The sequence below is a fragment of the Pseudomonas sp. WS 5078 genome (assembly GCF_012985745.1).
In the GTDB taxonomy this organism is placed as follows: Bacteria; Pseudomonadota; Gammaproteobacteria; order Pseudomonadales; family Pseudomonadaceae; genus Aquipseudomonas; species Aquipseudomonas lundensis_A.
Window position 1 is genome coordinate 1 of record NZ_JAAQWX010000021.1, and the last position, 56,642, is coordinate 56,642.

The following is a 56,642-nucleotide window of genomic DNA, read 5'->3' on the forward strand; positions in this document are numbered from 1 at the left end:
AGCGGTACACGGCCAGTACCAGATTGTTGGCAACCAGCGAGTCGGCGGTGGAGAAGAAGCCCAGGTTGCGCATCACGATGCGGCGTTCGTCGTCAGTCAGGCCTTCCGGGTTTTTCCAGAGGGCGATGTCGGCGGTCATGTTGACTTCTTGCGGCATCCAGTGGTTTGCGCAGCCGTCGAGGTACTTCTGCCAGGCCCAGTCGTACTTGAACGGCACGAGCTGGTTAAGGTCGGCGCGGCAGTTGATCATCATCTTTTCATCAACGGCGACACGGGCGCTGGCGCCTTCGAGTTCGGCCAGACCTTCAGCGATGTCGAGGTTGTCCAAGGCTGCCTTGGCACGCTTGATAGCCTCGGAGTCAGTGGCCGTGACAGCGCGAGCTTCTAGCGCCGCAACGCCGCCGGCGGTGTCCAGGCGGTCCATGTTGGCTTCGGTTGCGTGACCGGCATTGGCGCCTTTGACGGCGACTTCGCCTTCATCTTCTTTATCGAATTCGTCCCAGCTCAGCATGACGTGTCGTCTCCTGCGTGAGGGCCTGACGCCCGTGTGATAACGCTTAATAGTTGGGTTGTCACACGGCCATTGGCCGTTTGGATCTAAGGAATGTTGCTTGCAGCAGCGGTAAGCGCACGCAAAAACATGAATGTATTCGTAGGGTTGGCCCGCTGTCGCTGAGGGGATGCAGTGGTTTGTGCATCGCAGCCTGGCCTTGGGCCGGAGCAGCGTGGGTTTATAACCCGTGAAGGGGATATATCAAGCCCTTTTGACGGCGGCAGTATACGGGTTTTGTACAGGGTATTTCAGCCAGTTTTTTTTTGCGGATGCGACGAAATGCCCTGATTTTCAGGTGGACTTGGGCGAGGCTGCGGCTGGGCGAGGGTTTGACTGGGCGGATTTTTTTTGCGTGGGGCTTGGCGAGGAGCGCGCGAGGTGCGCAGCGGTGGGGAGGGGGCAGGCATTTCCCATTCGGGGGACTAAGCCCGGTTAAAACCGGGCGTTAAGTCACTCGCGGTATCAGCTCAAGCGATGACCATTGGTGCGGTCATAACCATCTTCGGCAAATGAAGCCGAGCGGGTGTTGTCGTAGCCGTCTTCGGCAAAGGAGGCCGAGCGAGTGTTGTCATAGCCGTCTTCAACGAAAGTTGCTGAATGAGTGCGGTCATAACCATCTGCTGCAAAGGCAGCACTTGCCAATACCGATAGACTAAAAGCCAATACCAGTGAGCGTTTCATTTACGCGTGTCCTGAGTTGTTACTGGCGGGTATTAACGCATCACCTGTAAACCTAGTGTGCTGTTAACGTTGCGCCCTGAATAAAGAAGTTGTCGTTTTAATTTAAAACAGCAAGTTAGCCGTTAGAGCAGCCATTACCCATAACGCGGTATTCCAGGGTGTGCTGCATGCCGTGGGAGTCTTCGTAAACCATCTGTGCCGGTACGACTTCGCAAACGTTGGGCACTTCAGTCATTGAGATAACTTTGGCAATGTCCAGTTCGGAAGAGTAGGAATAGTGTTCAACGGCAGGTTGCGGGTTGGAAACCGGGGTGTTTGATGTATCGGCCATGGCGGTTAAACACACACTGCTGAGGGCCAGAACTAACAACGCTTTCATTTCAGGGGTACCTGTTTTTGGTCGAGTGGGGTCACGTAGCCCTTATGAGGCCACGTGTGAAACTTAAAAAGTTAAGTGCGACTAAGCGTGCCTTCGTGGGGGCTGTAACGTGTGTTAATCGCGGTGCCTTGGTTGGCGAGAGGAATTTTATGCCTGCACCGGGCCTGCATATAGAGGGCGTTTTGATAAAGACTGTTGACAGATTCTGCAACAATCGCCGAAAACAGGGCGTCAAGGGCGCTTCGCGGTGCGTCGTTTTGCAGGGTGAGGGGCTGTAAGTACCGAGCTTGAGCCTTCTGCCTATAAATGACGCTTTTCAGGCTGGTTTCTTACTACCAACGTCGAATGGAACTCACGCGGTGGCCCGGCTACAACAGGGTCATAAAACAACAACTACAAAAAAATTGAGGTGTGGAACATGAGTGCAGCTTCCCTGTATCCCGTACGCCCCGAGGTCGCAGCCAACACGTTGACCGATGAGGCGACGTACAAGGCGATGTACCAGCAATCTGTCGTCAATCCGGATGGTTTCTGGCGCGAGCAGGCCAAGCGTCTCGACTGGATCAAGCCTTTTACTACGGTCAAGCAGACCTCTTTCGACGATCACCATGTCGATATCAAATGGTTTGCCGACGGCACCCTCAACGTGTCTTACAACTGCCTGGATCGACACCTTGCCGAGCGTGGCGATCAAGTGGCGATTATCTGGGAGGGCGATGACCCTTCCGAGCAACGCAACATTACCTACCGTGAATTGCACGAAGAAGTGTGCAAACTGGCGAACGCCTTGCGCGGTCAGGACGTGCACCGTGGCGACGTGGTCACGATCTACATGCCGATGGTGCCCGAGGCGGTCGTTGCCATGCTGGCTTGTACCCGCATCGGCGCGATTCACTCGGTTGTGTTTGGCGGCTTCTCACCTGAAGCGCTTGCCGGTCGTATCATCGACTGTAAATCCAAAGTGGTCATTACCGCCGACGAAGGTATTCGCGGCGGCAAGCGCACGGCCCTCAAGGCCAATGTCGACGAAGCGCTGACCAATCCTGACACCTCCAGTGTGCAAAAGATCATCGTGTTCAAGCGTACTGGCGGTGATATTGCCTGGTACAAACACCGTGACATCTGGTACCACGACCTGATGGCTGTCGCCTCAACGCACTGCGCGCCAAAAGAGATGGGTGCAGAAGAAGCGTTGTTCATCCTTTATACCTCCGGTTCCACCGGCAAACCCAAGGGCGTACAGCACACCACCGGTGGCTATCTGCTGTATGCGGCCCTGACCCATGAGCGTGTGTTCGATTACCGTCCGGGCGAGGTGTACTGGTGCACGGCCGACGTGGGCTGGGTCACCGGTCATACCTATATTGTCTACGGGCCGCTGGCCAACGGTGCCACCACGGTGCTGTTTGAAGGGGTGCCGAATTACCCGGACATTACCCGCGTATCGAAAATCATCGACAAGCACAAGGTCAACATCCTCTACACCGCGCCGACAGCTATTCGCGCGATGATGGCCGAAGGTCAGGCAGCTGTTAAGGATGCAGACGGCTCCAGTCTGCGTTTGCTGGGCTCGGTGGGCGAGCCGATCAACCCGGAAGCCTGGAACTGGTACTACACGACTGTCGGCAAAGAGCGCTGCCCGATCGTTGACACTTGGTGGCAGACCGAAACCGGTGCCTGTCTGATGAGCCCGTTGCCGGGTGCGCATGCGCTCAAGCCGGGGTCGGCTGCACGGCCATTCTTTGGTGTCGTGCCAGCGTTGGTGGATAACCTGGGCAACATCCTGGAAGGCGCTACCGAAGGCAACCTGGTGATCCTCGATTCATGGCCGGGTCAGTCGCGCACCCTGTACGGCGATCACGACCGCTTTGTGGACACCTATTTCAAGACGTTCCGTGGCATGTATTTCACCGGTGACGGAGCGCGCCGCGATGAAGACGGCTATTACTGGATCACCGGTCGCGTGGATGACGTACTCAACGTCTCAGGGCACCGCATGGGCACCGCGGAAATTGAAAGCGCGATGGTTGCGCACCCTAAAGTGGCCGAAGCGGCTGTTGTGGGCGTGCCCCACGACATCAAGGGGCAGGGCATTTATGTGTATGTCACGTTGAATGGCGGGGAAGAGCCGTCCGAAGCGTTGCGCCAGGAGTTGAAGAATTGGGTGCGCAAGGAGATCGGTCCTATCGCTTCGCCGGATGTCATTCAGTGGGCGCCGGGCCTGCCGAAAACCCGCTCGGGCAAAATCATGCGTCGCATTCTGCGTAAGATCGCCACGGGTGAGTACGACGGGCTGGGGGATATCTCGACGCTGGCAGATCCGGGCGTGGTGCAGCATTTGATTGAAACCCACAAAGGCATGAAGGTCGCGTAACGCGTGGCCGCATCGTAAAAGCCCCGCCTGGCACAGTCAGGCGGGGCTTTTTGTTTTGTACAGGCGAGAAGCCTGTGTAAGGTGTTACCGCTGATGTAACCGGGCGCACGGAAACGGGGCTTTGCGAAACGAAGAGCACTGTTTTGGCGCAGCTTTTGCGGGCCAAATAAATTAGATGAAACGCTGCACTTGCCGGAATAGAAGGCTTTGCGAATAATAGGCCCGCTATTTGCAACTCATATAGGTTCTGCACCTTTTGCTCTTGCATGATTTTGAAGAGCTGTCAATGCCTGGAGTCGCCTTTCTCGGTGCATTTGTAATTAGTTGTCGCATTGAAGAAATAACGGCTTGAAGCCTGTCGTTAGAATGCCGATCACTCGCTCGTCGTTGTTGTGCTGACCTCAGCACAACGCCAGTAGGACGTGGCGCCGCATTCCCGGTTTAACCTCCGCATATTGGGCTCAGGCTCACTCTGCATTTTTTGCCCTTTACCGATGGAGTCCTAAGATGAAGAAACTCGTGCTTCTTGGCGCCCTGGCACTGTCTGTGCTGTCCCTGCAGGCTTTTGCTGATGAAAAACCTCTGAAAATTGGTATTGAAGCTGCTTACCCTCCGTTTGCCTCCAAGGCACCGGATGGCAGCATTGTCGGCTTTGACTACGACATCGGTAACGCCCTGTGCGAAGAGATGAAGGTCAAGTGCGTTTGGGTTGAGCAAGAGTTCGATGGGCTGATCCCTGCGCTGAAAGTGCGCAAGATCGACGCCATCCTGTCCTCGATGTCCATCACCGAAGATCGCCAAAAATCCGTTGACTTCACCCAGCGTTACTACCTCACTCCAGCACGCCTGGTGATGAAGGAAGGCACTGCCGTCAGCGACAGCCTGGATGAACTCAAAGGCAAGAAAATCGGTGTGCAACGTGGTTCGATCCACGACCGCTTTGCCAAGGAAGTGCTGGCGCCTAAAGGGGCCACTGTTGTTCCTTACGGTTCGCAGAACGAAATCTACCTGGACGTACAAGCCGGTCGCCTGGATGGCACCGTTGCCGACGCCACCCTGCTGCAAGACGGTTTCCTGAAAACCGACGCAGGTAAAGGTTACGCGTTCGTAGGCCCGCAATTTACCGACGTCAAATACTTTGGTGACGGCGTAGGCATCGCGGTACGCAAGGGCGATGCGTTGAAAGGCAAGATCAACAAGGCCATCGCCGGTATCCGTGAAAACGGCAAGTACAAGCAGATCCAGGACAAATATTTCGACTTCGATATTTACGGCGCCGACGCGCAGTAAGTCATCGCAGCACCCTGTCCGAAATGGCGCAAGCAACAGGAATTCTGAAGTTTGCGCCATTTTTTCATCCAAATTTTGAGGACCTGAATCATGTTGAAAGGCTACGGGGCTGTCATCCTCGATGGCGCTTGGTTGACGCTTCAGCTCGCCTTGTCGTCCATGGCCCTGGCCATTGTTCTAGGTCTGATCGGTGTTTCTTTGCGCCTGTCGCCGGTGCGCTGGCTGGCCTGGTTGGGCGATTTGTATTCCACAGTCATCCGCGGCATTCCCGATCTGGTGCTGATCCTGCTGATTTTCTACGGTGGTCAGGACTTGCTGAACCGCGTCGCGCCCCTGCTGGGCTATGACGACTACATCGATTTGAACCCGTTGGCGGCCGGTATCGGCACCTTGGGTTTTATCTTTGGCGCGTATTTGTCCGAAACGTTTCGGGGTGCCTTCATGGCCATTCCCAAAGGACAGGCGGAAGCGGGGATGGCGTATGGGATGAGCGGTTTTCAAGTATTTTTCCGGGTGTTGGTGCCGCAGATGATTCGCCTCGCGATTCCGGGCTTTACCAACAACTGGCTGGTGTTAACCAAAGCCACGGCCCTGATCTCGGTGGTCGGGTTGCAAGACATGATGTTCAAGGCCAAGCAGGCGGCAGATGCCACGCGCGAACCTTTCACCTTCTTTCTGGCCGTCGCGGCGATGTACCTGGTGTTGACCAGCGTATCGCTGCTGGCGTTGCGACAACTTGAGAAGCGCTACTCGGTAGGCGTTAAGGCGGCTGATCTATGATCTTCGACTACAACGTCATTTGGGACAGCATGCCGCTGTACCTTAATGGCCTGCTGGAAACCCTCAAGTTACTGGGTATTTCACTGTTCTTCGGCTTGTTGGTGGCAGTGCCACTGGGGTTGATGCGCGTCTCCAAGCAGCCGCTGGTCAACTTTCCGGCCTGGCTCTACACCTATGTGATTCGCGGCACGCCGATGCTGGTGCAACTGTTCCTGATCTACTACGGGCTGGCTCAGTTCGAGACCGTTCGTGAGAGCTTTATGTGGTCGTTGCTGTCCAGTGCAACCTTCTGCGCCTGTTTGGCGTTTGCCATCAACACCAGCGCTTACACCGCCGAAATCATCGCCGGTAGTCTCAAGGCCACACCCCACGGCGAAATCGAAGCGGCCAAGGCGATGGGCATGTCGCGCGGCAAAATGTACCGCCGCATTCTGTTGCCGTCTGCCATGCGCCGGGCGCTGCCGCAGTACAGCAACGAAGTCATCATGATGTTGCAGACCACCAGTCTGGCGTCCATCGTCACCCTGATCGACATTACGGGCGCCGCGCGTACCGTGAATGCGCAGTACTATTTGCCGTTCGAGGCCTACATCACTGCCGGTGTTTTCTACTTGTGCCTGACGTTCATTCTGGTGCGCCTGTTCAAAATGGCCGAGCGCCGCTGGTTGGGCTACATGGCCCCGCGCAAGGCCTGACCCATGGAACGTATCGATCATCCATTGCCCTGGAGCAGCCTGGGCACCGAGCGTCATCTGTCGGTGTTTCGTTTTGGCGCGGGAGAGCGCAAGGCCTACATTCAGGCCAGCTTGCATGCGGACGAGTTGCCTGGCATGCGCTGCGCCTGGGAGCTGAAAAAGCGCTTGAGTGCACTGGAAGCTCAAGGGCTGTTGAACGGCGTGATCGAACTGGTACCCGTGGCCAATCCGCTCGGGCTCGGGCAATTGCTGCAAGGCAATCACCAGGGGCGTTTTGAGTGCGGCAGCGGCAAGAACTTCAACCGCGACTTTGTCGAGCTGAGTGCGCCGGTGGCTGCACGGCTTGAAGGGCGCCTCGGGGATGACCCGCGAGCGAATGTTCACCTGATCCGTCAGGCCATGCGCGACGTGTTAGCTGAATTGCCAGCTGCCACCACTCAGTTGCAAGGCATGCAGCGTGTGCTCCTGAATCACGCCTGCGATGCTGACGTGGTGCTCGACCTGCATTGCGATGCCGAAGCGGCCTTGCACATGTACGCCTTGCCCCAGCATTGGCCGCAGTGGCGCTCGCTGGCCGCGCACCTGAATGTGCGTGTTGGTTTGCTGGCTGAAGACTCGGGCGGTAGCTCTTTTGACGAGGCGTGTTCCTTGCCCTGGTTGCGTTTGCAGCGTCACTTTGGCGACGCGCAAATTCCGCTGGCCTGCATGGCCACCACTGTGGAGCTGGGCGGGCAGGCAGACACCGGTCGTGAGGAGGCGCAGCGCTATGCCGAAGGGGTTCTGGCGTTTCTCGCCGAGCAGGGGCTGATCGGCGGGCAATGGCCGGCTGCGCAACATGAAGCGTGTGAAGGCATGCCTTTCGAGGGGACTGAGTTGTTGTTTGCACCGCACCCCGGTGTGGTGAGTTTTTTACGTCCGGCGGGCGCCTGGGTTGAAGTGGGCGAGCCGCTGTTCGAAGTGATTGATCCTTTATCCGACCGGGTGAGTACGGTATGCGCAGGTACGGCCGGTGTGCTGTTTGCCGTTGAGCGCCTGCGCTATGCGCAACCCGGTTTCTGGCTGGCCAAAGTGGCGGGGCGCGAGCCTCTGCGCCACGGGCGCTTGCTCAACGACTGACTGTTTCTGTGAGAACCGACAGCATGTACAAACTTGAAGTCCAAGACCTGCATAAACGCTACGGCAGTCACGAAGTGCTCAAAGGCGTTTCGCTGGCCGCCAAAGCAGGCGATGTGATCAGCATCATCGGTTCCAGCGGTTCCGGTAAAAGTACCTTTTTGCGTTGCATCAACCTGCTTGAGCAGCCGCACGCGGGCAAAATCTTGCTCAATGGCGAAGAGCTGAAGTTGATCGCCAACAAGGACGGCGGCCTCAAAGCCGCGGATCCCAAGCAGCTGCAACGCATGCGTTCGCGCCTGTCGATGGTGTTTCAGCATTTCAACCTGTGGTCGCACATGACTGCGCTGGAAAACATCATGGAAGCGCCTGTGCATGTGCTGGGCATGTCCAAAATCGAGGCGCGGGAAAAAGCCGAGCATTACCTCAACAAGGTCGGTGTTTCTCATCGCAAGGATGCTTACCCGGGCCATATGTCCGGCGGTGAGCAGCAGCGTGTGGCGATTGCCCGGGCGCTGGCCATGGAGCCGGAAGTCATGTTGTTCGACGAACCGACGTCGGCCCTTGACCCCGAGCTGGTGGGTGATGTGTTGAAGGTCATGCAGGACCTCGCCCTTGAAGGCCGCACCATGGTGGTGGTAACGCACGAAATGGGCTTTGCCCGCGAAGTGTCGAACCAACTGGTGTTTCTGCACAAAGGGATCGTCGAAGAGCGCGGCGACCCGCGCGAAGTTCTGGTCAACCCGAAATGTGAACGTTTGCAGCAGTTTCTTTCAGGTAGCCTGAAGTAACTGCGATTTCAAGACTGCCGCTGTGCACCAAAATAGGTCATGCTCCGCACCGTGCGCGGCTGGCCTGGTTCAGTGTCTGGCGTATGTGGTTTCTCACTCTCGTTTTCGTTCCGGATAGCACGCTATGACCGCCCATCGAATTGGTTTCCTCATTTGGCCCAGCACCAAAGCCTTGACCCTGGCGCTGGCCGAAGAGGCGTTGCGTGTTGCCCAGCGCGTGCACCCGGAAGTCGTTTACGAGTTGCTGTTTCTACAAGCAGAACCCCCTGTAGAAGGCGAGTGGCGTTTGCCCGGTGAGCCGTGGGGCGGAAAGATTGAAGGCTGCCAGAAGCTGTTTTTGCTGGCCGATGAGCCGCCGCTTTCGGTGGCGCCGGCGCTGAGTACTGCCCTTAAGCAAGTGGTGCGGGCCGGGTGCGTGATTGGCGGGTTGTCGGCGGGTGTTTATCCGCTGGCACAATTGGGGTTGCTGGACGGCTATCGCGCAGCCGTGCACTGGCGTTGGCAGGATGATTTTGCCGAGCGCTTCCCCAAGGTGATTGCCACCAGTCACCTGTTTGACTGGGACCGCGACCGCCTAAGTGCCTGCGGCGGGATGTCGGTGCTGGATCTGTTGCTTGCTGTGCTGGCCCGCGACCACGGTGCCGAGCTGGCGGGGGCTGTGTCCGAAGAGCTGGTGGTGGAACGCATCCGTGAAGGCGGCGAACGCCAGCGCATTCCGTTGCAGAACCGTCTGGGTTCCAGTCACCCCAAGCTGACGCAAGCGGTGTTGCTGATGGAAGCCAATATTGAAGAACCCTTGACCACCGACGAAATCGCTCAGCATGTGTGCGTATCCCGTCGGCAGTTGGAGCGGATCTTCAAGCAATACCTCAATCGCGTCCCAAGCCAGTACTACCTTGAGTTGCGCCTGAACAAGGCCCGGCAAATGCTGATGCAGACCAGCAAGTCGATCATCCAGATCGGTTTGTCGTGCGGCTTTTCGTCCGGGCCGCACTTCTCTAGCGCCTACCGCAATTTCTTTGGCGCCACACCGCGTGAAGATCGTAATCAACGCCGCAGCAGCAGCCCGTTTGAGTTGTCCTCTGCGCCCGCCGAGCGTGGTTGAGGGTCACTCTTCGATATCCGGCGCCTCCTCCGGGACGTCAACGTCCAGCTCGATGTTCATGTCCAGGCCTGTTTGAGCGAAATAGTCGCGAACGCGATTCAGGCTGGTCACTGACAGCGGATTGCCTTGCAGGTCGAGGCCTTGGGTGATGGAGGCGGGGGCCTCAAACAGCGCTTCGGGCAACTCAATAATCAGGTTTTCACTCAAATCAATCACCTCCAGCCCCGGCAGGTCCAGCACGGAAAGCGGGAACTCCGTCAGTTCGGTGTTGCTCAAGTGCAGGGTGTTCAAATTTGTCATGCTGCTGAAGTCGGGCGTGACATTGAGCGGGTTGTCATCCAGGTCGATGTACTCCAGACGCTCCATTCCCGCCAGCCTCTGGGCTGTCTCAGGGGTTAAGGTGATTGCGCTGCTTTCGAGGTGGATATCGGTGAGGTTGGGCATCGAAAAAATCGACTCGGGCAGCACGTCCAGCTCAAACCCTTGGAGTTGCAATACACGCACTCGCGGGAAGCGCTGAAGAAACTCATCCACCCCGGTCACAGGCCCGAAGCCTCGCAAGTAAAGAAACGTCACATGGCTGAAATCAGCGTTGACTGGCGGCATGCTGTCGACTATTAACCGTGTGAATGTCAGTTCAAAGCCATCACGTTCAGGGTCGGCATAGTGGTTGTCGAACGCTGTTTGATGACGCCAGCAACGCTCCAGTTCACGGCTGAATGCACGGCGGTCCTGAACATTGGCCACGCGCTGACTCGGTGGGAGTAACTCCCCTGTACGCTGATTCACCGCAGGTGCGTCAAGGGTCCAGGCTTCGAGGTCATCACGTAAGCCCTGCAACGCTTGCCCCAGATCGGTCAGTGCCTGATGGGCCTGAACCCGGTCTGTGGGCAGGCCCCGGATGATCCGTGCCCGCTCCCTGATATTCAGGCTGGGGTACAGCTCATACACCCGCTGGTCGAGCGGGTCGGGTGCGGAACCGGGGGCATCGGCGCCCAACAGGGGGTAGTCGCGGGCGGTTTGTGGCAGATTCGCGAGAGGGTCTATATCCAGCACGGTGCGGGCGGGTTCAATCTGTGCGCTGACCCTGTGACGTGGCAGGAGGGGATGGTGGCGAACGGCACGTTTCAAATCACTCCCCTGACCGACATGCGGGAAGCCCAATTGATTGCGCTCGGCATCCGGCAACGCATGCAGCACCGCGGCATAGAGGTCGTCGGGGCCATGTAATTCCCGGTCTTCAGCATCCCGGGCGCTGTAGCGGTTTTCAGATTTGATCAATACCTTGCGTACAGCGGCCTGCTCATCCCCGAGGCTGTTAAGCAGAAGGCCGTCAAAGTGGTCCTGGCGAACCTCCAGGCGCAGCGCTTTTGACCAGCCGGGGAGGGATTCGATCGTGTTCAATATCAGCCATTCGGTCTGCGGGCTGGACGTGGAATCGAGGAATAACCCTTCGTAGGTGCGGTTGACGCGTGATTCATGCAGGAGCTGCAAGGCCTGGGTATGCAAGCGGGGCGCCAGGGTGCGTTGATTGAGCAGTTGCAGCAGTTCGTCACCCCGGGCATTCCAGATCAATGCCTGAGCCGCCGCTGTGGGCAGCTCGGGACAGGCCGCCTGCAACACGCGTATTTCGTCATTAGTGGCCGGTGACGCTGACGCATAGTGGGACTTGAATAACTCGACACGCTGGCGGCGAGCCAGTTCAGCCAAAAGGGTGCGCAACCGACTGATTTGAAGGGGCGTATCCGGCAGCGGATCACCAAACGCGGGGTCGATGGCCAGTAACGTTTTGGCATCTGGCTCATCCAGAGCCTGCAACACGTCCTCCAATAAATGGCCCTCACGCACCCGGCTGTGACGGACCTGCAGGCGCTCTGATGAACCGGAGGCCGGCGGGTAATCGGCCATCACTTCGCCGCTTTCACTGACGACCCTTAACCCTTTGGGCACATTCCACAGGTCGCGGTGGGTTAACAGCTGCAGTTGTGTCTGAGTGTGTGCCTGTTGCTGTACCAGCGGGTCCAGGCTTTCCATGTCGTCGATAAAGCCTTGGATTTCGCCCTCGATCACGAAGCGTGAAATGCTGTCAGCCAGTAAGGGGGGGGTGGGCAGAGCGTCCACATGAAGGCGGCGCAGCAGATCGGGCCCGGTGTCGGTGAGGGCCAGCAGGCGTGAGGCTTGGTCCGCCGGTAGCCTGGCGGCGGTCGGGCTCAGGCGTTGAAATAATGTCACGTCATCCCAGTACAGCGGCTGCTCGGTTTCTGCCGACCATGCGCCCGTACCGTTGTGCCGCAAGCGGGGCGAGTACGCCCGTGTGCGGGAGGGGTGTTTGATGCGCAAGCGCTGGGTGCGGGCTTCTTGTTCCACACGATAGGTGCGATCGTCCAGGGTTAAAAACTGGGCTTCTTCGTGCAGCTGCAAGCCGCTGTCGTTAACCGGCACATGCTCGGGTAACGGTGCGGTGTGGGCGTAGGGGGCGAGGTCCGGTTCCCACAGACGGCTTTCACCGGTGGGCAGGGTGACGGGTTTTAAGCGCGCAATAAACGGAGTGAGCGCGTCACCGGCAATTTTGCCGCCAATCGCCAATGCGCCTGCCTGGGTCAGGCTTGAAACCACATTAAACAGATGATCCCACGCTTCCAGGGTTTTGCCTTCGGTCCAGTCTTTGATGCCCTCATACGTGTCATCCAGAATTTGATAGGCCATTTGCAAGAGCATCAACTCCCCGAGACCCGGGACGAAAATGGCACCGACCATTTCGAGTCCATTGAGTGCCCATTCCCCGACTTTCTTCAAACGCGCCTGCCGGTCATGGCGCGTTTTCTGGTCTTCGGCGTCGGTGCTGACCGCAATCAGGGGCGCGTCGGCCAGCAGTTTGCGGCGCTTCTCCTCAAACAGGTACTCGTCGAAATCCTGAGGGATGTCGCTCAGGGTGTACTCCAGTACGGGGTGTTCAATCACGCGGGTGCGAATGTCGAGGGGGTAATCCTCGGGCCAGCCTTGTCCCTCGGGAAGGGAAGGCGGGTCTGCGGTGATGTGAAACAGAGCGCGTTTTAAATCAGCGAAAAACTCGCCCACATGCTGGTGGTCGATGAAGCGGCAGAAGTACTGCTGGTACAGGGGGGCGCGTAATTGGAGGGCGAGCTGGGCAACGAAGTCAGCCATTGAGGCGTAGCGTTTGAGCGGGTTCAGTGGATCATCCGGCACGTAAGCAATGATTTCGCTGTTGGCCGACGGCAAAACCCGATGAGCACTGAAAATCAGGACCCCGGTCAAGGTTTTGCCCAGCAAGGTCATGCTGTGCGGGTACAGCGGGGCCGGGCCGGCACGGGTCCAGCCCCGGACTTCGCCCAGGTCGTTGAGGGACGCCTGCTGGCTGGGGGGAATCTGGCCGTGCGCCTCTGCGCGATGGGCGCAGGCTGCCAGCGCGTTTTTTGCGTAGTCGCGTACAGCGGTTTTGAGCGCGAGCGCTTTGCGGCGATCCGTCAGGCCGAGCGCGTTGTCCAGATGCGCTTTGTACTGTCGGCCAATGTCCAGTTGGCGGCACAGTTGGATGAAGCCTGGCACGGGCAGTTGCCGGGTTAACCCATGCAGCACGTGAAATTGCCCGCTGGGGGTCGGTTTTGAAATGAAGCCCGAGTCCCCAGTATGTGCACCCGGCTCGCCCTCAAACGCTTCAAAATTATGCAGGGCAGCCCCCAGCATGGACGTGCGCCAGTTTTTGACGGCGCCGGTCGGGATGTTCAAGAGGGGCGTGGTCAGCGGGATATACAGGTTGATGAAGGTGGCCTTGAGGTCCAGTGCGGGGTCAATGGCGTACTGGCGTATTAGTGCCTCTCGCAGCAAAGAAGTGGCGAATGCCTCAATGTCCGTGAGCGTGTCGAGGTGTTGGCGAGTGGCGTGATGGGATTTCCAGTGCGCAACGTGGGCTTGGTTAAGGGCTGTTCGTTGTGCGTGAGGTAACTCGGGCGGCCAATGCGCGGGCGCGGGCTTGATCTGCCTGAGTGTTTGGCGCGCTGCCTCGGGGGCCTGCACCAGCCAGTCAGGCAGCGTACGTTCAATCAGTCGCTGGTGAGCCAGTACAGGTGCTGCGGTGGGGGTTGGAGGGGGGGAAGCGGCATTGATGGCATCAGGCATTGATTCACTCATTGATCAGCGGGTAAGAGCCCTAAAGATCGGCCCCGGTGTCACTGATAAAAAGCGCAAATACCTGCTTAAAGCCGCACCCAACAGATCGCAACTATGCGATCAAGGGATAAAAAAATAGCCCCAGGTGCGCCGTGAAGGGGTTGGGGCTGAGTGCCCGTGTCCAAGCCTCTGAAAATCAACCTGACGTGGCGCTGCCGTTAAGCGTGCTCAGCGTTTAAACTGCGCCTTTGTGACGCAATATGTCGCATTGCCGAAAGCCTGAGAAAATCGTGGTTGAGCGCTATAAGAAGTTGTCGCTTGGCGGCAAGGCGTGATGCCCACGTGTCCTTACAATCCTCCCATCGCTCGCCAGTTTAGGCAGGCGTTCCTCTTCAGGAGACTCCGATGTCCGTTGAGCAAGCCCCGGTGCAACGCGCCGATTTCGATCAGGTCATGGTGCCTAACTACGCACCTGCCGCCTTCATTCCTGTGCGCGGTGCGGGTTCCCGAGTATGGGATCAGTCGGGTCGCGAGCTGATTGACTTCGCGGGCGGCATTGCCGTTAACGTATTGGGCCATGCGCATCCGGCACTGGTCGGGGCGTTGACTGAGCAGGCCAACAACCTGTGGCATGTGTCCAATGTGTTCACCAACGAGCCGGCACTGCGCCTGGCCAAAAAACTGGTGGATTCGACCTTTGCCGAGCGCGTGTTCTTCTGCAACTCGGGCGCTGAAGCCAACGAAGCAGCTTTCAAGCTCGCACGTCGTGTGGCCCACGACCGCTTTGGTCCTGAAAAATACGAAATCATTGCCGCGCTCAACAGCTTCCACGGGCGGACCCTGTTCACTGTTAACGTGGGCGGGCAGTCGAAGTATTCCGATGGCTTCGGGCCAAAAATCACCGGCATCACCCACGTGCCGTTCAACGATCTGGACGCGCTCAAAGCGGCCATTTCCGACAAGACCTGCGCCGTTGTGCTGGAGCCGGTACAGGGCGAGGGCGGTGTGCTGCCTGCCGAGCAGGCTTACCTGCAAGGCGCGCGTGACCTGTGCAATCAACACAACGCGCTGCTGGTGTTTGATGAAGTGCAAACCGGCATGGGCCGTACGGGCGAGCTGTTTGCCTACATGCACTATGGCGTGACCCCGGACATCCTCACCAGCGCTAAAAGCCTGGGCGGCGGTTTCCCGATTGCAGCGATGTTGACCACTGAAGCGCTGGCCAAGCACCTGGTTGTCGGCACCCACGGCACCACATACGGCGGTAACCCGCTGGCGTGCGCGGTGGGCAATGCTGTAATCGATGTGATCAACACGCCTGACGTGCTGGACGGCGTGAAAGCCAAACACGACCAGTTCAAGACCCGTCTTGAAGCGATCGGTCAGCAGTACGGCCTGTTCACGCACGTGCGTGGCCTGGGCCTGTTGATCGGCTGCGTATTGAGCGATGCCTGGAAAGGCAAGGCCAAGGACATCTTCAATGCCGCCGAAAAGGAAGGCCTGATGATCCTGCAAGCTGGCCCGGACGTGGTGCGTTTTGCCCCGAGCCTGGTGGTCGACGAGGCCGACATCAAAGACGGTCTGGACCGCTTTGAACGCGCAGTGCAGAAGCTGACCCAAGCCTGATCGGCACCCCTGACGGGAGCGTGCATGCTTCCCGTCAGGGTTTCTTCGTTTCTTTCTATTTCAAGAATTAAGGAGTGACACCATGCTGGTGATGCGCCCTGCGCAAATGGCTGACCTGGGCGAGGTACAGCGTCTGGCTGCGGACAGCCCGATTGGTGTCACTTCATTGCCGGACGATGTGGAACGCCTGCGCGACAAGATCGCCGCGTCCGAGGCATCGTTCGCCGCCGAGGTGAGTTTCAATGGCGAAGAAAGTTATTTCTTTGTCCTCGAAGACACCGCCACCGGCACGCTGGTGGGCTGTTCGGCCATCGTGGCATCGGCCGGTTACTCGGAGCCGTTCTACAGCTTCCGTAACGAGACCTTCGTCCACGCCTCCCGCGAGCTGAAGATTCACAACAAGATTCATGTGCTGTCGCAGTGCCACGACCTTACCGGTAACAGCCTGCTGACCAGTTTTTACGTGGTCCCGGAGCTGGTGGGTTCGGCTTTTTCCGAACTCAATTCCCGTGGCCGCCTGCTGTTCGTTGCCAACCATCCCGAGCGGTTTGCCGACTCGGTTGTGACGGAAATCGTCGGCTACAGCGACGAAAACGGTGACTCGCCGTTCTGGGATGCTATCGGCCGCAACTTCTTTGACCTCAACTACGCTGCCGCCGAGCGCTTGTGCGGGCTGAAGAGCCGTACCTTCCTCGCCGAGCTGATGCCGCATTACCCGATCTACGTACCGCTGTTGCCTGACACCGCGCAAGAAGCCATGGGGCAAGTGCATCCACGGGCACAGATCACCTTCGACATCCTGATGCGCGAAGGCTTTGAAACCGATCATTACATCGACATTTTCGACGGCGGCCCGACCCTGCATGCGCGGGTGTCCGGTATTCGTTCGATTGCGCAAAGCCGCGTGGTGCCGGTGAAAATCGGTGAATTGTGCAAAGGCGGTGGCCGCCAATATCTGGTGGCCAATGCGCAGCTCCAGGACTACCGCGCGGTGCTGATGGAGCTCGATTGGGCGCCGGGCAAGCCGGTCACGCTGGACCTGGAAGCGGCCGAAGCCCTGGGCGTTGGCGAAGGTGCCAGCGTGCGAGTGGTTGCGGTTTAACGCCTTTGAGCGAGTTTCGCGGGGTTCGTCAGCGAGCCCTGCATGAGGAGATAGCATGATCGTTCGCCCTGTACGCAACAGCGATTTACCTGCCTTGATCGAACTGGCCCGTAGCACAGGGACCGGTCTGACCACGCTGCCCGCCAATGAAGAGCGCCTGCTGCACCGCGTGACCTGGGCCGAGATAACCTTCCGCGGCGAAGCTGAGCGCGGCGATGCCGACTACCTGTTTGTGCTGGAAGACGACGACGGCAAAGTGGTCGGTATTTCGGCCATTGCTGGCGCCGTGGGCCTGCGTGAGCCCTGGTATAACTTCCGCGTCGGACTGACCGTCAGCGCGTCGCAAGAACTGAATATTTACCGCGAAATTCCGACGCTGTTCCTGGCCAACGACCTGACCGGCAATTCCGAGCTGTGCTCGCTCTTTCTGGGTGAGGGGCACCGCACCGGCCTGAATGGGCGCTTGCTGGCCAAGGCGCGGATGCTGTTTATCGCCGAGTTCCCGGAGCTGTTTGGCAACAAGATCATTGCTGAAATGCGCGGCATGTCTGATGAAGCCGGGCGTTCTCCGTTCTGGGAAAGCTTGGGTCGGCACTTCTTCAAAATGGAATTCAGCCAGGCCGATTACCTGACCGGGGTCGGTAACAAAGCGTTTATCGCTGAACTGATGCCCAAGTTTCCCGTGTACACCTGTTTCCTGTCCGAAGACGCGCGGGCCGTGATCGGCAAGGTGCACACCCACACCGAGCCGGCCCTGAATATGCTCAAAAGCGAAGGGTTCAGCTATCAGGGCTACGTCGATATTTTTGACGCAGGCCCGGCAGTGGAGTGCGAGACGGACAAGATCCGGGCCGTGCGCGAAAGCGAAGCGCTGGTGCTGGCCATTGGCACGCCCGGCGACGACGCCACGCCTTACCTGATTCACAACCGCAAGCGCGAGGACTGCCGCATCACGGCGGCTGCGGCGCGTCTGGCTGCGGGCACGCTGGTGGTCGATCCGCTGACTGCCAAACGCCTGCAATTGAGCGCGGGCGATCAAGTGCGCGCGGTGACGTTATCCGCCCAGCCAGTGGCCCCACGGGAGAAAAAATAATGAGCACGTTGTACATCGCAGGCGCGTGGCAAAACGGGCAGGGCGAAGCCTTTGAGTCGCTGAACCCAGTGACCCAGCAGGTGCTGTGGTCCGGCCAGGGCGCCGATGCCAATCAGGTGAATGCCGCCGTCAACGCAGCACGTCAGGCTTTTGCGGGGTGGGCCAAGCGTTCTTTTGAAGCGCGACTGACAGTTCTGGAGGCCTTTGCCGCCAGCCTCAAGGCCAATGCCGACGCGTTGGCGCGCTGTATCGGTGAAGAAACCGGCAAGCCGTTGTGGGAGTCGGCGACTGAAGTCACCAGCATGATTAACAAGGTGGCGATTTCGGTTCAAAGCTACCGCGAGCGCACGGGCGAGAAAAGCGGCCCGCTGGGTGACGCCACGGCCGTGTTGCGCCACAAGCCGCATGGCGTGGTGGCGGTGTTCGGTCCGTACAACTTTCCTGGGCACCTGCCTAACGGTCACATTGTTCCGGCCTTGCTGGCCGGCAATAGCGTGGTGTTCAAGCCGAGCGAGCTGACACCGAAAGTGGCCGAGCTGACGGTCAAGTGCTGGATCGAAGCCGGTCTGCCAGCGGGGGTGCTGAACTTGCTGCAAGGCGGGCGCGATACGGGCATTGCGCTGGCGGCCCATGCGGGTATCGATGGCCTGTTCTTTACGGGGTCGAGCCGCACCGGTAACGCACTGCATCAACAGTTTGCCGGTCGCCCGGACAAAATCCTGGCGCTGGAGATGGGCGGCAATAACCCGCTGGTGGTCGATCAGGTGGCTGACGTCGAAGCGGCGGTGTACACCATCATTCAGTCAGCGTTCATTTCAGCGGGTCAGCGTTGCACCTGCGCCCGCCGCTTATTGGTGCCTGAAGGCGTCTGGGGCGACAGCTTGCTGACGCGTCTGGTTGAGGTCAGTCAGCGCATCGAGGTGGGCGCGTTCGATCAGCAGCCTGCACCGTTCATGGGGTCGGTTATTTCGTTGCAAGCCGCGCGGGCCTTGATGGATGCCCAAGAAGTGTTGCTCGGTTCCGGGGCAGTGGCTCTGCTTGAAATGAGTCAGCCGGACAGCAATGCCGCGTTGCTGACGCCGGGCATCATTGATGTGACCGAAGTCAGCGAGCGCAGCGATGAAGAGTTGTTCGGGCCGTTGCTGCAAGTGATCCGTTATGCCGATTTCGACGCCGCGATTGCAGAGGCCAATAACACGGCCTTTGGTCTGGCAGCCGGTTTGCTTTCCGATTCCGAAGCGCGTTATCAGCAGTTCTGGCTCGAAAGCCGTGCCGGTATCGTCAACTGGAACAAGCAATTGACGGGGGCTGCCAGCAGCGCACCTTTTGGCGGAATCGGCGCGTCGGGTAATCACCGTGCCAGTGCGTATTACGCAGCCGATTATTGCGCCTACCCGGTGGCCTCGCTCGAAACGCCGATGCTCGCGTTGCCAGCGGCGCTGACGCCGGGCGTACGTTTGTAATTTCGAAATGCTTATAAAACCGTTTGCCGGAGCCTCGCTGATGAAGTCCTTTGAAGTCAATTTTGACGGTTTAGTGGGGCCGACCCATAACTACGGCGGGTTGTCCTTCGGCAACGTCGCGTCCCAGAGCAACAGCCAGCAGGCTTCCAACCCCAAGGAAGCCGCGCTGCAAGGCCTGGAAAAAATGAAAGCGCTGATGGACATGGGCTTTGTCCAGGGCGTTCTGGCCCCGCAAGAGCGCCCGGACGTGGCTGCCTTGCGCAGCCTGGGGTTTGGCGGCACCGATGCTCAGGTCATTCAAAAAGCGGCCAAAGACGCCATGCCGTTGCTGGTAGCCAGTTGCTCGGCATCAAGCATGTGGGTGGCCAACGCGGCGACGGTCAGCCCGAGTGCCGACACGGCCGACGGGCGGGTGCATTTCACCGCCGCCAACCTCAACTGCAAGTTTCATCGCAGTATTGAACACCCGACCACCAGCCGTGTGTTGGGGGCGATGTTTGCGGACCCTCAGTATTTTGCCCACCACGCGGCTTTGCCGGCCGTGGCGCAATTTGGTGATGAAGGTGCGGCAAACCACACCCGTTTCTGCCGGGACTACGGCGAAGCCGGCGTCGAGTTCTTTGTGTATGGACGCAGCGCCTTCGACAGCCGTTATCCGGCACCTCAGAAATACCCGGCACGCCAGACGCTTGAGGCCTCTCAAGCGGTGGCGCGCCTGCACGGCCTGAGTGAGGCGGGCGTCGTGTTTGCGCAGCAGAACCCGGCGGTCATTGACCAGGGTGTGTTCCATAACGATGTCATTGCGGTAGGCAATGGCGAACTGTTGTTCCATCACGAAGATGCCTTCCTGAACACTGACCAGGTGCTGGCCGAGTTGCACGGCAAGCTGCAGGCACGTGGCGCGCAATTCCAGTCCATTTGTGTGCCGCGCGACCAGGTGGCTGTTGAAGATGCGGTGCGCTCGTACCTGTTCAACAGCCAATTGTTGAGCCGTGCGGATGGTTCGATGCTGCTGATCGTGCCTGAAGAGTGCCGCAGCAACCCGCGTGTCTGGCAGTACCTGCAAAGCCTGACCGCCTGCGGCGGACCGGTTCGTGAGGTCAAGGTTTTTGATCTCAAGCAAAGCATGCAGAACGGCGGTGGCCCGGCTTGCCTGCGGCTGCGGGTCGCACTGAAAGAAACAGAGCTGGCGGCGGTCAATCCGGGGGTTATCATGACGCCCGCGTTGTACGGCACGCTCACCCGTTGGGTGAACAAGCACTACCGCGATGCGCTGCGCGAAAGCGATCTGGCGGATCCGCAGTTGTTGCTTGAATGCCGCACGGCACTGGATGAACTGACGCAAATCCTTAAACTGGGCGCGGTCTATCCATTCCAGATCAATTGAACACCGCTTTGTACGGGCGTTGATGCCCGTACTGGCCACTCCACTTTCCACTGAGTACGAAACTATGAGCGATTCCCTGCAGCTGATCCTTGAAGACACCGACGGCACGCAATTGCAAACGTCCTGCACCCGCGTTGCGGTCATGTGGCAGGGCAAGGAGCTGTGGATCCAGCAAGACGGCCGCGGCCAGTTGTTGATCGGTGTAGACGTGGAAGAAGGCGACGCCGAATATGCCAACCTGCTGTTGCGTCCACTGGCCACCAACCTGGTGAGCCTGCAACTGGAAATGGAACCGGCTGACATGAGCGATGACGAAGACGGTCACGTCCACGGCCCGGACTGTAATCACTGATTAAGGATGCTCTATGCTCGCCCTCGGCAAACTGCTTGAACTGACCCTGGCCGGTCGTGAACCGGCCCAGAAAATTCAACTGACGGCCGAAGGCGTGCGATTGCGCTGGCTAGGTGAGGGCGCACTGGATGTTACGCCGCCCAGTGGCCAGGACGTTGGCCTGGATTTACTGTTGTCAGCGGGCATTCACGGTAACGAAACAGCGCCGATCGAGCTGCTCGATCGCCTGTTGCACGGCATCGCACGTGGAGACATCAAGCCGCGTGCACGCATTCTGTTCTTGTTCGGCAATCCGGGTGCCATGCGCACCGGTGAGCGTTTTGTCGAGGAGGACCTCAACCGGCTGTTTAACGGCCGTCACGAAAGCAGCTGCGGCCCTGAAGCCCTGCGCGCTTGTGAGCTGGAGCGTTTGGCTACGGTGTTTTACAGCCAGCCGGACCGCACCCGTTTGCACTATGACCTGCACACCGCGATTCGCGGTTCGAAACTCGAACAATTTGCCCTGTATCCGTTTAAGAAAGATCGCGTCCCGTCGCGTCGCGAACTGGTGCGCCTGCGTGCGGCGGGCGTGGAAGCGGTTTTGTTGCAAAACAAGCCGTCGATTGTGTTCAGTGCTTTCACCCGCGAAAAACTGGATGCCGAGGCGTTCACCCTTGAGTTAGGTAAAGCGCGGCCGTTTGGGTGCAACGCAAGTGTGAATGTAGAGCGCCTTGAGCAACGTTTGAAACAGATCATTGAGGGCACTGAGCCGTCACTGGACGAGGCGTCGCTGGACGGCTTGCAGCTGTTTCGCGTGGCGCGAGAAGTCATTAAGGAAAGTGACGCGTTTATTCTGCATTTGCCGTCCGATGTTGAGAACTTTTCAGAGTTGCCCAAAGGTTATTTGCTGGCTGAAGATGCCGGGAAAACCCGCTGGATCATTGAGGAGAAGGGCGCGCGGATTATCTTCCCCAATCCCAAGGTCAAGACTGGTCTGCGCGCCGGGATCATTATTGAGCCCGCGTCCGAAGCGTTGCTGGATCAATCATTGGCGTAATAAATGTAGGTTTTGCGCAGTTGCAGGCCCAGTTCCCCGAGTAACGCATTTTCGGTGTAGGGGGTTGGGTTGGTCACTCGGGCAGGGGTGGCTGGGTCATCGTCGAAGTCAAACGGTTCAATGTTGCAAGGCAGTCCCACAACCTGCAGTTCGAGGTTGTTGACCATCGGCGCGGACTTGGTCCCGCCGTGTCCGTCAGGGCTCATGCCCCCGAAAACCGAGCCTGTCACAAAGTTATAGGCATGGCACAGTTCGTGATAGAGCGCTGCGAGCGGCACGTCTTCGGATTCTGAGTAGGTTGGATTGTAAAAAACCGTGCCGCCATAGGTTCGAGTGCCCGGCTTTCCCGACGCAGCGAATGCGGTGCCATCATTGAGTGTGGGGACATACAGGCCGTTTCGAACATGCTTGAACTCACGAATGGTGATGGGTTTCTTGCTGTCACGAATACTTTTGGTGAGTGCCCTTAACAGCTGGTGGCCATTGTCCGAGCCGAGCAATAACCTGAGGTCATCCTGAACCCGCTCAGTGAAGGTGTCGCTGCCTTCAATAATCAGACCGGTTTCGGACAGTGGTTGCGACGTGACCTTGAATACCGTTCCGATTTGCTTATCTGGCGTGTACGCGCCTTCTGAAATGGACGTGATTTGACTCCCCGTGTAGATCCGGTCACTGGCCTTGAGGTTATCGATGATGTTTTGCCCGTCGCCTGTGTAGATCACGTTGGTGGCCGGGCCTGCGGTGATCAGGTCGTCCCCGTCGTTGCCACTTAATATGTTGTGGCCCTGGCCACCGATGATGAGATCGTCACCTTTGCCGCCATCCACAAATACCCTGCCAGCGTCTCCCCGGAAAAAGTCGGCGCCACTGCCCAGATAAGCCGAAGTGGTGCCTGAGCCACTGACATTCACGATGTCGTTGCCGACGCCCGTGTTGACATAACTGCGCCCGGAGCCAGTCAACACCATGTCGTTACCAGCGCCGGTGAGGATGTTTGTTTTTTTCGCGTGGGTGATGACGGTGTCATTACCAGCGCCGGTTTCGATATGAAACGGATTTTTGAATGCGCTGGCGATATACACCGTGTCATCACCTTGGGATGTGTGTATTTCAATGATCTGTCGGGTGTTGGCGGGACGAATGTGGAAGCGCTGGTGATTGAGGTCAACGATGATCGTGTCGTTTTCCCCTTGGGTGACGAGCAGGGACGTACGTGGCGCAGAGGTACGAAACTCCAGCCGATCGACCGGCCGTTCGTACAGCACGCCCTCTGTAACGTAACGAAAGATCGAAACATACGCGCTCAGATGCAGCAGGCTTCTGGTAGTGGTTTCCACAACATGGGGGGTTGGGCTGGAGACGGTTTTTTCGGTCAGCTCCGGTGGGCCTTTGCTGGCGCCATCAATATGGAATTCAGGGCCCTCAGGCGCTGCAGGGGGGGTAGGGCACATAGGTAAGGCTCCATAGCATGTGGTTCAAACGTCTGGGGCAACCCCATTGATAACGATTGAAACGCTTTGAGTGCTTACGCGTGCTTTAGATAGTTAGTGCGCAATCCCGACTGACCGGGGGATGGTCAGTCGGGAATTCAGGCGTTATACCGCGCGCTTTTGCTGGGTATCGAGACGCTTGATGTTGCGGATTTTCTGCAAGGTGTCGACGCAGGTCTTTGCCGCTTCCTGGCCTTTGTGCACAAAGTGGTCAAAGAAAAATTTCTGGTGCTCTTCGCCCGCGTGGAAATGATGCGGGGTCAGGCTGACCGAGAACACAGGCACTTCGGTTTCCAGCTGCACTTGCATCAGGCCGCTGACCACTGACTGCGCGACGAAGTCATGGCGATAGATGCCGCCGTCCACCACCAGGGCTGCACCCACAATGCCTGCATAGCGGCCGGTCTTGGCCAGCAGCTTGGCGTGTAGCGGGATCTCGAAGGCGCCACCGACTTCAAAAAAGTCGATGTCACTTTCCTGATAGCCCTGCTCCAGCATTTCGGCCAGAAAGCCCTTACGGCTTTGATCGACGATTTCTTTGTGCCAGCTGGCCTGAATGAACGCGACGCGCTCGTTGTGGTGGTTTTTGCTTTTGCTGTCGATTGCGGTGGGTTGCATGTTCAGACTCCTGTTTGTGTGAAAAACAGGGCATATGAATCGAATGGGATTTAAGGGTGCGTCCAGACAGGCCGCACGAGTGTGTAACCTCGACACTGGCCTGCCCGACTGACGGCCCTTTGGCGCCAATCCCGTTCTCTCTTCATCCGGACTATGACCGTCGGCCCCGGAATCACACCGGGTCTGCTGACCTTGCCAAGCCGTCTGCCGTAGCCTTCGGACCTGCCAAGCGCTCGCGGGCTATACGCATTGCGCGCAATTACCGCCGGTGGGGAGTTACACCCCGCCCTGAGAACGTTGCCGCCAGCCTTTCTGGCGGCGGGCATTTTGTATCACAAATGTTTCAGGGATGCATTGATGCTTTTTGCTAATGGTCATCGAAATTTCTGATGATTTTATCGGCTGGCTCGGACAATGCCGTTTGATTAATCTCGCGATAACCTGCACTCCTCTTGTTCGACAGGTATTTCACCGCTTAGCATCCAGTGTTTATCTCCTTTGGCTGAGGCTTCCAATGACTGTTATCGATCTTCGCAGTGACACCGTGACTCAACCCGGGCCAGGCATGCGTGCGGCCATGGCCGCCGCGCCGCTAGGGGACGATGTGTATGGCGAAGACCCGACGGTCAATCACCTGGAGGCTGAGTTGGCGTACAGGCTCGGGTTTGCGCAGGCCCTGTTCGTGCCCACCGGGACCATGAGCAATCTCTTGGCGCTGATGGCGCATTGCGAGCGGGGCGATGAATACATCGTCGGGCAGCAGGCCCACACGTATAAATATGAAGGCGGCGGGGCGGCGGTACTGGGGTCTATCCAGCCGCAGCCGCTGGAGGTGCAGACCGACGGGTCGCTGGACTTGAAGCAGGTGGCGGCCGCGATCAAACCGGATGACTTCCATTTCGCCCGTACCCGCTTGTTGGCACTGGAAAACACCATGCAGGGCAAAGTGCTGCCGCTTGAGTACCTGGCGGCGGCCAGTCGCCTGACCCGTGAGCATGGGCTGGCGCTGCACCTGGACGGGGCGCGGTTGTACAACGCAGCGGTCAAATCAGGGGTGGACGCAGCCGACATTACCCGTCATTTCGATTCGGTTTCGGTGTGTTTGTCCAAGGGGTTGGGCGCGCCGGTAGGCTCGGTGCTGTGCGGCTCGGCCGAATTGATTGCCCGGGCCCGACGCCTGCGCAAAATGGTCGGTGGTGGTATGCGTCAGGCCGGGCAATTGGCCGCGGCGGGTTTGTATGCACTGGATCATCAGGTGCAGCGCCTGGCGGACGACCATGCCAATGCGCAGCATCTGGCTGACGGGCTGCGCGCCTGCGGCTATGCCGTCGAACCGGTACAAACCAATATGGTGTACGTCGATCTGGGCGACCGGGCCCAAGCGCTCAAAGCCTTTGCCGCCGAACGCGGCATCAAGCTGAGCGCCGCGCCGCGCTTGCGGATGGTGACGCACCTGGATGTCAATCGCAGCCAAATTGAGCAGGTGGTCACGGTTTTGGACGAATTTAATCGGCAATGAGTGCGTAACCCGTCCAATTGAGTGTGCCTATCGTATAAACACGCTGTACCCAAGGCGCAGGGCCGATATAATGCGGCCCTTTGCGAGTCGCACTGTCGACCGACCTGATTGACTTGCCTCTGGCCTCAGCCTCCGTGGAAGAACCTATGAAAAGCGCAGAAATCCGTGAAGCCTTCCTTCGCTTCTTCGAGGAGCAAGGTCACACCCGTGTCCCTTCCAGCTCCTTGGTGCCAAATAACGACCCGACCCTGCTGTTCACCAACGCGGGGATGAACCAGTTCAAGGACTGCTTCCTGGGTCAGGAAAAGCGTGCTTACACCCGTGCAACCAGCAGCCAGAAGTGCGTGCGTGCCGGTGGCAAGAACAGTGACCTGGAAAACGTCGGTTATACCGCGCGTCACCACACCTTTTTTGAAATGCTCGGCAACTTCAGCTTTGGTGACTACTTCAAGAAAGACGCGATCAATTTCGCCTGGACCTTTCTAACCGGCGTACTGAAGTTGCCAGCGGACAAGCTGTGGGTGACTGTCTACGCCAGCGATGACGAAGCCTATGACATCTGGACCAAAGACGTCGGCGTGCCCGCTGAGCGCATGATCCGCATTGGCGACAATAAAGGCGCCCCGTACGCGTCCGATAACTTCTGGACCATGGGCGATACCGGCCCGTGCGGTCCCTGCACCGAGATTTTCTACGACCACGGCCCCGAAATCTGGGGCGGCCCGCCAGGCTCGCCAGACGAAGACGGCGACCGTTACATCGAAATCTGGAACAACGTGTTCATGCAGTTCAACCGCACCGCCGATGGCGTGTTGCATCCGTTGCCAGCACCGTCGGTGGACACCGGCATGGGCCTGGAGCGGATCAGTGCGGTGATGCAGCACGTCAATTCCAACTACGACATCGATTTGTTCCAGAGCCTGCTCAAAGCGGCAGCCGACGCCATTGGTTGCGCCAATGAGGGCCAGGCTTCGCTTAAAGTCGTGGCGGACCACATTCGTTCGTGCAGCTTCCTGATCGCGGATGGCGTATTGCCGTCCAACGAAGGTCGCGGCTACGTGCTGCGTCGGATCATTCGCCGCGCTTGCCGCCACGGCAACAAGCTGGGCGCGACCGGCAACTTCTTCTACAAGATCGTGGCTGCACTGGTAGCCGAAATGGGCGCCAGCTTCCCCGAGCTGGTGCGTGAACAGGCCAACATTGAGCGTGTCCTCAAGGCTGAAGAAGAGCAGTTCTCCAAGACGCTCGAACAGGGCCTGAAAATCCTGGAGCAGGATCTGGCTGACCTCAAGGGCACCGTGGTGCCGGGTGACGTGGTGTTCAAGCTGTATGACACCTACGGTTTCCCGATGGACCTGACAGCGGATATCGCCCGTGAGCGCAATCTGACCGTGGACGAAGCCGGTTTCGAACGCGAAATGGAAGCGCAGCGGGTGCGTGCCCGTTCGGCCAGCTCGTTCGGTCTGGACTACAACACCCTGGTCAAGGTGGATGTGCCGACCGAATTCATCGGTTACAACGCAACTCAAGGTTCTGCGAAGGTGGTTGCCCTCTATAAAGAGGGTCAGTCGGTCGACACCCTGAATGAAGGTGATGAAGGTGTGGTCGTGCTCGACCAGACGCCGTTCTACGCTGAGTCCGGCGGTCAGGTGGGTGACTGCGGTTACCTGCAGGCAGGTGCTGCGCGTTTTGACGTGCGCGACACCACGAAAACCGGCGGTGCCTTCCTGCACCACGGCGTGGTTGCGAAGGGCGGCCTGAACGTTGGCGAAACGGTTGAAGCTCAGGTTGATGCCGATGTGCGTCACGCGACGGCGTTGAACCACTCGGCCACTCACTTGCTGCACGCCGCATTGCGCAAAGTACTGGGTGAGCATGTTCAGCAAAAAGGTTCGTTGGTTGACAGTCAGCGCATGCGTTTCGACTTCAGCCATTTCGAAGCCATCAAGCCTGAGCAGATCAAAGCCCTCGAAGATATCGTCAACGCCGAGATTCGCAAGAATACCCCGGTACAAACCGAAGAAACCGACATCGAAACCGCCAAGCAAAAAGGCGCCATGGCGCTGTTCGGCGAGAAGTACGGCGACAACGTGCGCGTACTGAGCATGGGTGACGATTTCTCCGTGGAACTGTGTGGCGGTATTCACGCCAAGCGCACGGGCGATATCGGCCTGATGAAAATCACCAGCGAAGGCGGCGTGGCGTCGGGTATCCGTCGAATTGAAGCGGTGACCGGTGCTAGCGCACTGGCTTACTTGAACGCAGCGGAAGAGCAGCTCAAGGAAGCGGCGAACCTGATCAAGGGGTCGCGGGAAAATCTGGTCGACAAGCTCTCGGCGGTGCTGGAACGTAACCGCCAGTTGGAGAAGCAACTGGAGCAATTGCAGGCCAAGGCCGCAAGCGCGGCTGGCGACGATCTGTCGGCGTCGGCTGTGGACATCAAAGGCGTGAAAGTCTTGACCGCTCGCCTGGACGGTCAGGATGGCAAGGCGCTTCTGGCGCTGGTGGATCAGCTGAAGAACAAGCTCGGCCGCGCAGTGATCCTGCTGGGTGGAGTTTACGAAGACAAGGTCGTACTGGTTGCAGGCGTAACCAAAGACCTGACCGGCCAACTCAAAGCCGGTGATTTGATGAAGCAGGCCGCTGCGGCAGTGGGCGGGAAGGGCGGTGGTCGCCCGGACATGGCGCAAGGTGGCGGAGTAGATGCTGCTGCTCTGGACGCCGCGTTAGCCCTGACTGTGCCATTTGTCGAACAGGGTATCTGAGGTCCAGAACGCGCCGCTGTCTAGTGGCGGCGCGTCGTTTGAATGATAAATGGGCGCCCTTTAGGGGCTGAGGCTGCTTTGAAATGGCTTTGATCGTACAGAAATTCGGAGGCACCTCGGTCGGCACTGTCGAACGAATCGAACAGGTCGCCGATAAAGTTAAGAAGTTCCGCGAAGCCGGCAATGACCTGGTGATTGTATTGTCGGCAATGAGTGGCGAAACCAACCGCCTGATCGATCTGGCCAAACAGATCAGCGATCAGCCGTTGCCGCGCGAGCTGGATGTCATCGTTTCTACCGGCGAGCAAGTGACCATTGGCTTGTTGGCCATGGCGCTGAACAAGCGGGGCGTGTCCGCGGTGTCCTACACCGGCAGCCAGGTGCGTATCCTCACCGACAGCTCTCACACCAAAGCCCGCATCCTGAAAATAGACGATCAGAAGATTCGCGCAGACCTCAAGGCCGGGCGTGTGGTTGTGGTCGCCGGTTTCCAGGGCGTGGACGAGCAGGGCAACATCACCACATTGGGCCGTGGCGGCTCTGATACGACGGGTGTGGCGCTGGCGGCTGCGCTGAAGGCTGACGAGTGCCAGATCTACACCGATGTCGATGGTGTCTACACCACCGACCCGCGTGTGGTGGCGCAGGCTCAACGTCTGGAGAAGATCACCTTCGAAGAAATGCTGGAAATGGCCAGCCTGGGCTCCAAGGTGTTGCAGATCCGTGCGGTCGAGTTCGCCGGCAAGTACAACGTTCCGCTGCGCGTATTGCACAGCTTCAAGGAGGGTCCTGGCACCCTCATTACTATTGATGAAGAGGAATCCATGGAACAGCCGATCATTTCTGGTATCGCGTTCAATCGCGATGAAGCCAAGCTGACCATCCGTGGCGTGCCAGACACCCCGGGCGTGGCGTTCAAGATTCTGGGCCCGATCAGCGCGGCCAACATTGAAGTCGACATGATCGTGCAGAACGTGGCACACGATAACACCACCGACTTTACCTTCACCGTGCACCGCAACGATTACAGCGCGGCGCAGACCGTGCTGGAAAACACGGCGCGTGAGATCGGTGCGCGTGAAGTGGTCGGCGATACCAAGATCGCCAAAGTGTCGATCGTGGGTGTGGGTATGCGCTCGCACGCTGGTGTGGCCAGCCGCATGTTTGAGTCGTTGGCTAAAGAGAACATCAACATCCTCATGATCTCGACCTCCGAGATCAAAGTGTCGGTGGTGATAGAAGAGAAATACCTGGAGCTGGCAGTACGCTCCTTGCACACCGCTTTTGAATTGGACGCGCCTGCCCGACAGGGTGAGTAATGCGTTGCCCAAAGGGCGCGGTTGATCCGCGCCCTTTGTTTTTTTGATAAATGTGAACGAAGGCCTCTTGTTTCGTCATGTTGGTCAATACTTAAGGCGCGTCGGGCTATAGCTGTTTAGCTAGTAGGCCGAAGCCCTTTTTTTTTGCAGACTGTTGTCCCTGAATGAATAGCGTGAGGAGAAAGCTATGCTGATTTTGACTCGCCGGTGCGCAGAAAGCCTGATCATAGGCGACGGTGAAATTACTGTGACCGTGCTCGGCGTCAAAGGAAACCAAGTGCGAATCGGTGTGAATGCCCCCAAAGAAGTGGCCGTGCACCGGGAGGAAATCTACCTGCGGATCAAGAAAGAAAAGGACGAAGAACCAAGTCTTTAATTTTATTTAAGTTTTTGGTTGCATACGGGGAAAAGGCTGGTTATTATACGCCCCGTGTTGCGGAGAGGTGGCCGAGTGGCCGAAGGCGCTCCCCTGCTAAGGGAGTACATCTCAAAAGGGTGTCGGGGGTTCGAATCCCCCCTTCTCCGCCATTATTCAAGTAGCACGTTAGAATCTAGCCGTTTCAGTAAGTTGTTGAATTTATTGAAAAAAACACTTGGCAGAGAGATTCAACGGTCTATAATACGCAGCTTCAAATGCACTCGTAGCTCAGCTGGATAGAGTACTCGGCTACGAACCGAGCGGTCACAGGTTCGAATCCTGTCGAGTGCACCATATAAGAGTTAGTTGCTTCGGTAGTTAACTTGGCTTCAACCAGGGTGGTCTGGTCTAACAAACACAACTTGCACTCGTAGCTCAGCTGGATAGAGTACTCGGCTACGAACCGAGCGGTCACAGGTTCGAATCCTGTCGAGTGCACCATTTAAGAGTTAGTTGCTTCGGCGGTTAACTTGGCTTCAACCAGGGTGGTCTGGTCTAACAAACACACCTTGCACTCGTAGCTCAGCTGGATAGAGTACTCGGCTACGAACCGAGCGGTCACAGGTTCGAATCCTGTCGAGTGCACCAAACACCAAAAAGCCCGCCTTTAAAGCGGGCTTTTTGCTGTCTGCGATTTGACATACTTCTGGCGTGTTTGACTGGATTGCGCCTTGTGCGGATACACCCTCAATCAATCAGGAATTAACCCGCTCCTGGGCTGTCTGTTAAAGAGCATGCCGCGCCTGAACGGTTTTTCGCGTGCACGTGTGTTCTCTTCCTTGAATCCGGCGTCGCAGATTCAGTCTCGCGAGCATTGAGCTTCGCCTGATCGCAAGCATTTGTTATCCCCGAGATTTTTAACGTCATTAATTTTTTAAGCCGTGTATGATTGCGCCCGTCAGCCCCGCCGGGGCTTGTGGAATACCTCCATGGACTTACCCAGTAGTAATTCAGCATCCCGCTTTACCAATCATGAATTGACTGATTGATCCTTCCGGCGTGCCCTGCTGCTGGGAGTGGAGTTCGCCTATGACCGAAGTTGAAGTAAAAAAGACTCAAGACAGCCTGCAAAGCCGTCTTGCGCAAGTGATTGAACTGCTTAACCGCCAGCGTGTGGTCGAAGACCTGACACATCGTCAGGAAGGCCATCACCATGATCGGGTCGAAAACCTGGTCCACCGGCAAAATCTCGTTGAGCTCCAGCGCAAGCTGGAAGACCTGCACTCCGCCGACGTTGCTTACATTCTTGAAGCGTTGCCTCTGGATGACCGTCTGACGGTCTGGCAGTTGGTCAAGGCTGACCGCGACGGCGACATCCTGCTTGAAGTGTCGGACTCGGTTCGAGAAACCCTGATCGCCGACATGGACGATCACGAGCTCCTGGCAGCAGCCAAGGAGATGGACGCTGACGAACTTGCTGACCTGGCCCCCGAGCTGCCGCGAGACGTCGTCCATGAACTGATGGAAACCCTTGACGGCCAGCAGCGTGAGCGCGTTCGCTCCGCGTTGTCCTATAACGAGGATCAGGTCGGCGCCCTGATGGACTTCGAGATGGTGACCATCCGCGAAGACGTCAGCCTTGAAGTGGTTCTGCGTTACCTGCGGCGTCTCAAGGAGCTGCCGGGCCATACCGACAAGTTGTTTGTGGTGGATTACGACGGTGCGCTCAAAGGCGTGCTGCCGATCAAGCGCCTGCTGGTAAATGACCCTGAAAAACAGGTGTCCGAAGTGATGGCCAGCGATCCGGTGAGTTTCCATCCGGATGAAGACGCCTACGATGCGGCGCAGGCATTTGAGCGGTACGACTTGATCTCGGCTCCGGTGGTCGACAAGAACGGCAAGTTGATCGGTCGTTTGACCATCGATGAAATGGTCGACTTGATCCGTGAAGAAAGCGAAACCGAAGTTCTCAACATGGCGGGTTTGCGCGAAGAGGAAGACATTTTCGCGTCTGTCTGGAAATCCCTGCGCAACCGTTGGGCTTGGCTGGCGATTAACCTGATCACCGCGTTTCTTGCGTCGCGGGTCATTGGGTTGTTTGAAGGTTCGATTGAAAAGCTGGTGGCACTGGCAGCCCTGATGCCTATTGTGGCGGGCATTGGCGGCAACTCCGGTAACCAGACCATCACCATGATCGTGCGGGCGATGGCGCTGGACCAAGTGAACACAGGCAGCACGTCGCGTCTGATGCGCAAAGAACTCGCGGTGGGCTTGATTAACGGTCTGGTGTGGGGCGGTGTGATCGGTGTAGTGGCCTATCTGCTCTACGGCAGCTGGTCGCTGGGAGTGGTGATGACCGCTGCCATGACGCTCAACTTGTTGTTGGCAGCATTGATGGGGGTATTGATCCCGATGACGCTGGCCCGGTTGGGCCGTGACCCGGCCATGGGTGCCAGTGTGATGATTACCGCGGTAACTGACAGTGGCGGATTCTTCATCTTCCTGGGGTTGGCCACGATCTTCCTGCTCTAGTCACCAACGGCTTGATCTGACTGTGTCGATCAAGCCGTTTTTGTGACTGCTTGCTGCGTTCGGGCCGCCCACAAAAAAGCCAGCACAAGGCTGGCTTTTTTGAAAAGGCGTCTAGATCACGAGGCGTCGGATGCCATTTCGACATCGTGTGCAATCAGTGAAACCAGCGCATTTTGTTGACGATGTGACAGCTGGCGGAAGCGTTGCAACAACTCGCGTTCATGCATCGAGAGCTCAGGGCTGTCGAGGCGCAATGCGGGCTCGTCGCCCAAAGCGCCTTCCTGGATGAGGCTCTGTTCCAGGCGGGCAATGATTTCTGAGTTCATGCTGCGATGGTGATTACGTGCCACCTCGGCAATGCGCTCGCGCATTCCGTCTGGCAGGCGCACTACGAACTTGTCAGCCGTACGGCTGGAATAAATAGCCTGTTTCAATGGGCGCATATAGTTAACCGGTTAGTTCAGGGGAGCGGTTCTCGGGATTGGCCGCAGGATGTGTTTTAAGACCATCTTTGGGGCCAAATGTTCAACCTGAATTGCTAAGAGGCCGGCATCATGCCTCAAATTAGCCACTTCCCTGGCGTCAATTCTGTGACAAATATTGAACCGGATACAGGCTTTTTGCCAGTAGCGATTATCAGAAATGCGCACTGCGTTTGATAGCGGTACTGGGCTCCATTCATCTGAAACGCCTCATACAAAGCAATTACCACGCAAATTGTTTGGAAGATCCAGCTGCAACCCTCACTTAAACCGTGAGAGGGCAGTGCCCGGACTTAAAAGATCAACAGCAGAAGGGGCTCGCAGATGCCAGGCAACTTGATCTATTTGATGGGGCCTTCTGGCTCGGGCAAAGACAGCCTGATCGAAGCGGCCCGTCATTCTCTGGCCGAGCGGGGTTGTGAGGTGATGCGGCGTGTCATCACGCGCTCAGCCGAATCCGTGGGGGAGGACGCGCAGGGTGTTTCAGCCCAAGCGTTTGAGGCGCTCAAAGAGCAGGGCGCCTTTGCCTTGCACTGGCAGGCGCATGGCCTCAGCTACGGGATTACCACGCTACTGGATGACTACCTGCGCCAGGGTCGCCATGTACTGGTGAACGGTTCGCGCGCGCATCTGGAGCAGGCCCGTCAGCGCTATCCCGATTTAGTGGCAGTCATGTTGTGTGTGAGCACAGAGGTTTTGCACGAAAGGCTGCTCAAACGGGGCCGCGAAACGCCTGAGCAAATCCGGCAACGGTTGCAGCGTAATCAGTTATTTCTTGAAGGCATGCCACGCCATGAGGCTGAGGCTATTAAAGTGCTCGATAACTCCGGCAGCTTGACCGTGGCGGTGCAAGGCTTGCTGGCCTTGATTGATCACGGCGTGGACTACCCGGCCTCAGCGTAATTGCGGGTCGAACTTGATCCGGCGTCCTACTAGCAACGCCAGCAGCCAACAGCCGAAGAACGTAGCGGCGGCGAACAATGGCACGTCGCCCAGATCCCCATTAGGGATAAATATATCCAGCGCCAGACTGGCCAGCGCCAACATCAAAAAGCCAAATGCAATTTTGGACATGATTCGTTAAAGCTCTCTTTAGAAAACCCAGCTGTGGCCCTGAACCGCTTGCGTCTGCGCAGGGTGCTCGGCGGTCAGGTGAGGTGTGCCGCTTTGATCTGGAGTCATCACCGCCAACTGTGGCAATGGCGAGTGGGGTTTATACGTACCCGCAATCTCAGCGCTCTGTTGACCAGACGCCTCATCGGGTTGGAATTGAAAAAAGACCAGAACGGCCAGCGCGAGTGCATTCAACAGGATCAGTGTGCTGTTCATGGCGGTCATCTCTGAGGGCATGGACTTAATACTGTTGTGATTGCAGTCTTCGTGCCAACGCAGGATACCTATAAAAGCCTTGTAAAACAGTCATTTACTATCAGTTTTTAAGGTGCGTGAGTTGCAAATTGCAATGAAGCCTTTTTGCTGCAATGCAAATTGCACGATGGCAGGGATGATGCAGTCCTGCACGCTGCTTTAGCGTGTTTTGCACGCTATCCCGGCGGTTGCCCTGTCTACCGAGCATTAAGGCCCTTACACGTAAAAAGCCAACGGACGACATGACAAATCACGGTATCGCCGTTAACATGCTCGCCGACCTGCACACCGCGCCCTGTGCGTGGTACGCGTGATCAGTCTCAGTAGCTCAATTGGATAGAGCATCCCCCTCCTAAGGGGAAGGTTGCAGGTTCGAACCCCGCCTGGGACACCATTTCACGTCATTGCCTTTCAGTTTTTCCCCTTCAAATTTTTTCCTCCTGCCCTTCGAGCTCGGCTTGTTTTAGCCAAGATTCGGTGATGCGGCGTTCCAGTTCTTCAAGGTCCGCCATGCCCAACACGCGTGTGGTGTTCAGGCCGCGTATATACCCCATTAATTGATTGGCCGCGGTGCGTTGAGCGTCAGGGCATGCATGGCTGTCGTGAAGCACGTCTTCGTACCTCGTCAGGTATTCGGCCACCCGTTCGCGGTATTGCGGCAGTACCGCGTCACGGATGCGGTCGAAGGTTCGCAGTTTTTGATTGGTATTCACGGTTGACCCTTATTTGAAGAATGGGCTGTTGTTTTTGTTACAACCAGAATTGAATGTAACCCACCCGTGACCCCGACCGCGATACCTGTGCACGTTTCAGCGGTCGGGCCGCACCGGGCGGCCCTGTTCGCGTTTTAACGTGTCATGCCATTACGCAATGGAGGTCCCGCCGGTAATGCCGAAGATCTCACCCGTGATGTAGCTCGACTCCTGACTGGCCAGCAGTACGTAAATCGGCGCGCACTCGGCCGGTTGTCCTGCTCGGCCGATTGGAGTTTCGGCGCCGAAGGTAGGGATTTTTTCCTGAGGCTGCCCACCGCTGGGTTGCAGCGGTGTCCAGAACGGGCCGGGTGCCACGGCATTGACGCGAATGCCCTGGCCGATCACCTGTTTGGCCAGCGCTTTGGTAAACGCCGCAATTGCTGATTTGGTCGGCGCGTAGTCGAGCAACGTTTCCGACGGCTGATAGGCCTGAATCGACGTCGTGTTAACGATGGTGGCACCGGCCGGCAAGTGCGGCAGCGCGGCTTTGCACAGCCAGAACAGTGCGTAGACGTTGGTTCTGAAGGTTGCGTCAAACTGCTCGGTGGTCAGGTCGGCAATGGCTTTTTGCGCAGTTTGTTTACCTGCGACGTTCACCAGAATATCCAGCCCGCCCAAGCCTTTGACAGCCTGGCTCACCAGCTCCAGGCAAAACGCTTCTTGGGACAAGTCGCCAGGTATGCAAATGGTCTTGCGACCTTCGGCCTCGATCAACGCGACCACGTCCCGGGCGTCCGCTTCTTCCTCGGGCAAATAGTTCAGCACGATGTCCGCGCCTTCGCGGGCGTAGGCAATAGCTACGGCGCGGCCGATACCCGAGTCAGCCCCGGTAATCAGCGCCTTGCGGCCCGCCAACCGTCCAAAACCTTTGTACGACGTTTCGCCATGGTCGGCGTGGGGCTGTAATTTGTGCACTGAACCGGGAGCCGGTTGCGGTTGTTCGGGGAAGCCCGGCTGAGGGTATTGCGTCACCGGGTTCTGCATTGCGTACTGGTTTTCGGTCGTCATGTGGGCTGCTCCAGCTCCGATTGAAATTACAAGCGCTGTTGCGCCTCTCAAAAAATCGGAGTTGGAGCAGGGTTTGATCGTTCAATCGGATTTTCAGGCGTCTGTCCCCCGTGCTGGTATTCAGCGGGTGGCTGCGGGCACCCCCTGTTGCGCTGACCCAGTGCTGGTCTTGCTGGTGCGCAAGAGCATCAGTGCGCCCAGTAAGGCCGTCCCGGCCAGGAAGTACATGCCCGCATGGGGGTTGTCGAAGTGCTGCTCCACAAACGTTTTCACGGTCGGTGCCAGAAAGCCGCCCAGATTGCCCAGCGCGCCGATCACCGCAATGCCACTGGCAGCCGCTGCGCCGCTCAGCAGTCGGGTTGGCAGGGTCCAGAACAGCGGTTGCACGGTGATAAAGCCCGACGCAGCCAGGCAAAACGCCAGGATCACCAGCGGCAGGCTGGCGCTGAGCGTCGAACCCACCATGCCCAGCGCTGCTAGCCCCAACATCCAGGCGGCATAGCGGGTTTGCTGGCCTTTGCGGTCGGCACGTCGTGTCACCGCGTACAGCATGCACACTGTGGCAATCCACGGAATGGAGGTTAGCGCGCCCACCTGCAGCCCGATCCCGGTGCCCAGCAGCTCGGCAATTCGCGTCGGCAGGTAAAACAGGACGCCGTACACACTGACCTGAATCGTGAAGTAGATCAGCGTGAAATACAGCACGGCAGGGTTGATCAGGGCGGCGCGCCAGGATGAAGGGCCTTGATTGGCTTTTTGCCGCTGTTCGGTCTGCAGTGCTTGCTCAATCGCGGCTTTTTGCTCGATGTTCAACCACTTCGCATCACGTGGACTGTCATTGAGGTAGAAGAACGCAATCACCCCGATCACGGATGCAGCCAATCCTTCTGTCACAAACATCCATTGCCAGCCGGTCAGCCCAAACTGGCTGCTCTCCAGCAACCAGCCCGAGACCGGGCCGCCGATCATCAGCGAAAGCGGTACGCCGAAGTAGTAAATGCCATACGCCGAACCGCGCTGGTTTTGCGGGAACCAGTAGGTCAAATACAACACCACCCCCGGCGACAGACCTGCCTCAGCCACACCCAGCAAGAAACGCAGGATGTAGAAGCTGGTTTCGTCATGAGCAAACATCATGGCCGCGGAGACAAGCCCCCACGTGACCATGATCCGGCTCAACCAGACGCGGGCGCCGATCTTGTGCAGCATCAAGTTGCTGGGGACTTCAAACACCGCATAACCGATAAAGAAAATCCCGGCCCCCAGTGCAAATGCTGCGTTGCTCAGGCCGGTGTCGGCCTGGAAGGCATGTTTGGCGAACCCGATATTGGAGCGGTCAATAATGGCCATGGCGAACATCAGCGCCACGAACGGCAGGATGCGCCAGCGGATCTTGCTCAAGGCTTGTTTCAAGGCGGGATTGGACATGCAGAACTCCGGTTATTGTTTTTGTGGAGTGCAACAACATCGGGTGTCAGTGGGGCTGCGGGCTACGCAATGCACGGCGGGCGTAGGCCGCGACAATCAAAAAACACCCCATCGGCAGTAGATACGCCAGTGCGGTTGAAGAGTGGTCGGCCACCAGCCCCATCACGTAGGGCAGCAACGCGCCGCCGACAATGGACATGATCATGAACGAGCTGCCGCGCTTGGTGTGCGGACCAAGGTTTTTCACGCCCATGGCAAACAAGGTCGGAAACATGATCGACATAAAGAAGAACGTGGCCACCAGTGCGATCACCGACACGCCTTCCAGGCCGCTGACCACCACCGCGCACAGCGCGGTATTAATCAATGCATAGATCAGCAGCAGGCGCTGGGCATTGACCCGGCCCATTAGCCAAGTACTGAAGAAACGCCCGAACATGAAACTGAGCATTGCCACTGACAGCAGGTAGGCGGCTTGCTGACTACTCATCTGCGCCCAATGCTCCGTGACGTAGTTGATGAAGAATGCCCCGACCCCGACCTGCGCGCCGACATAAAAAAATTGAGTGATGACCCCGGTGACGAATTCGCGATGCTGCCACAGGGTTTTGTCACTGCGTTGTTGCACGGCGTTTTCCTGTTCGCGCAAATCCGGCAGCGGGGTGCGGCCGATCAGCAGCGCGACCAGCAATACCAGGCCGGCGATCACCAGGTATGTCATCTGCAGCGATTGGGTGGATTCGAGATGGCTGGCACCGCCGAAGAACAGCGCGCCGCCAATCAGCGGGCCAAAAAACTGGCCCAGCCCGTTGAATGACTGCGCCAGATTCAAGCGCCGCTCGGCGCCTTCGGGTGCACCCAATACGGTGGCGTAGGGGTTGGCGGCTGTTTCAAGGCAGCCAAGACCGCATGCGATCACGAACAGGGCAAACAGAAAAAACGGGAAACTCTGCGCCGATGCGGCGGGCATGAACAGCAACGCGCCGATGGCATACAGGCACAGGCCGAGAAGAATTCCCGCCTTGTAACCGTATTTATCCATCAAAAAACCAGCGGGCAGGGCGATTAGAAAGTACGCGCCGAAATAGGCGCTCTGCAGCAGCCCGGACTGCGCCTTGCTGACGTGCAGCGTGTCCTGAAAGTGCTTGTTCAACACATCCAGCAAGCCGTAGGACAGGCCCCACAAAAAGAACAGGCACGTCACCAGTATCAGTGCCCGGCGATAGGAAGAAACCGCCGCCAGACGGGTTGACGCTGCAACGGTGGAATGCTTGAGTGACATAACGCATCTCCTGCTTATTGTTGTTGTGATGTCGTTGCCTTGTGTTTAAACGTGTTGCGCTTCGCCTGTTTCGGTCGCCTGCAGGCTGAAAATCTGCGTCATCGGTGTCCACTTCTGGTGCTCGGCCGTCCACGGTGTGGGCTGCTGAAAACGCCACATCAGCGCCTCCCATGCCTGCACATCAGGGTCACTGGCCTGCGCGCGGGCAAACGCGTGGGCATCGAATCCGGGGGCGGTGTCCATGACCATGAACAGCCGCGTGCCCAGTCGCCAGATCTGCATGTCCAGTACTCCGTGAGCGAGCAGGTGCTGGCTGATCTGCGGCCAGATCTGCCGATGCAGGGCTTCGTATTGCGCGATCAGCGCCGGGTCGTCTTTCAGGTCAAGGGCCAGGCAGTGGCGTTGTGCGTTCATGTCAGCGCCCGGTCCAGGTGGGTGTAACCGCCGTCGACCACCAGCCATTGTCCCGTGGTGTGGGAAGACCGGGACGACAGCAAGAACAGCACGCTGTCAGCAATTTCTTCGGCGGTTGTCATTCGCTGACCAAAGGGAATTTTCTCGACGATGCTGGCCAGTTTGGCCTTGGGGTCGGCAAAGGTGTCGATCCAGCGCTCGTACAACGGCGTCATCACCTCGGCTGGAACCACTGCGTTGACGCGTACCCCATCATTGCGCAGCGCGGTGGCCCATTCCCGGGTCAGTGACAGCTGCGCCCCTTTGGCGGCGGTATAGCCACTGGTGCCACCCTGACCGGTAAGCGCGGTTTTGGAACTGATATTGACGATGGCCCCGCGGCTGGCTTTGAGGGCATCCACGCACAAATGGGTCATGACGTAATAGTGGATGAGGTTTTTTTCCAGCGACTCGACAAAGCCCGTACGCCCGGCCTCCAGTCCTACGCCGTCATTGACCCCGGCATTGTTCACCAGCCCGTCGATACGTCCGAAACGCGCCAGCATCTGGGCCACTGCGGCGCGGCAGGCGTCCTCGTCGCGCAACTCCACTTGAATGAACAGGCTTTGCGCCTGACGCTGGTCCAGTGCCCGCGCCAGCTCTTCCGGTAACGGGCTGTGGCCAAAAATCACCGGGATCGCGCCTTCATCGGCCAGCCCCAATGAAATGGCCGCGCCAATCCCCGAACCGCCACCGGTGACGATAAACACCTTGTCTTGCAGGTAAAGATTCATGGGTTAACTCCTTCAATCCCGTAGACACGGCACGCGGTGCCGCCCCAAATGGCTGCCTGTTCAGACGCGCTGAGTGGCTGCAAGGCCTGCTCAACCAAGGCGCAAGTGCCTGCATACTCGCTGGCCAGCAGGCACACCGGCCAGTCAGAGCCGAACATCAGTCGATCGGCGCCAAACAGCTCCAGCGCAGTGTGCAGGTAGGGCAGTAGCGGCGCGCTGTGTCCGGTTTGCCAATCCGCCTCGGTCATCAGCCCCGACAGTTTGCAACTGACATGGGGCAGTGCAGCCAGTGGCGCGAGCTGTTGCCGCCACGCCTGCACGTCGCGGGCACGGACGTCGGGCTTGCCCAGATGATCGAGCACCAGATGATGCCGGTCGTGGTGTTGGCACCACTGTGTCGCGGCAGGCAGATCCCGCGCTTTGATCAGCACCTCATACACGTAGCCTTTGCCTTGCAACGTGCTGAGACCGCGGTTAAACGCCGCGTCCTGCATCAACGTGGCGGGCACGGGCTCGTCTTGCAGCTGATGACGGAAGCCGCGCAATGTGCTGGCCTGTGCCCATCGCTCAAGTGACGCCTCAAGGGTGATCGAGCGCAGGTCGGCCCACCCCACCACGGCCCGCACCCACGGATACTGCCCGGCCAGGTGCAGCAGGTGGTCGGTCTCGCTTGGGCAGCCGCGGGCCTGCACGGCAATACAGCCGTCAAACCCGGCCCGGTCCAGTAAGGGACGCAAATCCGCGGGCTGAAAATCCCCGCGCAGGCGCGGCATGTCGTGGGTAATCCACGGGTAACTGGCCGCATCGTAGCGCCAGAAATGCTGGTGAGCGTCCAGCCGAAGTGAGTGTCGGGACGACATTGTTGTTGTACTCCGTCCGCTGATGACTGTGGTTCAACCCCGGTAGCGATAGTGCTCGCGGGAGGCGGCCTTCATCTGAATCGAAAACCCCGGTGCCTGCGGCGGCATATACGCCGCATCGCGGATTACACAGGGGTCTTCGAAGTGTTCATGCAGGTGATCGACAAACTCCACCACCCGCCCTTCGTGGGTGCCTGCGATACACAGGTAATCAATCATCGACAAGTGCTGCACGTATTCGCACAGCCCAACTCCGCCCGCGTGCGGGCACACCGGCAAGTCGTACTTGGCTGCCATCAGCATCACTGCCAGCACTTCGTTAACCCCGCCCAGTCGGCAGGCATCGATCTGCACCACGTCGATGGCTTCGCGCATGATCAATTGCTTGAATACGATGCGGTTCTGGCACATCTCGCCGGTGGCCACTTTGACCGGGGCGACGCCCAGGCGAATTTTTCGATGACCTTCGACGTCGTCCGGGCTGGTGGGTTCTTCAATAAACCACGGATTGGCGAAGGACAATTCGCGCACCCAGTCAATGGCAGTGTCGACTTCCCACACCTGGTTGGCATCAATCATCAACTTGCGATCCGGCCCCAATACCTCGCGGGCGATGCGCACGCGTCGGATGTCATCTTGCACGTCATGCCCGACTTTTAATTTGACGTGGGAAAACCCTGCGTCCACCGCTTCTTGGCACAGGCGCCGCAGCTTGTCGTCGGCGTAACCCAGCCAGCCGGCTGAGGTGGTGTAGCAGGGGTAGCCGTGGGCCTGGAGCAGTGCCATGCGATCGGCCTTACCCTCGGCGCGCTCGCGCAGCAGGCTCAGGGCCTCGTCAGGGGTAATGCAATCGGTGAGGTAGCGAAAGTCGATGCAGCGCACCAGTTGCTCGGGGCTCATGTCGGCTACCAGGCGCCACACCGGTTTGCCTTCAGCCTTGGCCCACAAATCCCACGCGGCGTTGACCACGGCGCCGGTGGCCAAGTGGATGGCGCCCTTGTCCGGGCCGATCCAGCGCAGTTGGCTGTCGCTGGTGACATGGCGCCAGAAACGGCCCATGTCCTCGGCGATCCAGTCCAGCTTCAACCCCACCAGCAGGCCCGCCAGCGCCTTGATCGAGGCACAGCAGATTTCATTGCCGCGGCCGATGGTGAACGTCAGCCCGTGGCCTTCAAGCCCGGGGGTGTCGGTTTCGAGGATGACATAGGCCGCGGAATAATCCGGGTCGGGGTTCATCGCATCGGAGCCGTCCAGCGATTGCGAAGTGGGGAAGCGAATGTCTTCAACCCGTACGGCGGTAATGGTGGTCATGGCGCAACTCCCTGTCAGTCGGCATTTACCGTGCGTTGGTTTTGTTCACCGAGGCCACTGATGCCCAGGCGGATCTGCTGGCCGGCGCGCAGGTACACGGGCTCGGGTTTGATGCCCAGCCCGACGCCGGGCGGGGTGCCGGTGGAAATCACATCGCCGGGTTGCAGGCTCATGAATTGGCTCAGGTAGCTGATGATTCTCGGGATCTGAAAAATCATCGTCCGTGTATTGCCGTTTTGATAACGCTTGCCGTCCACTTCCAGCCACAGGTCAAGTTGGTGCGGGTCGGGGATTTCATCACGGGTCACCAGCCACGGGCCGAGTGGACCGAACGTGTCGCACCCTTTGCCCTTGTCCCAGGTGCCGCCCAGCTCCAGCTGGAACTCACGCTCGGACACATCGTTGATGACGCAATACCCGGCCACATGCTCCAGCGCGTCGGCTTCGCTGATGTAACGGCCGCCTTTGCCGATGACCACGCCCAGTTCCACCTCCCAGTCGGTCTTGCGCGAATGGCGCGGGATTTCAATGTCATCGTTGGGGCCGACAATAGCGCTGGTCCATTTGCCGAACACCACGGGCTCGGCCGGAATCGGTGCGCCGGTTTCGGCAGCGTGATCGGCGTAATTGAGACCAATACAAATGAATTTTCCGACCTGACCGACGCACGCACCCAGGCGCGGCGAGCCCGCAACGCGGGGCAGCGAGGTGGGGTCGATGTCCCGCAGGCGGTTCAGGCTGTCGGGGCTCAAGGTTTGGCCGGCAATGTCCGTGACTACCGCAGACAAATCCCGCAGCTCACCGTTGTCATCCAGCAATGCAGGACGTTCCTGGCCTTTTTCGCCATAGCGCAGCAGTTTCATAAAAGCTCCTTGAAAGGAAAGGGGGGTGCAGCGGGGGGCTAGTTGCTCCAGCCGCCATCAATGATTTGCGTTGTGCCGGTGGTGAAACCGCTGGCGCTCGACCCGAGGTACAACGCCAGTTGCGCGATTTCTTGCGCCGAACCGATGCGGCCCATGGGCTGGCGGCTGACAAACGCGGCGTACACCTCGTCTTCGCTGCGGTGTTCGCGCAGGGCCTGTTCAGTGATGCGCTGGCGCAGGGAAGGGGAGTCCACCGTGCCAGGGCAAATGGCGTTGCAGCGAATGTTCTGGCTGACGAAGTCGGCCGCTACGGCCCGGGTCAAGCCAATCACTGCCCCTTTGCTGGCGCAGTAGGCGAAGCGGTTGGGCACGCCTTTGATGCTGGACGCCACCGAGGCCATGTTGATGATCGACCCCCCGCCGTGTGTCAGCATCGCCGGGAGAAAGGCGCGGATCATGCGGTACATGGCCGTGACGTTCAGGTCGAGGGCGAAGGCCCAGTCCTTTTCGTTGCAGTCGAGGATGTTGCCGCTGTGCACCACGCCCGCGCAGTTAAACAGCACGTCCAGCGGTCCCAGCTCGGCGGCGAGGCGTTCAATGGCGTGTGGGTCGGTGACGTCGAGCAGGTGTGTGCGCGCGCCTTTCAGCGTGTCGAGGGCGTCGGCATTAATGTCGGCGGCGAAGACCTCGGCGCCAGCGGCGAGGTAGGCCTGCACACTGGCCAGGCCGATACCCTGGGCTGCTGCCGTGATGAGGACGCGTTTGCCGGAAAGATCCATGGAAACTCCGTAACTCTGTTCATTATTGTTATTTGGTCCAATGGTCAGGCCATTTGGGGCGTAGCAACTGGCAAACCGCACAAGGTTTGGAGCACGCTTTGCGTTATGATCGCACTACGAGATCCATCCAATGGTCAGGCCATTGAACCTTTTGTAGCACGCACGTTGCGTAGCAACAAGCGCCTTTTTGACGGCGCTGTGGTGTGCAGCGCATGGAATTGAGCAGGACAACAATTGATATGCCATTTCAAGTGATTGATAACCAACGGCTTTACCGACAGATCGCAGATCAATTGCGTGCCCTGATCGACAGCGGAGAATTTCCGCCCGGCAGCCGTTTGCCCGCCGAACGCGAATTGGCCAAGTTGCTGGGGGTAAGTCGCGCATCGGTGCGTGAAGCGATGATTGCGCTGGAAGTGATCGGGCTGGTGGATGTTCGCGTAGGCAATGGCGTTTTGGTGTGTGAGCCGCCGGCCAAACCCGTGTCGGATGAACCGGTGATGCGGCAAGTCACGCGCAATCAGTGGCAAGAGCTGGACCCGGAACTGGGTATCGACGTGGATTTCAGCGCAGAGATCCCGCCGTTCGCCTTGCTACAGGCCCGTCGCCTGATTGAGCCCGAAGCCGCGGCACTGGCCGCACTGAATGCCAGCGATGAAGAACTGGCCGGGATTCGTGAAGCGTTCGAGCGCAACGTTCAAGACAACCGCGAAGGCTCGCATACCCACCCCGGCGACCGCCTGTTTCATATCCGGATCGCACAAGCATCTGACAACCCGGCGTACGCACTGATGATTCAGCATTTGTTGGGTCACCGTTACGGCAGCCTGTTCCAGCGCCTGCAAAGCCATTACACCTCGGGCGACATGCCGCACCGTTCCGAAGACGAGCACCGCACTATTCTGCACGCCCTGGAGCAGCACGACGCACAAGGCGCGCGTCAGGCAATGGCCGCCCACCTGGACGAAGTGATCCGCATCTTCAGTCGTAACGGGCAATAAGCGGCAGGCATTGCGCCTGCCGCGTTGAGTGACGGCTTATTGGAAGCTGTAAGGCGTGAGCGCTGTCGGGTCAATGTTTCGCTCGACAGTCGCCATTGCGTCTTTGAGCGGGCACAGCAAACCGACGCTTGTGGTGCGGCAGTCGTTGGCGCTTTTGAAGTCGCTGTTCAGCGGTTTGGCCTGGCCTTGCAGTTGCGTCAGGTTGCGGATCTGATCCATCGACTGTGCTTCAAAGGCGATGCGCAGGAAGTAGTCGCCGGTTTTGACTTCCTTGTAACGTTCGAACTGCAACGTGCCCACGGGCGGGATGTTGTTTTCGAGGTAGTCGCCCAGCTTCCAGCCAAAACCAAGCATGGTGCGCAAGTAAGAAATATTGGTGTCGTGGGCCACCAACAGCATCAGCGGTACGTCAGGCGGAGCGCCAGTGGCGTCTTTGGCGGCCAGGGCCGTGCCTTGTTTGAGTTCCAGTGAAATCTGGTTCATCAGCTCCGAGGCGCCCCGGCTGGCGATGTACGGGATGTCATTAAGAAAGTCATATTTGGCTTTGGTCAGCACCATCAGGCTCGACACTTCAGCGGGCGTGCGGGCATGGCCGAACGCGACCTTGTCCAGCGGCAGCCCCTGACTGTATTCAAGACGGAACACTTCACCCATGTTGGCGCCCGCGCTCAGGCCCTTGATTGAAAACCGGCCTTTCTCGTTCTGCACCAGCTTCCAGGGTTCCTGCCCGTATGGGCAATTGGCGTCAGGCAAACACGTGATTTCACGCAGGGTGTGTTCAAAGGGGGCGTAACGCTTTTGGGCCGCCTCGACGCTGCCGCCCAACGCCTTGAGAATTTGTGCCTTGGCCTTTTCGGGGTTGAGGGCGGCGAAGCTCATTTCATTGGCCTGAAACAGGGCGTCCTGTTTGCCCGCTACGTAGGTCGGCTGGAAGCCGCAGCCCGGGAACATGCCGTCGAGCAGGGCTTGGGCCGTGGCTTTGGTACGTTGCAGCGGGCTGGCGTGTACCAGCAGGTGTTTAGCGTCTGGACAGCCCGCGGGAATCAGCCCCGCGTTGCGCAGAACCGCACCGCGATAGCGGCCCATTTCCACGGCCCCGCTGTAACCATGGCCGGTCAGATCACCCAAGGGCACCAACCAGGTCGGCCATTGCCGCTGGGTGACATGGGTCAACAGCTTTTCATTGGACTCGGTGGGTGGACGTACCCCGTGGCGACTGACTTGAACCACTTTATCCAGCACATAGCCATCACTGCTGGGCGTTTGGGCGAAGGCGGCAGGGCTCAGGGCGCTGCCCAAAAGCAGGGCCAGGGCGAGGCGGGAGACAGAGAACGCAGAGTGTTTCATGAGATTTCCTTTTGGCAACGCTGCGCAGGGGAACCTGCTGGTTCATCCAGGACACAATTGGCGACAGAGTTTAGTCGGCCGAAATAGGATGCGCGGCATTTGTGTGCGCTGGCGCAGGCAACGACGCGTCGCAGCCTGCGCCACCGTCGTCAGGGATAGCGATATGCGGTCAGGGCTGTGCGGTCGATGGCCTTATTCAGGTGCTCGGCAAAATCGTTGAGTGGGCATAGGGTGCCCACGCGGGTGAGTTTGCAGCCCGGCATATTGAAGTCGGTTTGCAGTGGCGTGTTGTCAGCTGTCAATGGCGTGAGATTGCGCATTTGATCCGGGCTTTGCGTCACGAACGTGGTGCGAATGAAGCGCTCGCCGCTGTCTGCGTCGCGGTAACGTTCAAATGCCAGGGTGCCGGTGGGCGGGATATTGCCCGGCTGGTACTCGCCCAGCGTCCAGTGAAACCCGAGCATGGTGCGCAATTGCGAGAGGTTGGTGTCATGGGCCACGATCACCAGCAACGGTGCCGCAGGTGGATTGCCCAGCGGATCGGCCTGCTCCAGTGGCGTGCCTTGCTCCAGCGCCAGCCGCAGCTGGTTCATCAGTTGCGAACCGCCGCGTTTGGCGATGTGTGGCGTGTCGTTGACGAAGTCATATTTGGCGCGGTGCAAACGGGTCAGCGCCATCACCTGTTTGGCGTCTGCCGCGTGACCGAACGCCACCTCGTTCAAGGGTTTGCCCTCGCTGTATTGCAGGCGGAAGGTTTCGCCCAGGGAGGAGGCCTTGTCCAGCCCTTTGATTTTCAGGCGCCCCTCATCGTTTTGCTTGATGACCCATTCAGCGTCGTAGAACGGGCACGGTTTGCCCTCAATGCACGCGGCGGCTTTGAGCAAGTCCATATCGGGTTTCAGGCGGGCCTTTGCAGCTTGCAGGTCGCCGCCCAGCGCTTTGAGGATTTCAGCTTTGGCGATGGCCGGATCGACGCGGGCGAAGTCCATCTTGTCAGTCTGAAACAGCGGATCGTGGGACTGTGCGCTGGCATGGGGTTTCTCGCCGCAGCCGGGGAACATGCCGTCCATCAACGCCGCTGCGGTGGCGCGGGTACGTTGTTTTGGGCTCGAAACCGCGTATAGCGTGCCGTCTTTTGGGCAGCCCGCTGGCAGCAAACCGGCCTGACGATACTGCTCGGCTTGCCAGGCGCCCATCAAACTGGTGGCCAGATAGCCGTGGCCAGTGAGTTCGCCATCGCGCACCAGCCAGGTGGGCCACTGGCGTTGCGTGGCGTCTACCAGTTTGGCGGTGTCGGTTTGCGGACGAATGCCATGGCGGCTGACTTGCACGGCTTTTTCAAGCACGTAGTGGCCATTGTCCTGAGCGTGTGCCGTCAACGGTGTGGTCAGGCTCAAGGCGACGCTCAATAGCGGGGCGCCCAGACGGGCAAAGTGTGAGAGAGAAACGTTCATTCACAGTCTCCAGCGAGGTTTGAAGGGCGGGACGCGGTCAGAATTTGTATTTGAAGCCCACGCGATAGCGGGCCTGACGCTCGTCCGTGTTTTTGTCGACGTAGACGTCCGCCACTTCAACGTACGGGGTGAAAGAGTGGGTCAGCTTGTAGTCGATATACAGCTTGTTGCTGTAGTTGCGTTTCTTGCCATCGAAGGCGATCTGGTTGCTGTAGATCTCTTTGCGCGCCACGCCGATGGACATGTGCTCGGTCTTGTATTTGCCACCCAGCGACCAGACGTTGTCGCGTTTGGTTTCGTTGCCGTTTTTGTAGGTCGTGACTTTGTAGTAGTAGCCGGGCGTGGCTGAGAAGCCGTAACCCAGTTCATACGGGAACTTCAGTGCAGGTTTGTAGGACTTTTTATCTTTGCCTTGTGAATAGGTGAACTTGGGTTTGAATTTCAAATGCTTGGTGAGTTTGTGCGAGTACTTGACCTTGCCCTTGAGGGAGTCCTTGGTCATGTGTTCAAACGGCTGACCCGGCTGGCCATTGCTCTTCTCGGCCGGGCTGGCGACGAACTGGAAAGAGAACGCCAGGCCGTTATCCAGTGCCTGGGTGATCATCACCTTGTCGGTGTGATCGCGTTCCTTTTCGTTGTACTGGTGTTGGTAATCCAGTTCCAGCGCCTGAACGGCCGCCGGCATTAACAACAGGCCACCTTCCAGCGCGGTGAAGCACAGGGCGGCCAGCAATCCTTTGTTCAGTGCAGGTTTGCACACGTGTGCATTTTGGGGCGTATTCAATGGGTTAGTCATCTTGTTAGCTCATTTATTGTTGTTGTTAGATCCAAGACAAATACGAGGGGGTGTCAGGGCTTGGTTAACACAACTCCTTGCTGGCATTTGCCAACTATGCAGGGTGAATGTTTCAGGGGTATGTCACTTTTTGTTTCAAAATCAACAGGCTGTTAGGGCTGCACAGGCACCAGGGTTTCTTCGCGCTTTGGCAAAGTCGGCGGCTGGCGTTTTTGCAAGTGCAGGGCAAACAGGGCCGTCATCAGGACTGAGATCAGGGAGGCGCTGACCCAGAAAATTGACAGCGTCTGGAAGTCGTATGCCTTGCTGCCATCACCGAGCACGGTGGTGCCGTGTTCGATCAACACCCCGGTAAGGATTTCCCCGGCGGCGGCCCCTGCGTAACTGGCGATGCCAATCATGCCCAATGCGGCACCCGCAGCACTTTTGGCCGCAATGTCAGTGGCCATGAGCCCGCCCAAAAAGCACAGCAGTGCGCCCATCGACAGGCCAAAAAACATCATCGAAACCGCGTCCAGCCAGTAGTGCCCGGCGGGGACGAACAGGAAAGCGCTCAGTGACAGGGTGTTCATCAAGCCGAATATCATTGCCAATGCATTGCGTTTGCCGTTGAAGAAACGGTCGGAGATCAAGCCGCTGAGCCCGGTGCCGATGATGCCGAACACCCCGGTGATGGAAATCAGGGTTGAGGCGCTCAGGGTGTTGTAGGCCTTGGCGTTCTCCAGAAAAAACACCCCCCAGGAGATCACTGCGTAACGACCGATGTACATCAGGCAAGACGCCAGTGCCAGCAGCCACAGGGCCGGGTTTTTCAGCAGGGCCAATTGTTTGCTGAAGATGCTGGGGGCGGGCGAGTCGTCGGGTGTGGGTGTTTGCGCTTCATGGTGCACGGGTGGGTAACCGCAGCTTTGCGGCGAGTCGGCCATGAAAAAGAAAATCAGTGCCAGCCCGGCCAGCCCCATCAAAGTCGCGAGCCCGTAGCCATATTGCCAACCCCATGTCACCACCACGGCGGCCACGGCCACGTAGGTCAACGCCTCGCCCAGGCTGTGGGCAATCGACCAGAAGCCATAAAATGTGCCGCGTTCCTTGTCGCTGTACCAGCGTGACAGCGAGACCACGCACGGTCCGACGCCCATCGACTGCGCCCAACCGTTCAGGCCCCAGATCAAAGTCAGAATGACAGTATTGGTGGTCAGGCCCATGCAGGCGTTGACGATGGCGCTGAGCAGCAGGCCCAGCATCATGAAGCGGCGCACGTTGGCGTGGTCGGCCAGAAACCCGTTGACCAGTTTGCCGATGGCGTAGGCAAAAAACAGCGCCGAGCCGATGATGCCCAGTTGGGTGGGGTTGAGCAGGTTGTTAGCGACCAGTGCGGGCTTGACCACGTTGAACGACAGGCGGCAGACGTAGAACAGCGCGTAACTCAGGGACATCGACAGAAAGGTTTGCCAGCGCAACCGCTTGAACCGATCCATATCCGGGGTAGCCGGTCCTTGCCGGGCAGGCGCAGCCTTAAAGGCATTGAGCAGAGAAGTCATGGTGCAAGGTTTCCTGTTTATTGTTTTTCAGTCCGCGCCTTGCAGGCACGGCCGGTTCCAGGTCAGGCAGCGCAATGTATCAAGCCGTTAGCGAGGGACCTATCAGGTTCGCCAGCGCCGGGTAGAGCTGTGGTGCGGCCACCAATAACGGATTGCCCTCGGTCAGGCCGCCGTCGCGCAGAAAGTCGCTGCATTGCCCGCCTGCTTCGCGCACCAGCACCAACCCGGCGAGGCAATCCCAACTGTTGATGTGGGTTTCGTAGTAGCCCAGCAGGCGTCCTGCGGCGACATAGGCAATCATTAAGGCACCCGAACCGTTACGAATGAACATGCCGCCTTCATCCAGTAGCTGCTTGAGAAAAGGCAAAAAGTGTTCTTTGCCGCGTCGGTGAGAGGTACCGACACCGGTTACGCCCTGCGTCAGGTCAGTGGCAGGGTTCACTTCGATGCGGGTCTGGTTCACAAAGGCGCCATGGCCCCGGCACGCGTGAAACAACTCGTCATGGTTGGCGTCAGCGACTGCGCCCAGCCACGGTTCGCCATCGACCAGCAGGCCAATCGACACGCACCAGGTGTGCAAACCGTTCACGAAGCAGCTGGTGCCATCAATCGGGTCAACCACCCAGATGCAGCGTGCCTGCAACTCGCTGCCGCCGGTTTCTTCACCCAGAAAACCGTCCTGGGGGAAATGTTCAGTCAGTTGCTGTTTGATGAAGTCTTCCAGTTCGCGGTCCGCGATGCTGACCACGTCTTGCCCCACGCCTGCTTTGTGGCTGACCTCAAGGCTGGCGCGCTGGCGGTAGTAGTCGAGCCCCAACTGAGCCGCCTGCACGGCGATGCGCTGGGCGTGCCGGTAACGCGCGTCGAGGTCGAGCGATTCGGGCGGCAGAAGGGCAGAGAGACTGTTGGGCATGCTGACATCCTCAAGTTTGCACACGTGTGCAATCAGGCTTCTAAAAAAGTGAATCGTCCGGCTGCAGGAGAGAGAGGGCAGGGGACGACTCACTGTTGGGGTCATACAACACGAAATAAAAATTCAATTCAAGCTCAAAATAAAATAATTATTCCAATGTGCTGCTGCGTCTGACCAGCGTGACCGGGATAGAGCTGTGCGGCGTCGGCAACTGAAAATTTTTCCGACGGGCGATAATGGCCGCCACGGCACTTCTGGCTAATGCCTGGCTGTCCTGACGCAGGGTGGTGAGGTGATAGGCCAAGTGGGCCGCTTGAGGAATATCGTCGAAACCGACGACCTGCACGTCCTTGGGCACTGACAAATTCAACCCCAGGCGCAAGCCGTCCAGCGCCCCCAACGCCAGCATGTCGGTGGCGCAGAACAAGGCATCTGGCCGAACCCCGGTATTGAACAAATGGCACACCGCTGCGCGTCCGCCGTCATAGCCGGGGGCCGCGTCTTGCACCGCCACAGGGGTGATACCCGCCTCGGCCAGGCGTTCGCTGAACCCCAGCCAGCGTTCGCGGCTGCTGAAGTTGTGCTGGCCCTGACCGATGAACGCGGGACGCCTGGCACCGCTGGCCAGCAGGGTTTGTGCCGCCAGACGACCGCCGCCACGGTTGTCGCTGCCGATGACGTCGGCGCCTTCCAGCTCGTGGCCACGGTTAATCATCGCCACCGGGATGTGATGCTTGAGGTAATGCTGCACCACCGACAGGGGCGGCGAGGCCGACGTCAGAATCACCCCGGCGATTTGATAGCTCAGCAATTCGTGCAGCGATTGCTCCAGTTGCTGGGGATCGTCGGCATTCATCAGCAGCGGCATCAGCCCCTGTTTATTCAAGGCGTCCGTTATCGGACCGAGCAGGCTGGCACGAAACGGGCTTTCGAAGCCGGCGGTGACTACGCCGACAAAGTTGCTATAGCCCTTGTTCATCGTGCGGGCGATCAAATTGACCTGATAACCCAGTGCCTGCGCGGCGGCCATCACTTTGTCGCGGGTGTGGGGCGAGACACTGGCGCCCGGGGTGAACGTGCGCGAAACCGCCGAACGCGAGACCCCGGCGTGCCGGGCGACATCGTGGGCGGTGATTAAGTGGGCGTCGTCTTTAGGCATAACGGGCACTGCGCGAAAAAGTAGAATCGCCACCCTAATGGCTTGCGCCGTAAATGCCTAGTGAGCCAAGCGCAGGATTTCAGGGAATTGACCCACGTGCGCTTGAAATCCCGAACAGGTGATGCGTATTTTGTACGGGTCGCCGTTCGCGGCTTGTACAACAACAAGGAAAGAGTCATGACGACCGATGGCCAGGGTTCACTCGCGCAGCGACTGACCGGCATTGATGAGATTGAATGTGTGACGCCCGATTTGAATGGCGTGCCCCGCGGCAAGGTAATGACCGCTGAAGGGTTCCTCGAAGGGCGACGCTTGCAGATGGCCCGTGGGGTGCTACTGCAATGCATCATGGGGGGATACCCCGAATCGCGGTTCTATGGCAGCGATGACGGCGATCTGGCACTGGTGCCGGATGCCGCGCACATCCATCGCCTGCCGTGGAGCGCAACACCCCGCGCGCTGGCCATCTGCGATGCCGACGAGCTGACGGGCGAAAGTTCGCGCCTGTCGACCCGTGGCCAGCTCAAAGCCGTGATCGCCCGTTATGCCGCCCGCGGCCTGGCACCCGTGGTCGCCACAGAACTTGAATTCTTTGTGTTTGCGCCCAACACCGACCCGACCCAGCCGTTCCAGCCGCCGCTGGGCCTGGACGGTCGCCGAGAAGTTGGCTTCTCGGCGTTCAGTATCAGTTCCAACAACGGCCTGCGCCCGTTCTTCAATGACGTCTATGAATGCATGGCCGCGCTGGGGTTGCCCCGTGACACCTTCATGCACGAAATGGGCGTCAGCCAGTTCGAGATCAACTTGCTGCACGGTGATCCGCTGCTGTTGGCCGATCAGACTTTCCTGTTCAAGCACCTGCTCAAAGAGGTTGCGCTCAAGCATGGCCTGACGGTGGTGTGCATGGCCAAGCCGCTGGCGAAAACGGCCGGCAGCTCAATGCACATTCATCAGAGCGTGGTCGAACTGGGCACCGGGCGTAACGTGTTCAGTGATGCGGCGGGTCAGCCAACCGCTGCCTTCCGCCATTTTATCGGCGGGCAACAGGCAGGCATGGCGGACTTTACGGCGTTGTTCGCACCGAACGTCAACTCCTACCAGCGCCTGTGTCACCCCTATGCGTCGCCAAACAATGCGTGCTGGTCCCATGACAATCGGGCGGCGGGCCTGCGCATCCCGGCCAGTTCGCCGGTGGCACGGCGTGTCGAAAACCGTTTACCGGGTGCCGACGCCAACCCGTATCTGGCGATTGCCGCCAGCCTCGCGGCGGGTTTGCACGGCATCGAAAATCAGTTGGAGCCGACTGCTGCGATTCAGGGGGAATTCGAGGTGCCGGACGCATTGTCATTGCCATGTACCTTACATGCCGCTCTGGAGCGTCTGAAACGCAGTCACTTGGCGAAGGAACTGTTCGGCAAGGAGTTCATCGAAGGTTACATTGCGTCCAAGACGATGGAGCTCACCAGCTTCTTTGATGAAATCACACCCTGGGAACGCCGCGTGTTAGCGGCTCAGGCTTAATCGTCCAGACGGCACAGGCTTCGGCTCAACCGTTTGAACCTGCTGCATGCGGGCTGCCACCGGGCAGTTCGCATGCCATTGCATGGAGTCGCGGGGAACGCCGATGCGCCAAATCTGGAAGTCTTTTAAAGCGTTGTATTTCGCCTCGCTGATGATGTTGATCGGCTCGGGCTTGCTCAGTACCTACCTCGCCCTGCGCCTGGCAGCCGACAATGTCGACGGCCTGTGGATCGGTGCGCTCATGGCGGCCAACTATTTTGGTCTGGTGCTGGGGGGCAAAATTGGACACCGATTGATTGCGCGGGTGGGGCATATCCGCGCGTATGCCACGTGTGCCGGGATTGTCGGCGCCGCCGTGCTGTGCCACGGCCTCACCGACTGGCTGCCGATCTGGTTGCTGCTGAGGGTGATCGTCGGTCTCGGCATGATGTGCCAGTACATGGTCATTGAAAGTTGGCTCAACGAACAGGCAGACGCCAAGCAGCGCGGTGTGGTCTTCAGTCTGTACATGATTGCGTCCTACCTGGGCCTGGTGCTCGGGCAACTGATTCTGGTGATACACCCGGCCCTCGGCCCGGAATTGCTGATGCTGGTGGCGATGTGTTTTGCACTGTGTCTGGTGCCTGTGGCCATGACCCGGCGCATTCACCCGGCGCCGCTGCACCCCGCGCCGATGGACCCGAAGTTCTTTATCAAACGTGTCCCGCAATCATTGATCGCCGTATTGGGTGCGGGGTTGCTGGTGGGGTCGTTCTACGGCCTGGCGCCGCTGTATGCCACGCAGCAGGGCTTGTCCACCGAGTTGGTCGGCCTGTACATGGGGTGCTGCATTTTTGCCGGGTTGCTGGCGCAATGGCCATTGGGCTGGTTGTCCGATCGCTATGACCGGCCGCTGCTGATTCGCGTGTTCGCGTTCATTCTGGCGGTGGTGTCGCTGCCGCTGGCGATCCTGCCTTCAGTGCCTCTGCAAGTGCTGTTCGTCGCGGGCTGGTTGAGCGCGCTCGTGCAGTTTTGCATCTACCCGCTGGCGGTGGCGTTTGCCAATGACCACGTGGAAGCAGACCGCCGGGTATCACTGACGGCGATGCTGCTGGTGACCTACGGTATCGGGGCCAGTATTGGGCCGTTGGTGGCGGGGGTATTGATGAAGGTGTTGGGCAGTCAGATGCTTTACGCGTTTTTCAGCCTGACTGGCCTGGTGCTGGTGTGGCGCATTCGCCCGAATGCGGTGACCAATCTGCATCAGGTCGACGATGCGCCGCTGCAACACGTGGCCATGCCGGACAGCATGTCCAGCTCGCCATTGGTAGCGGCCCTTGACCCTCGGGTCGATGAGCAAGTGGTGCAGGATCAGATGCAGGACACCGCAGAGCCGACGGTAGAACCACACGCCCCAGAAGCCCCTCTCCCGGAGGCAGAAGAGGCCGATCCGCGGCAGGTGTGAGTCAAGGTGCATGTTGTGCCCTCTCCCATTGGGAGAGGGCCAGGCCTCAATAATCGTCGTCTTTATCGAAGCGTCGCGCATCACGCTGCAATTGGTACACAAAACGCTCGACCTGACGCTGAACGCCGCCGCTCATATTGTGAAAGCGCATACCGGCAAAGGTAATGTTGAGGCGTTCTTCAAAATGCAGGTAGCGCAACTCCACGGGCGTGGTCATGGGCCCGAAGGGCAGGGCGGCGTTGAAGCGTTCGTACACTTGCCCCAGTTGCAGGCGCTCACTGATGTCGCCTTCAAACCGCAATTTACAACCCGTCGCTGACACATCCAGCAACTTGCCTTCAAGCGCGGATTTAATCTTGTCGCCATCCACTTTTACCGTTACCAGATCCGCCAGCTTGAGGGCTGCGCGGAACGCATTGCGGCGCTGGTGGTAGACGATCTCGGTCGGCAAAGCGCCGTGGTAACAGCGGTGGCCGTCTTTGTCGTCAATGGTCAGTTGCGTGGTGCACTCCCAGGCAATGCGAACACCGTCATGAAAGCCTTCCACGCGAAACGGCTCACCGGCCTCAAGGAAACGCTCACCGTCACGCGGGATCATTTCGTCAAAAGCCAGGGTCGCGGACTCGCGATCCACTTCGACCAGGTAGCTCTGAAAACGCTGACTGCGCTCGTGGAAGGTGATGATCAGCGGGTCATGGCTCTCTTGTAGCATCCGCAAATGTGCGGAAATTTCCAAAGGTGTAGTGAGCACCTTGGGAGGCTGCGGAGCATCTTCAGCATGGGACACGGTTCATCAATCTCCAGACAAAATACAACAACACGCAAAAAGGAGGCATTTTGCCAGTATGTTGCGTCGTTAGGATAGTGCGGTCACACGGGCTCACGCCTGGCTGAAAGCGCGTGGTTTGTTGACCAGTGCAGTGGTGCCGCGGGCGTCATACAGCGTATGGGCTTCGCCGCCGTGCAAGATGCGCTGTTGATTGGCCGTGATGAGTTGTTGCGTCTGGATGGCCTGACCGTTGATCACGTTGGCCGCCTGACAATCGGCTAGCACCTGATTCAATGCGTCGCTTTGGGCCAGCAGTTGCGGGCCAAGGTCCGAGTGGCTGGCCAGTTGCTCAAGCCCGCTGCGGTTGGCCGGCAAGCCAAGGCCCGCGAGAATTTCGCTGCGCTTGCGACCATGCTGATCGAGCAGAATGATCAACGACTGTTTGCGCGCCAGAATGTCTTCGAGCACCAACATGTCGCGCCCTTGCAGGGCAATGGTTTCGTCCTGCAGCAAGGCGAGAAGTTTCTCGGCAGGGGCGAAGTCGTCGTTGATCAGTTGCAATAAAGTCGTGTCGTGCATGGCTGGCTCTGGAATTTAAGCGTCCAAAAGCCTGGCGCTTGCCGCGAGGGCTAGCGCTGGGCTTCCAAGTTAAGCAGTTTGCTGGCAACCCGATTGCTGTCGACGGTGTAAGTGCCATCGGCAATGGCTTGTTTCAACTCAGCCACGCGGCTTTTGTCGACAATCGGTTGATCGCGCAGCGAATCGCTGATTTTTTGCAATTGTTGTGCCTCATGACTGAGGTGCACAGATTCCCCGCTCGGGGCA

At 58.6% G+C, this 56,642-nt stretch carries 51 protein-coding genes, 5 tRNA genes and 1 riboswitch (1 of these 57 running past the window's edge); of the genes, 28 read left to right on the forward strand and 28 right to left on the reverse strand.

What is annotated here, in order from left to right:
* The 3 genes from HBN68_RS21125 to HBN68_RS21135 form a co-directional block, all read right to left on the reverse strand.
* Positions 1–511, reverse strand: a 511-nt coding sequence (locus tag HBN68_RS21125; RefSeq protein WP_169966059.1) for a ribonucleotide-diphosphate reductase subunit beta, incomplete at its 3' end; no start/stop codon positions are given.
* 504 nt (positions 512–1,015) lie between these two features.
* A complete protein-coding gene (locus HBN68_RS21130; protein WP_094993797.1) occupies positions 1,016–1,234 on the reverse strand; it encodes a heme utilization protein in 219 nt (72 codons plus the stop codon).
* A gap of 115 nt (positions 1,235–1,349) precedes the next feature.
* Complete coding sequence (locus tag HBN68_RS21135; protein WP_094993798.1) at positions 1,350–1,613, reverse strand: DUF2790 domain-containing protein; 264 nt, start codon at positions 1,611–1,613, stop codon at positions 1,350–1,352.
* A 418-nt stretch (positions 1,614–2,031) separates the two neighbouring features.
* Here HBN68_RS21135 and acs point away from each other — a divergent pair, with 418 nt between their 5' ends.
* From acs to argR, 7 genes are all read left to right on the forward strand, one after another.
* Entirely contained in the window at positions 2,032–3,987 is a 1,956-nt protein-coding gene (gene acs / locus HBN68_RS21140; RefSeq protein WP_094993800.1) for an acetate--CoA ligase, read from the forward strand.
* 507 nt (positions 3,988–4,494) lie between these two features.
* Positions 4,495–5,277 (forward strand): ABC transporter substrate-binding protein, encoded by a 783-nt coding sequence (locus HBN68_RS21145; protein WP_094993801.1) that lies wholly within the window; start codon positions 4,495–4,497, stop codon positions 5,275–5,277.
* 90 nt (positions 5,278–5,367) lie between these two features.
* Positions 5,368–6,057 carry an ABC transporter permease gene (locus HBN68_RS21150; RefSeq protein ID WP_094993802.1) on the forward strand — a complete coding sequence of 230 codons (690 nt, stop codon included), beginning with the start codon at positions 5,368–5,370 and terminating at the stop codon, positions 6,055–6,057.
* Positions 6,054–6,752 (forward strand): ABC transporter permease, encoded by a 699-nt coding sequence (locus tag HBN68_RS21155; RefSeq protein ID WP_169966057.1) that lies wholly within the window; start codon positions 6,054–6,056, stop codon positions 6,750–6,752. The genes HBN68_RS21150 and HBN68_RS21155 overlap by 4 nt, the downstream gene beginning before the upstream one ends.
* Before the next feature lie 3 nt (positions 6,753–6,755).
* A complete protein-coding gene (locus HBN68_RS21160; protein WP_094993804.1) occupies positions 6,756–7,868 on the forward strand; it encodes a succinylglutamate desuccinylase/aspartoacylase family protein in 1,113 nt (370 codons plus the stop codon).
* Positions 7,869–7,891: 23 nt separating this feature from the next.
* Entirely contained in the window at positions 7,892–8,656 is a 765-nt protein-coding gene (locus HBN68_RS21165) for an ATP-binding cassette domain-containing protein (RefSeq protein WP_094993805.1), read from the forward strand.
* A gap of 124 nt (positions 8,657–8,780) precedes the next feature.
* Entirely contained in the window at positions 8,781–9,761 is a 981-nt protein-coding gene (gene argR / locus HBN68_RS21170; protein ID WP_094993806.1) for a transcriptional regulator ArgR, read from the forward strand.
* Positions 9,762–9,764: 3 nt separating this feature from the next.
* On the opposite strand, the gene HBN68_RS22345 is transcribed toward argR, so the two are convergent.
* On the reverse strand, positions 9,765–13,898 hold the full coding sequence (locus HBN68_RS22345) for a leucine-rich repeat domain-containing protein (RefSeq protein WP_169966055.1): 4,134 nt from the start codon (positions 13,896–13,898) through the stop codon (positions 9,765–9,767).
* Between the two features lie 396 nt (positions 13,899–14,294).
* Here HBN68_RS22345 and HBN68_RS21180 point away from each other — a divergent pair, with 396 nt between their 5' ends.
* The 7 genes from HBN68_RS21180 (at position 14,295) to astE (ending at position 21,948) form a co-directional block, all read left to right on the forward strand.
* Positions 14,295–15,515, forward strand: coding sequence for an aspartate aminotransferase family protein (locus HBN68_RS21180; RefSeq protein ID WP_094993808.1), 1,221 nt, complete (start codon positions 14,295–14,297; stop codon positions 15,513–15,515).
* 82 nt (positions 15,516–15,597) lie between these two features.
* On the forward strand, positions 15,598–16,617 hold the full coding sequence (gene aruF, locus HBN68_RS21185; RefSeq protein ID WP_094993809.1) for an arginine/ornithine succinyltransferase subunit alpha: 1,020 nt from the start codon (positions 15,598–15,600) through the stop codon (positions 16,615–16,617).
* Positions 16,618–16,672: 55 nt separating this feature from the next.
* A complete protein-coding gene (gene astA, locus HBN68_RS21190; RefSeq protein WP_169966053.1) occupies positions 16,673–17,710 on the forward strand; it encodes an arginine N-succinyltransferase in 1,038 nt (345 codons plus the stop codon).
* Complete coding sequence (astD, locus tag HBN68_RS21195; RefSeq protein WP_169966064.1) at positions 17,707–19,173, forward strand: succinylglutamate-semialdehyde dehydrogenase; 1,467 nt, start codon at positions 17,707–17,709, stop codon at positions 19,171–19,173. The genes astA and astD overlap by 4 nt, the downstream gene beginning before the upstream one ends.
* A 40-nt stretch (positions 19,174–19,213) precedes the next feature.
* Positions 19,214–20,560 (forward strand): N-succinylarginine dihydrolase, encoded by a 1,347-nt coding sequence (gene astB / locus HBN68_RS21200; protein WP_169966051.1) that lies wholly within the window; start codon positions 19,214–19,216, stop codon positions 20,558–20,560.
* Between the two features lie 64 nt (positions 20,561–20,624).
* On the forward strand, positions 20,625–20,912 hold the full coding sequence (locus HBN68_RS21205; protein ID WP_047276959.1) for a hypothetical protein: 288 nt from the start codon (positions 20,625–20,627) through the stop codon (positions 20,910–20,912).
* 13 nt (positions 20,913–20,925) lie between these two features.
* Positions 20,926–21,948: a succinylglutamate desuccinylase gene (astE, locus tag HBN68_RS21210; protein WP_169966049.1), complete on the forward strand. Its 1,023-nt coding sequence runs from the start codon at positions 20,926–20,928 to the stop codon at positions 21,946–21,948.
* On the opposite strand, the gene HBN68_RS21215 is transcribed toward astE, so the two are convergent.
* Complete coding sequence (locus HBN68_RS21215; RefSeq protein ID WP_169966047.1) at positions 21,933–23,399, reverse strand: M91 family zinc metallopeptidase; 1,467 nt, start codon at positions 23,397–23,399, stop codon at positions 21,933–21,935. The genes astE and HBN68_RS21215 overlap by 16 nt on opposite strands.
* A 144-nt stretch (positions 23,400–23,543) precedes the next feature.
* On the reverse strand, positions 23,544–24,056 hold the full coding sequence (locus tag HBN68_RS21220) for a 6,7-dimethyl-8-ribityllumazine synthase (protein WP_094993815.1): 513 nt from the start codon (positions 24,054–24,056) through the stop codon (positions 23,544–23,546).
* Positions 24,057–24,185: 129 nt separating this feature from the next.
* Positions 24,186–24,356: riboswitch (FMN riboswitch) on the reverse strand.
* A 214-nt stretch (positions 24,357–24,570) separates the two neighbouring features.
* Here HBN68_RS21220 and ltaE point away from each other — a divergent pair.
* From ltaE to mgtE, 9 genes are all read left to right on the forward strand, one after another.
* Positions 24,571–25,575 carry a low-specificity L-threonine aldolase gene (gene ltaE / locus HBN68_RS21225; protein ID WP_169966045.1) on the forward strand — a complete coding sequence of 335 codons (1,005 nt, stop codon included), beginning with the start codon at positions 24,571–24,573 and terminating at the stop codon, positions 25,573–25,575.
* A gap of 146 nt (positions 25,576–25,721) precedes the next feature.
* Positions 25,722–28,340 (forward strand): alanine--tRNA ligase, encoded by a 2,619-nt coding sequence (gene alaS, locus HBN68_RS21230; protein ID WP_169966042.1) that lies wholly within the window; start codon positions 25,722–25,724, stop codon positions 28,338–28,340.
* An 83-nt stretch (positions 28,341–28,423) separates the two neighbouring features.
* Positions 28,424–29,659 (forward strand): aspartate kinase, encoded by a 1,236-nt coding sequence (locus HBN68_RS21235; RefSeq protein WP_169966040.1) that lies wholly within the window; start codon positions 28,424–28,426, stop codon positions 29,657–29,659.
* Positions 29,660–29,846: 187 nt separating this feature from the next.
* The gene (gene csrA / locus HBN68_RS21240; protein ID WP_003175645.1) at positions 29,847–30,035 is read left to right on the forward strand and encodes a carbon storage regulator CsrA; all 189 of its coding nucleotides are present in this window, start codon (positions 29,847–29,849) and stop codon (positions 30,033–30,035) included.
* Positions 30,036–30,096: 61 nt separating this feature from the next.
* Positions 30,097–30,187, forward strand: a tRNA-Ser gene (locus tag HBN68_RS21245).
* 107 nt (positions 30,188–30,294) lie between these two features.
* Positions 30,295–30,371, forward strand: a tRNA-Arg gene (locus HBN68_RS21250).
* Between the two features lie 70 nt (positions 30,372–30,441).
* Positions 30,442–30,518: transfer RNA gene (locus HBN68_RS21255), tRNA-Arg, on the forward strand.
* A 70-nt stretch (positions 30,519–30,588) separates the two neighbouring features.
* A tRNA-Arg gene (locus HBN68_RS21260) sits at positions 30,589–30,665 on the forward strand.
* 441 nt (positions 30,666–31,106) lie between these two features.
* On the forward strand, positions 31,107–32,549 hold the full coding sequence (gene mgtE / locus HBN68_RS21265; protein ID WP_047276945.1) for a magnesium transporter: 1,443 nt from the start codon (positions 31,107–31,109) through the stop codon (positions 32,547–32,549).
* A 116-nt stretch (positions 32,550–32,665) separates the two neighbouring features.
* On the opposite strand, the gene HBN68_RS21270 is transcribed toward mgtE, so the two are convergent.
* Positions 32,666–32,992 (reverse strand): Arc family DNA-binding protein, encoded by a 327-nt coding sequence (locus HBN68_RS21270; protein WP_047276944.1) that lies wholly within the window; start codon positions 32,990–32,992, stop codon positions 32,666–32,668.
* 363 nt (positions 32,993–33,355) lie between these two features.
* On the opposite strand from HBN68_RS21270, the gene phnN reads away from it, so the two are divergent.
* Positions 33,356–33,934 carry a phosphonate metabolism protein/1,5-bisphosphokinase (PRPP-forming) PhnN gene (gene phnN / locus HBN68_RS21275; RefSeq protein WP_169966038.1) on the forward strand — a complete coding sequence of 193 codons (579 nt, stop codon included), beginning with the start codon at positions 33,356–33,358 and terminating at the stop codon, positions 33,932–33,934.
* Here the strand turns inward: phnN and HBN68_RS21280 are convergent.
* The gene (locus HBN68_RS21280; protein WP_094993820.1) at positions 33,926–34,105 is read right to left on the reverse strand and encodes a PA3371 family protein; all 180 of its coding nucleotides are present in this window, start codon (positions 34,103–34,105) and stop codon (positions 33,926–33,928) included. The genes phnN and HBN68_RS21280 overlap by 9 nt on opposite strands.
* An 18-nt stretch (positions 34,106–34,123) precedes the next feature.
* Positions 34,124–34,360 (reverse strand): hypothetical protein, encoded by a 237-nt coding sequence (locus tag HBN68_RS21285; protein ID WP_169966036.1) that lies wholly within the window; start codon positions 34,358–34,360, stop codon positions 34,124–34,126.
* 356 nt (positions 34,361–34,716) lie between these two features.
* On the opposite strand from HBN68_RS21285, the gene HBN68_RS21290 reads away from it, so the two are divergent.
* Positions 34,717–34,793: transfer RNA gene (locus tag HBN68_RS21290), tRNA-Arg, on the forward strand.
* A 31-nt stretch (positions 34,794–34,824) separates the two neighbouring features.
* On the opposite strand, the gene HBN68_RS21295 is transcribed toward HBN68_RS21290, so the two are convergent.
* The 10 genes from HBN68_RS21295 to HBN68_RS21340 form a co-directional block, all read right to left on the reverse strand.
* The gene (locus HBN68_RS21295; RefSeq protein WP_094993821.1) at positions 34,825–35,112 is read right to left on the reverse strand and encodes a hypothetical protein; all 288 of its coding nucleotides are present in this window, start codon (positions 35,110–35,112) and stop codon (positions 34,825–34,827) included.
* A 150-nt stretch (positions 35,113–35,262) separates the two neighbouring features.
* Positions 35,263–36,162, reverse strand: coding sequence for an SDR family oxidoreductase (locus HBN68_RS21300; RefSeq protein ID WP_169966034.1), 900 nt, complete (start codon positions 36,160–36,162; stop codon positions 35,263–35,265).
* A gap of 120 nt (positions 36,163–36,282) precedes the next feature.
* Complete coding sequence (locus tag HBN68_RS21305; RefSeq protein WP_169966032.1) at positions 36,283–37,590, reverse strand: MFS transporter; 1,308 nt, start codon at positions 37,588–37,590, stop codon at positions 36,283–36,285.
* A gap of 46 nt (positions 37,591–37,636) precedes the next feature.
* The gene (locus tag HBN68_RS21310; protein ID WP_169966030.1) at positions 37,637–38,872 is read right to left on the reverse strand and encodes a sugar MFS transporter; all 1,236 of its coding nucleotides are present in this window, start codon (positions 38,870–38,872) and stop codon (positions 37,637–37,639) included.
* A 45-nt stretch (positions 38,873–38,917) separates the two neighbouring features.
* Complete coding sequence (locus tag HBN68_RS21315) at positions 38,918–39,286, reverse strand: L-rhamnose mutarotase (RefSeq protein ID WP_094993825.1); 369 nt, start codon at positions 39,284–39,286, stop codon at positions 38,918–38,920.
* Positions 39,283–40,059, reverse strand: coding sequence for an SDR family oxidoreductase (locus HBN68_RS21320; RefSeq protein ID WP_169966028.1), 777 nt, complete (start codon positions 40,057–40,059; stop codon positions 39,283–39,285). Before HBN68_RS21320 ends, HBN68_RS21315 begins: the two co-directional genes overlap by 4 nt.
* A complete protein-coding gene (locus HBN68_RS21325; RefSeq protein WP_169966026.1) occupies positions 40,056–40,919 on the reverse strand; it encodes an amidohydrolase family protein in 864 nt (287 codons plus the stop codon). Before HBN68_RS21325 ends, HBN68_RS21320 begins: the two co-directional genes overlap by 4 nt.
* A 33-nt stretch (positions 40,920–40,952) precedes the next feature.
* On the reverse strand, positions 40,953–42,230 hold the full coding sequence (locus tag HBN68_RS21330; protein WP_169966024.1) for an L-fuconate dehydratase: 1,278 nt from the start codon (positions 42,228–42,230) through the stop codon (positions 40,953–40,955).
* Between the two features lie 14 nt (positions 42,231–42,244).
* Positions 42,245–43,093, reverse strand: coding sequence for an ureidoglycolate lyase (locus tag HBN68_RS21335; RefSeq protein ID WP_094993829.1), 849 nt, complete (start codon positions 43,091–43,093; stop codon positions 42,245–42,247).
* A 38-nt stretch (positions 43,094–43,131) separates the two neighbouring features.
* Positions 43,132–43,872 carry an SDR family oxidoreductase gene (locus tag HBN68_RS21340; RefSeq protein ID WP_169966022.1) on the reverse strand — a complete coding sequence of 247 codons (741 nt, stop codon included), beginning with the start codon at positions 43,870–43,872 and terminating at the stop codon, positions 43,132–43,134.
* A gap of 239 nt (positions 43,873–44,111) precedes the next feature.
* On the opposite strand from HBN68_RS21340, the gene HBN68_RS21345 reads away from it, so the two are divergent.
* Positions 44,112–44,873 (forward strand): FadR/GntR family transcriptional regulator, encoded by a 762-nt coding sequence (locus tag HBN68_RS21345; RefSeq protein WP_070412551.1) that lies wholly within the window; start codon positions 44,112–44,114, stop codon positions 44,871–44,873.
* Between the two features lie 36 nt (positions 44,874–44,909).
* Here HBN68_RS21345 and HBN68_RS21350 read toward each other — a convergent pair whose 3' ends face one another.
* The 6 genes from HBN68_RS21350 to HBN68_RS21375 form a co-directional block, all read right to left on the reverse strand.
* The gene (locus HBN68_RS21350) at positions 44,910–46,220 is read right to left on the reverse strand and encodes a histidine-type phosphatase (protein WP_169966020.1); all 1,311 of its coding nucleotides are present in this window, start codon (positions 46,218–46,220) and stop codon (positions 44,910–44,912) included.
* Between the two features lie 149 nt (positions 46,221–46,369).
* The gene (locus tag HBN68_RS21355) at positions 46,370–47,674 is read right to left on the reverse strand and encodes a histidine-type phosphatase (RefSeq protein ID WP_169966018.1); all 1,305 of its coding nucleotides are present in this window, start codon (positions 47,672–47,674) and stop codon (positions 46,370–46,372) included.
* Positions 47,675–47,711: 37 nt separating this feature from the next.
* Entirely contained in the window at positions 47,712–48,470 is a 759-nt protein-coding gene (locus tag HBN68_RS21360; RefSeq protein ID WP_169966016.1) for an oligogalacturonate-specific porin KdgM family protein, read from the reverse strand.
* 152 nt (positions 48,471–48,622) lie between these two features.
* The gene (locus tag HBN68_RS21365; protein ID WP_094993835.1) at positions 48,623–50,011 is read right to left on the reverse strand and encodes an MFS transporter; all 1,389 of its coding nucleotides are present in this window, start codon (positions 50,009–50,011) and stop codon (positions 48,623–48,625) included.
* A gap of 79 nt (positions 50,012–50,090) precedes the next feature.
* The gene (locus HBN68_RS21370; protein WP_094993836.1) at positions 50,091–50,924 is read right to left on the reverse strand and encodes an inositol monophosphatase; all 834 of its coding nucleotides are present in this window, start codon (positions 50,922–50,924) and stop codon (positions 50,091–50,093) included.
* Positions 50,925–51,072: 148 nt separating this feature from the next.
* Complete coding sequence (locus HBN68_RS21375; RefSeq protein WP_094993837.1) at positions 51,073–52,083, reverse strand: LacI family DNA-binding transcriptional regulator; 1,011 nt, start codon at positions 52,081–52,083, stop codon at positions 51,073–51,075.
* Between the two features lie 279 nt (positions 52,084–52,362).
* On the opposite strand from HBN68_RS21375, the gene HBN68_RS21380 reads away from it, so the two are divergent.
* Both HBN68_RS21380 and HBN68_RS21385 read left to right on the forward strand, forming a co-directional pair.
* Positions 52,363–53,604: a glutamine synthetase family protein gene (locus HBN68_RS21380; RefSeq protein WP_169966062.1), complete on the forward strand. Its 1,242-nt coding sequence runs from the start codon at positions 52,363–52,365 to the stop codon at positions 53,602–53,604.
* A gap of 103 nt (positions 53,605–53,707) precedes the next feature.
* Positions 53,708–55,048: an MFS transporter gene (locus HBN68_RS21385; RefSeq protein ID WP_094993839.1), complete on the forward strand. Its 1,341-nt coding sequence runs from the start codon at positions 53,708–53,710 to the stop codon at positions 55,046–55,048.
* A gap of 46 nt (positions 55,049–55,094) precedes the next feature.
* On the opposite strand, the gene HBN68_RS21390 is transcribed toward HBN68_RS21385, so the two are convergent.
* From HBN68_RS21390 to flgM, 3 genes are all read right to left on the reverse strand, one after another.
* Positions 55,095–55,835, reverse strand: a complete 741-nt coding sequence (locus HBN68_RS21390) for a flagellar brake protein (RefSeq protein ID WP_094993840.1) — start codon at positions 55,833–55,835, stop codon at positions 55,095–55,097.
* 93 nt (positions 55,836–55,928) lie between these two features.
* Positions 55,929–56,396, reverse strand: coding sequence for a flagellar protein FlgN (locus tag HBN68_RS21395; protein ID WP_094993841.1), 468 nt, complete (start codon positions 56,394–56,396; stop codon positions 55,929–55,931).
* Positions 56,397–56,446: 50 nt separating this feature from the next.
* Positions 56,447–56,642, reverse strand: partial view of a flagellar biosynthesis anti-sigma factor FlgM gene (gene flgM, locus HBN68_RS21400; protein WP_094993842.1) — the 3' portion only. Its footprint extends 128 nt past the window's final position; only the last 196 of its 324 coding nucleotides appear in the window; its start codon lies beyond the right edge, outside the window; the stop codon is at positions 56,447–56,449.

Coding starts and splice junctions, on each gene's coding strand:
- HBN68_RS21130 (WP_094993797.1), bottom strand. CDS start 1,234: ATGAAACGCTCACTGGTATTGGCTTTTAGTCTATCGGTATTGGCAAGT.
- HBN68_RS21135 (WP_094993798.1), bottom strand. CDS start 1,613: ATGAAAGCGTTGTTAGTTCTGGCCCTCAGCAGTGTGTGTTTAACCGCC.
- acs (WP_094993800.1), top strand. CDS start 2,032: ATGAGTGCAGCTTCCCTGTATCCCGTACGCCCCGAGGTCGCAGCCAAC.
- HBN68_RS21145 (WP_094993801.1), top strand. CDS start 4,495: ATGAAGAAACTCGTGCTTCTTGGCGCCCTGGCACTGTCTGTGCTGTCC.
- HBN68_RS21150 (WP_094993802.1), top strand. CDS start 5,368: ATGTTGAAAGGCTACGGGGCTGTCATCCTCGATGGCGCTTGGTTGACG.
- HBN68_RS21155 (WP_169966057.1), top strand. CDS start 6,054: ATGATCTTCGACTACAACGTCATTTGGGACAGCATGCCGCTGTACCTT.
- HBN68_RS21160 (WP_094993804.1), top strand. CDS start 6,756: ATGGAACGTATCGATCATCCATTGCCCTGGAGCAGCCTGGGCACCGAG.
- HBN68_RS21165 (WP_094993805.1), top strand. CDS start 7,892: ATGTACAAACTTGAAGTCCAAGACCTGCATAAACGCTACGGCAGTCAC.
- argR (WP_094993806.1), top strand. CDS start 8,781: ATGACCGCCCATCGAATTGGTTTCCTCATTTGGCCCAGCACCAAAGCC.
- HBN68_RS22345 (WP_169966055.1), bottom strand. CDS start 13,898: ATGCCTGATGCCATCAATGCCGCTTCCCCCCCTCCAACCCCCACCGCA.
- HBN68_RS21180 (WP_094993808.1), top strand. CDS start 14,295: ATGTCCGTTGAGCAAGCCCCGGTGCAACGCGCCGATTTCGATCAGGTC.
- aruF (WP_094993809.1), top strand. CDS start 15,598: ATGCTGGTGATGCGCCCTGCGCAAATGGCTGACCTGGGCGAGGTACAG.
- astA (WP_169966053.1), top strand. CDS start 16,673: ATGATCGTTCGCCCTGTACGCAACAGCGATTTACCTGCCTTGATCGAA.
- astB (WP_169966051.1), top strand. CDS start 19,214: ATGAAGTCCTTTGAAGTCAATTTTGACGGTTTAGTGGGGCCGACCCAT.
- HBN68_RS21205 (WP_047276959.1), top strand. CDS start 20,625: ATGAGCGATTCCCTGCAGCTGATCCTTGAAGACACCGACGGCACGCAA.
- astE (WP_169966049.1), top strand. CDS start 20,926: ATGCTCGCCCTCGGCAAACTGCTTGAACTGACCCTGGCCGGTCGTGAA.
- HBN68_RS21215 (WP_169966047.1), bottom strand. CDS start 23,399: ATGTGCCCTACCCCCCCTGCAGCGCCTGAGGGCCCTGAATTCCATATT.
- HBN68_RS21220 (WP_094993815.1), bottom strand. CDS start 24,056: ATGCAACCCACCGCAATCGACAGCAAAAGCAAAAACCACCACAACGAG.
- ltaE (WP_169966045.1), top strand. CDS start 24,571: ATGACTGTTATCGATCTTCGCAGTGACACCGTGACTCAACCCGGGCCA.
- alaS (WP_169966042.1), top strand. CDS start 25,722: ATGAAAAGCGCAGAAATCCGTGAAGCCTTCCTTCGCTTCTTCGAGGAG.
- HBN68_RS21235 (WP_169966040.1), top strand. CDS start 28,424: ATGGCTTTGATCGTACAGAAATTCGGAGGCACCTCGGTCGGCACTGTC.
- csrA (WP_003175645.1), top strand. CDS start 29,847: ATGCTGATTTTGACTCGCCGGTGCGCAGAAAGCCTGATCATAGGCGAC.
- mgtE (WP_047276945.1), top strand. CDS start 31,107: ATGACCGAAGTTGAAGTAAAAAAGACTCAAGACAGCCTGCAAAGCCGT.
- HBN68_RS21270 (WP_047276944.1), bottom strand. CDS start 32,992: ATGCGCCCATTGAAACAGGCTATTTATTCCAGCCGTACGGCTGACAAG.
- phnN (WP_169966038.1), top strand. CDS start 33,356: ATGCCAGGCAACTTGATCTATTTGATGGGGCCTTCTGGCTCGGGCAAA.
- HBN68_RS21280 (WP_094993820.1), bottom strand. CDS start 34,105: ATGTCCAAAATTGCATTTGGCTTTTTGATGTTGGCGCTGGCCAGTCTG.
- HBN68_RS21285 (WP_169966036.1), bottom strand. CDS start 34,360: ATGAACAGCACACTGATCCTGTTGAATGCACTCGCGCTGGCCGTTCTG.
- HBN68_RS21300 (WP_169966034.1), bottom strand. CDS start 36,162: ATGACGACCGAAAACCAGTACGCAATGCAGAACCCGGTGACGCAATAC.
- HBN68_RS21305 (WP_169966032.1), bottom strand. CDS start 37,590: ATGTCCAATCCCGCCTTGAAACAAGCCTTGAGCAAGATCCGCTGGCGC.
- HBN68_RS21310 (WP_169966030.1), bottom strand. CDS start 38,872: ATGTCACTCAAGCATTCCACCGTTGCAGCGTCAACCCGTCTGGCGGCG.
- HBN68_RS21315 (WP_094993825.1), bottom strand. CDS start 39,286: ATGAACGCACAACGCCACTGCCTGGCCCTTGACCTGAAAGACGACCCG.
- HBN68_RS21320 (WP_169966028.1), bottom strand. CDS start 40,059: ATGAATCTTTACCTGCAAGACAAGGTGTTTATCGTCACCGGTGGCGGT.
- HBN68_RS21325 (WP_169966026.1), bottom strand. CDS start 40,919: ATGTCGTCCCGACACTCACTTCGGCTGGACGCTCACCAGCATTTCTGG.
- HBN68_RS21330 (WP_169966024.1), bottom strand. CDS start 42,230: ATGACCACCATTACCGCCGTACGGGTTGAAGACATTCGCTTCCCCACT.
- HBN68_RS21335 (WP_094993829.1), bottom strand. CDS start 43,093: ATGAAACTGCTGCGCTATGGCGAAAAAGGCCAGGAACGTCCTGCATTG.
- HBN68_RS21340 (WP_169966022.1), bottom strand. CDS start 43,872: ATGGATCTTTCCGGCAAACGCGTCCTCATCACGGCAGCAGCCCAGGGT.
- HBN68_RS21345 (WP_070412551.1), top strand. CDS start 44,112: ATGCCATTTCAAGTGATTGATAACCAACGGCTTTACCGACAGATCGCA.
- HBN68_RS21350 (WP_169966020.1), bottom strand. CDS start 46,220: ATGAAACACTCTGCGTTCTCTGTCTCCCGCCTCGCCCTGGCCCTGCTT.
- HBN68_RS21355 (WP_169966018.1), bottom strand. CDS start 47,674: ATGAACGTTTCTCTCTCACACTTTGCCCGTCTGGGCGCCCCGCTATTG.
- HBN68_RS21360 (WP_169966016.1), bottom strand. CDS start 48,470: ATGACTAACCCATTGAATACGCCCCAAAATGCACACGTGTGCAAACCT.
- HBN68_RS21365 (WP_094993835.1), bottom strand. CDS start 50,011: ATGACTTCTCTGCTCAATGCCTTTAAGGCTGCGCCTGCCCGGCAAGGA.
- HBN68_RS21370 (WP_094993836.1), bottom strand. CDS start 50,924: ATGCCCAACAGTCTCTCTGCCCTTCTGCCGCCCGAATCGCTCGACCTC.
- HBN68_RS21375 (WP_094993837.1), bottom strand. CDS start 52,083: ATGCCTAAAGACGACGCCCACTTAATCACCGCCCACGATGTCGCCCGG.
- HBN68_RS21380 (WP_169966062.1), top strand. CDS start 52,363: ATGACCGCTGAAGGGTTCCTCGAAGGGCGACGCTTGCAGATGGCCCGT.
- HBN68_RS21385 (WP_094993839.1), top strand. CDS start 53,708: ATGCGCCAAATCTGGAAGTCTTTTAAAGCGTTGTATTTCGCCTCGCTG.
- HBN68_RS21395 (WP_094993841.1), bottom strand. CDS start 56,396: ATGCACGACACGACTTTATTGCAACTGATCAACGACGACTTCGCCCCT.